Origin of the sequence: uncultured Hymenobacter sp. (assembly GCF_964242765.1) — a bacterium.
Lineage (GTDB): Bacteria > Bacteroidota > Bacteroidia > Cytophagales > Hymenobacteraceae > Hymenobacter.
Map to the genome: position 1 here is coordinate 1 of NZ_CAXTBM010000051.1, position 43,087 is coordinate 43,087.

Here is a 43,087-nt window from a genome sequence, read left to right on the forward strand (position 1 = left end):
GTGCTGGTTCTACCGAAGCAGTTTCGTACTACTTCCCAAATGCCACTTTGGGGCTGGGTGGTTTTGGTGGTGTTGATTGATGTGGCGCACGTGTACAGCACGCTGTTCCGTACGTACTTCGACCCGGTGCGTCGGCGCCAGTTTCGGCAGTTGCTGTGGCTGGTGCCGCTGGCTTGCTACGCGGCGGGCGTGGCGTTGCACTACGCCGGCAGCTTGCTGTTTTGGCGGGTATTGGCGTATCTGGCGGTTTTTCATTTTATCCGGCAGCAATACGGTTTCCTGCGCTTGTACTCTCGCCACGAGGCACCCACTTCCGTCCGCGTACTTGACAACCTGCTGATTTACTACGCTACGCTCTACCCGTTGCTGTACTGGCATCTTTCCCCACCGCGCAATTTCAACTGGTTTATTGCTGGCGACTTTGTACAGCACGACTTCCCCGCTGGCCGGCTGATAGCTACGGTGATATACGTTGGGTTGATTGGTGCCTACCTATTCAAGGAAGTTCAGATCTGGCGGCGCAACCATACCTTCAACCTACCTCGTAATCTGTTGATGGCTGGTACGTTGGTGTCGTGGTATTTCGGTATCGTGCAGTTCAACGGCGACTTGGCATTCACCCTGCTTAATGTAGTGGCGCACGGCATTCCTTACCTGGCTTTGGTATGGACCACCAGTAAACCTACTTCCACAGCGCATTCTGTCGCCCATGCAGGCTACTGGTGGACGGGCCGCTACGGCTGGTTGTTGTTCTTAGGAGTGTTGTTCGGGCTGGCGTACGCCGAAGAAGGCTTCTGGGACGGCCTCGTGTGGCGCGAGCATGGCACCGTATTCCAAGGATTTCAAAGCCTGCCATCCGTAGCCGGCACTCCGTTGCTGCTGACCCTGCTGGTACCCCTGCTAGCCCTCCCCCAAATGACGCACTACGTACTGGACGGCTTTATCTGGCGACGGGCAAAAGCTAAATGAACCCTACTTGCTAACGTAGGTTGGGGAAGTGTCACGTAGCGGCTTCAGGTTTGTAGCAACCACGCCTCAACTTGGGTTTGCTGAGCGCTGAACAATAGCAGTTTAACCCGCTACTTCTACCAGCACCGCTGTAGAACCGCCCTGGTCGTCGTCGGTGACCAGTAGCAACTCGTAACGCCCGGAGCTTAGTTGGCGGCGCACGGCTACGCTTTCTACTTTGCCTTGATAGGGCTTACCGTCCGGCAATTTCAGATGTGCCAACACCATAGGCCGATTAGCAGGTTGGTCGAGGTCCAGCAGCCCAACGAAGCTACCAAGCACCTCCCCATCTAAGACAGCGTCGGCGGTATCTTCCACGGATGCCGTTACAAACAGCTTGTCTTCAAACGTGCACGCTCCGGAAAAACCAGCGGGCTTGCCTTTGATGGTAGGCAACTGAAAACCTTGCGCTTTCACAGTCGGGGCCTGCGTGGTACGGTGCTGTAAATAGTCGTAGGTGGCAGCCAAGGGCATCCGAAACACCAAGTTGCCCGCTGTCGAGCCCACGGTACGCTGAAACAACAGCAGCTCGGTAGTAGTAGCAGCCGCAGCTTCCAGGTTGAGCGTAACACCAGCCGGCAGCAGTTTGCGCAATTGGGCGTAGAGCCCGCTCAACGTAAGTGGATACACCGTAGCCGCTTCGCCTTGGGAAGCTGAAAAGGGCACCCAGAATCCGTTTTCTCGCGCTGCCGTGGCCCCCGAGCCGCACACCAGCAGCCCCGTTTCGCCGCTAGAGGTGGTGAGCGTGGTGAGGCACTCTAGGTCGGGCTTGATAGCCTTGGCAATGCGACCCGAGCTGAAATGTGCCGTTTCGAAAAGCGTTAAATGCTGACCGGGCCGTAAGTCAGATGCCGTAAAGCGGTACAAATACGGCGAATCATCCCCGATGATGTACACCGTGTCGCCCACAATTTCCACCCCGGACGCCGACGGCAGATTAGGTAGATCAAGCTGACGCAGAATAGTGGCAACCATGGAACGGGCAACTTATTGATGTACTTAGTGAAAGGCTGTTCTCATTTACGGGCCAGCCCGTTGAACGGCCATCAGTCAAGCGTCAAGCCATTCAACGGTTTTCTACTTCACAATCGTGAACTCGACGCGGCGGTTGAGCTTGCGGGTTTCTTCTTTTTCGTTGCTGGCACGCGGGTGGGTGCCGCCATACCCTACTACGCTGATACGGTTTTCGGGTACGCCCCGCATAATTAGGTAGCGCCGCACCTCTCCTACCCTATCCTCGGACAGCTTTTGGTTGAGGTGCGCAGGCCCTTGATTGTCGGTGTGGCCTTCCAGGCGAATGTTGACCGTGGGGTTGTCGGCGAGCGTGCGGGCCAAACGGTTCAGCTCGGCATAGGATGCGGGCAGCAGCGTGAACTTGCCTTGCGCGAAAATCAGGGTGGGCAGCTCCAAACTAGAGCCAACGGCGGCCGGTACCAGCAGCAAATCAAGGGTACGGGACCCCGTCATGCTCACGGTATCGGTGGCGTTCAGGAACGTGGCACTACTACCAAGCACTTGGTAGCGGCCAGGCGGCAGTGTGAACTGATACGACCCCGTTCCTGGCAAACTTCGGGCAGTGGCATTGAAAATCAGATTATTATCTAACCGAACAATCTTGACTTCAGCAGCCAAGGGCTGTCTGGTTTTCGCATTCAGAACCCGGCCAGTAAGCAAGGTCCGGGGGACTACCGCCGGAACGGCAGGCACCACGGGCGCCACAACTACTGGGGCCGTGGAGTCAGGGGGAGATACGGTACGCTGCACGTTGGTAGCCGTACGGAAAATGTCGGCAGGCCCGTTGGCAGTGCGGGCCGACGCATAGTAGGCCTGCTTGCCGTCGGGCGTAAGCGTGAAATAGGCATCGAAGCCGGGCCCGTTGAGTTGATTGCCGAGGTTGCGCGGCTCACTCCACTGAGTCCAGGTTTCATCGAGGCGGGTACTCACGAAAATATCAGCACTGCCGTAGCCAGCGTGGCCGTAGGAGCTGAAATACAAGGTTTTGTTGTCGGGTGCCAGCCAAGGAGCAAACTCGAATCCCGGCGAATTGACCACGCTACCCAAGCTGCGCGGCTCGCTCCATGCACCGTCGGGCGTGGGGGTACTCAAGTATAAGTCGTTGCCCCCTTGCGTGTCACTGCGCTCCAAAGAGAGCAGCAGCACCTTCTTATCGGGGGTCATGAAGAACGTGGTGGACGGGCCTGCTGTGTAATAGTTCTGAATATTGAGTGGTACTGGCCGTACTCCTTTACCCCCAGAGCGAAGAACTTCAGATACGCCTTCGTCGCGGAAGCTACCATCACGCTCATAGGTGCCACGCACCAGCAGCGAGTTGCCTTCCGGCCCTACTATCGCCATTACTCCGTTGTTTTGGGGAGTATTGAGAGCATCAACCCGCGTAGGGGTGCTCCAGGAGCGCCCTTTGTCGTTGGAAACACTCATCCAAGCATCACCCGATTCGGTGTTGCCTTCGGTGTTGGCCGGATAGCGCGTCCGCGACAAATACAGCGCGCTGCCGTCGGGAGACAACACGGGGTGCAGTTCATTGCCGCTCGTGTTGAGCGTGGGCAGTAACTCCGGCGTTCCAAAACCGGGAAGGTTGGGGTCTTCGTTCAAGCGCAACTGAAACAGCCGCCACTGCTGCGTGGCTCGGTTCTGGGGCCGTTGCAACACCGCGGCGGTGCCGTTGAACTTGTCGGCGTTAATAATGGCGGCGCAATTGTTATTGCCTTTCACTACCAATTGCACGCTGCCGAAAGGGCCGCCAGGCTCCATTTTCCACTGCTGATAAAAGCTACCCGTCCACGGCCGCTGCACCAAGGGCGCGTTTTCGTCGGGCTTATCAACGGTCAGGCATTTGCCGCTTTGGCGGTTTTCGATTCGATAGTATTCACCGCCCGGCACCACGCGTACAAAGCGCCACTGCTGAGAAGCAGGATGCGTAAATTCCCATTGCACCACGGCGGCACCGGCTTCCTGCGACCCACCATGTACTTCCAACGAGCGGCCACTGCTGCGCGCCACAATTCCGTACCAGCCGTTTTCATCCAGCACCGGAACGGTAGGCTGCGCCCTCAACGGGCTGTTAGCCAGCAAAGAAATCAGGGAAGTGAACAGGAACAGCAGATCACGAAAACGTAAAGACAGCATGGGCAACTAAACACAAGGTTTAGGTTGCAAGTTAGCCCAAAAGCTAATGTCCAGACACGGAAAGCGCCGCGCTCCTACAAGAGCAGCGCGGCGCCTACCTGTCGTAACAACAGCTTATCCTTGTTTTAGCTATGTATTACTGCGCGTTATGAATGTACTTGAAGCGTACAAAACGGTCGTTTTCGTAGATGGCGGTGAAGTGGCCGCTGCTCTGCATTTTCGTTTCTTGTTTGCGGTCGGGCTTGGTAGTAGCCATAGGTACAGCAGGGTAAGAACCAGGAGTCGTGCCTGGCACGTGTACGATGAAGGAGAGGATCTTAGAGGGCATAACTAGTTTGTTTTCGTTTGGTGTGACTCAGGTTGAAGAAGGCAAAATCTTAGAGCCTAAGAAGCAACTCCAAGACGGAATTTAACTGCAACCGCACTAAATGCACGGTTCATGTTCCAAATGTAACGATATTTCTATTTGATAGAACGATGCTAATGTATATTTTTTCATGAAAAAAATATAATAGTTTATACTAGATATTCAAGCACCAGCTTTCGCCTTTAGTGTCTGGCTCTCATCTTCCTATCAGGTAGCCGCTGCTTGAGCTGTTACTGCTGGTTGCTTACCGCTCAGTGCCTGCTACTTGCGTGATATACGTTGCCAGCCAGCAACTGCGCCATGTATCTTTCCAAGAACCTAAGCAACAACAAAGCAGTAAAGCTGGTTTATAAGCAACACCTTGTTTGCCATCCATTCACTGCTCCTTATTTTCCCTACTATGCGCAAAGGCACTACCGTCAGCTGGAAGTACGGCACGGGTACCGCTACTGGCAAAATCGAAGAAACGCACAAGGAAACCGTCACCCGCAAGCTTAAGGGTTCCGACATCACCCGCCACGGCACTCCCGAAAATCCGGCTTTTGTTATCGTTCAAGAAAACGGCGACCGGGTGATCAAGCTCCAAAGTGAAGTGCAGGACACTTCAAAAAAATAAAAGACTTAAAAAACGCAAAAGACCCTGCTGGCTAACCAGCAGGGTCTTTTTACAAGTTGTCAACGAAGCTTAATCCTTTATGAAAGCTTGCTCTTCCATTTCCCTAGGCACCACCACGATGCCCTGCTGAAGCTTGGAGTTTTTGCGGCCGTAGAGGAAGTACACCACGAAACCGAGCAGCATCCAGAACAGCGCCAGCTTCAAGGTGTCGGCATCCAGGGCCACAATCATGAGCAGGCAAATGGCTGCGCCCAGGAACGGCACCAGCGGGAAAGCGGCCGTGGAAAGCGGCGAGCGGAACGGACGAACCGTGTCGGGGTCGGAGCGGCGCATCAGCCATACCCCAATCGACACCAGCACGAAGGCCAACAGCGTACCGAACGAGGTCAAGTCGCCGGCCAAAGAACCGGGCACAAATCCGGCGAAAGCGCCTACGAACACCAGCAGCGCCAGGTTGGATTTGTAGGGGGTGTTGAATTTGGGGTGCAAGTCCGAGAAAGCCTTCGGCATCAGGCCGTCGTTGGCCATCGAGAAGAACACGCGGCTTTGGCCCATAAGCATCACCAGAATTACCGACGAGAAACCGGCCAGAATAGCCACCGTTACGGCCGTTGAGAGCCACTCGTAGCCGGGCATGTGCTCCTTAATGGCGTAGGTTACGGAAGCTTCGCCGCCTTTGGCGGGGTCGGCAAATTCGCGCCAGTTGGCTACTCCCGTCAGCACGTGCCCGAACAGGATGTAGAGGACCGTGCAGACTGCTAGTGAGCCAAGGATACCAATCGGCATGTCGCGCTTCGGATTTTTAGCTTCCTGAGCGGCCGTACTTACGGCATCAAACCCGATGAAAGCGAAAAACACAATGGCCGCGCCCCCCAGGACGCCGCCCAGCCCGTGCTTGTTCCAGGCCGAATATTCGCGCACTACCGTACCCGCCGCATTGCGAACCGGCTCGGCGTTATCAGGAATCAGGTAAGGCGTGTGGTTGGCGGGGTTGATGAACTGCCAACCGACGGCAATAAAGATCAGCACAATAGCCACCTTCACTACCACAATAACCGCATTGAAGGTTGCCGACTCCTGCGTGCCCTTGATGAGCAGCAAGCTGAGCATGACAATGATAAACAAGGCGGGCAAGTTGATAAGGCCATGCTCTGTTACCCCGTTCACAACGGCACTTTCGAAAGGCGAGTGGCACAGATTATAGGGTATCTGCATCCCAAAGACCTGTAAGAGCTTGTTCAGGTATTCGCTCCAGGCAATGGACACGGTGGCCGCGCCTAGGGCATATTCCATGATGAGGGCCCACCCAATTATCCAGGCGACGAACTCGCCCATGGTGGTGTACGCGTAGGTGTAGGCCGAGCCGGCAATCGGAATCATGGCGGCAAACTCGGCGTAGCAAAGGCCCGCAAAGGCACAGCCGATAGCGGCCACAATGAAAGCCAGCGTTACTCCCGGCCCCGAGGCCTGCGCGGCCGCAGCGGCGGTGCGCACAAACAGGCCGGCCCCAATGATAGCCCCGACGCCGAGCGCTACCAAGTTGCCCGCACCCAGCGTCCGCTGGAGCGTACCGTGGCCGGAAGAGTTGGCTTCACCCAGGAGCTGAGCCAGCGGTTTTTTGGCGAAAATACTTGCCATATAAGTTTAGGAGAAAGGGAAAGGAAGTGAGTTGGTAGTCGAAGCAAAGAAAAGCCGTTTACAAGCAGTTGTCCGGCCCCGAATATAGGCCTTTATTGGATTCGTCCGCTTCCGCTAAGCCATTGTCCTAATCTTGGCACCCGAATTAAACCCAGCCGTGGCCGCGCCCTCTAAGCAGCGTCATCAACTTTAAAGACAACACGACCATGAAAAAGACGCTTGTAATACTTGCTGCCTTCCTGCTTACCGTTGGCGCGGCCTCGGCTCAGTCTTCTGATTTAGCTACGGCCGACCGCGCAGCCCGCACGGGCCAAGGCCGCGGCAACCTAACGCCCGAGCAGCGCGCCGACATGCAAACCCAGCGCCTGACCAAGGAATTGAGCCTCACCGCCGACCAGTCGACGCAGGTTCGCACGATTGCGCTAGCTGAGAATCAGGAAATGCAGGCCCTGCGCACCAAATTCGCTTCCGCCGACTCTCGCCAGGGAGCGGGTCAGGAAATGAAGGTTATCCGCGACAAATATGACGCGCAACTCAAAGCGGTGCTCACCGCCGACCAGCTAACAAAATTCAACCAGATGCGCGACGAGCAACTAGACAAGCGCAAAGAGAAGATGCAGGGCGGTGGCATGAAAAAGAAAGCGAAAGCCTAAGCAACCGCTCAATTCAGTATCGACAAGAGCCCCAGCCACTTTGGTTGGGGCTTTTTTGTGACCGAGCGGTTGCCAGAAGTTGCTTCCGTAGAGCCGTAAGATGTTGCGGCTCTATAAACACACTTGCTTTCTACAACCTGTCCGTAGTATATGCTAGGCTCTTTTTTGTAAGGACTAGCACTGCGCGAGAACTACTATTTCAACCTGCTGCGTTAAAAGCTCTTGCATCTTTTCGAGAATACTTTTCCTTCTACTTTCGGTTTACCTAGAATTCCACTTGCTTATATTTGAGAATATGCGTCCGGCTACGGTTTACCACGCGGTTTCGCATCCACTACATCCCTCACCTCATGAGTCCTCTGCCCAGTAGTACCGCGTCGGTACAAATTCAGCAGTTTTACGATAAAGGCTTAGCGCATGCCAGCTACGCCATCCGCAGCGGCCGCCAAGTAGCTCTCATCGACCCGGCCCGCGACCCCCAACCTTACTACGATTTCGCCGACGAGCACGACGCCCGCATTATTGCCGTCATTGAAACTCATCCGCACGCCGACTTTGTAAGCAGCCACCTCGAAATAGCCGAGGAAACCGGAGCCACCATCTACTGTAGCAAGCTAGTGAAGGCCAGCTACCCCCACCAATCGTTCGACGATGGCGACCGAATAACGCTGGGTAACATGGAGTTGCACGCCATCAATACCCCAGGCCACTCCCCCGACAGCATCTGCATCTTGCTGATAGACGAGTTTGCGCATACCCGCGCCGTGTTCACCGGCGACACCTTGTTTGTGGGCGACGTAGGCCGCCCCGACCTGCGGGAAGCCGACAAAATGGGGGGCCATAATCGCGAAGATCTTGCCGGGCAGCTCTACCATAGCACTCGCCAAAAGTTGATGACGCTGCCTCCCAACACGAAAGTATATCCCGCCCACGGCCCTGGTAGCTTATGTGGCAAAACCACTAGCCCCGAACTCGACAGCACCATTGGCAAGGAAGTGCAAACCAACTACGCTCTGCAACCTATGTCGCAGGCCGAGTTTGTGAAGGTGTTGCTGGAAGATCAGCCCTTTCGGCCCAAGTATTTCGGGCACGATGTGGTGCTGAACAAGCAAGGCGCCCTTCCTTTCGAAGACAGCATCCGGCGGGTGCCGCGCCTGCAACCCGATGCCGACCTCGACCCCAAAGCCCTCATTATCGACACGCGGCCGGCCGAGCAATTTCGGGCGGGCCACCTGCCCGGCGCCATCAACCTCATGGACGGCCCGAAGTTCGAAACTTGGCTTGGCTCGGTGGTAGGCCCCGAGGAAACGTTTTACCTGCTGGCCGATTCGCAAATCGCGCTGGACACGGTGATCCGCAAAACCGCTAAAATCGGCTACGAGCTCAATATCAAAGGCGCCTTGGTAACGCCGCAGCAACTCCCCGTCACGAGCCCCGGCACGGATGTTACGCACGTACGGGAGCGGCCGGGAGATTTCACTATCGTTGACATTCGCAACAGCACTGAAAACCAGCAGCCTATCTTCGAAAACTCGCTGCAAATTCCGTTGCCCGAACTGCGCGAGCGGGCCCACGAAGTACCCACCGACAAACCAGTGCTGGTGCACTGCGCCGGTGGCTACCGCTCAGCGGCGGGTTCCAGTATATTGGATGCAGCGCTGCCAGACAGCGTGCAAGTGCACGATTTAGGCGAAGCCGTTACCACGTTCCAGTCGCAGGAGGTGCACTAGGAGAGTTTCCGCCACGAAAAACACAGAAGCTCGTTGAGGTTATTCTCGACGAGCTTCTGTGTTTTTCGTGGTGCTGCGCTGCGGGAACCGATAACTGACGCATTATCTTTGAAAACTATGCGTGTACTTCATACTGCCGACTGGCACCTCGGCCAGCGCTTTATCAGCGGCCACGAACGCACCGATGAGCACCGCCACTTCCTCGATTGGCTGGTGGAAACGGTGCAAGCGCAGCGCGTGGAAGTGCTGGTAGTAGCCGGCGACATTTTCGATACTGGTTCGCCTTCCAACCAGGCGCTGGAGCTGTATTACTCGTTCCTGCTGAATATGCGCGGCACCAACTGCCGCGACATTGTGGTGGTGGGCGGCAACCACGACTCCCCCGCCACGCTCAACGCCCCGGCCCGGCTGCTGCGCCACCTGCGCGTGCACGTGGTCGGGTGCGTGCCTGACTGCTTCGAGGACCAGGTGCTGGTGCTGGACGATACCACCGGCAAACCCGGCCTCGTGGTGTGCGCCGTGCCGTTCCTGCGCGACCGGGACGTGCGCCTCTCGGTGCCCGGCGAAACGGCCGAGGAGCGCGAAACCCGCATCAAGCAAGGAATTGCCGACCACTACGGCCGTATGGCCGAGGTGGAGCAGGTGTGGCAGCTCAAAGACTTTGGCCTGCCCGTGCTGGCCACTGGCCACCTGTACGCCGCCGGCGCGGCCCCCTCCGATTCCGAGCGGACCATTCACGTCGGCAACCTGGGCCAGATTACGGCCGACCACTTTCCCGAAATCTTTGATTATGTGGCACTCGGGCATTTGCACCGGCCGCAGCGCGTGGGTGGGCGTGAGCATATTCGCTATTCTGGCTCGCCTATTCCACTGTCGTTTTCCGAGGTTGACCATCCTAAGGAAGTGCTGCTGCTAGAGTTTGGGGGCGGGAAATTGCAAACCTTGGAGGCTCTGCCGGTGCCTAGCGCCCGGCGGCTGGTGCGCTTCCACGGCGCGCTCGACGAAGTGATTCTGCTCCTGACCAGCTACGACAACGCCGGCTATGCCCTCCCCGCTTGGGCGGATGTGCAGATTCATTCCGAGCTAACTCAACTGGAAGTAGCGGAAGCATTGCTACGCGTAATTCAGGAGTTGGACCGCAAGCAGCTAGAGGTGCTGGCCCGTCGGCACTTCCGCCTAGTAAAGCTCCGCGCCCTCGGCGACGAACAAGATGCGGAAGCTCCCCTCACCCGCAGCCTCCACGACTTCACGGAACGCGAAGTGTTCGAGCAGCGCCTGGAAGCAGAGCCTGAAGCCAGCCGCACTGAGTTGCTGCGCACCTTCGACGAGTTATTGGAGAGGCTGTAGGCTTATTTGCTGTTCTCTGCGTGGGGAACAAGCTGCACTTCATATCGAAGTAGTTGTAGAATTCTACGACGTTTTTAAGAACGTCTTGCCGCGCTGATTGAAGCATCTCACTCGGTTCGCTGTAGTGTTGAATAAGTCTACTACACTTACACTAGCAAGATGCTTCAATCAGCGCAGCAGGACCGTAAAACCTGCTTTTACGCAGTTTCATCACCCATTTATGGCCACAGATACTATTCGTTTGATACTTGGCAGGCTGGCTGCATTGAGTTGCCTGCTGGCTTGCCAGATTCTGCCGGCCGTGGCCCAGCAACTGCCAGCGCCGCGCGATACATCGTTCACGGTGCATAGCGCCTTCAGCAAAGCCAAGAAGAATTATCCCGATATCAGCGTGGCCAGACCGGCCGTGCCCGCTACTATTCAGGCGAAGACCAACCTGACCTACTGCACCATCGGCAGCCGCAACTTACAACTCGATATTTTTCGACCGAAAGCCAGTCGTAAGAAAGGATATCCGGCCGTATTGCTTATTCACGGCGGCGGCTGGCGTTCCGGCGACCGTTCGCAGCACGTCCCGATGGCCCAGCAACTGGCCGCGAAAGGCTACGTGACGGTAACGGCGGAATACCGGCTTTCCACAGAGGCCATTTACCCGGCCGCCGTTACCGATTTGAAAGCTGCCGTGCGGTGGTTGCGCGCCAATGCGAAGACTTATACCATAGACACCACCAAAATTGCGGTTTGGGGCTTTTCGGCTGGCGGGCAACTAGCCACGCTGCTAGGCACCACCAAAGGCGACAAAACCTTGGAAGGCGACGCCTGCCACCAAAGCCATTCCAGCAGCGTGCAGGCCATTGTGGATGTAGATGGCACATTAGCTTTCATTCACCCCGAATCAGGCGAAGGCGACGACAGCAAAGGCATTTCCGCCGCCACCTACTGGTTTGGCGCCTCCAAAACCGAGAAGCCCGAGTTGTGGCACCAAGCTGGCGCTCTGAACCATGTGACCAGCGAAACGCCGCCCATAGCTTTCATCAACAGCTCGGTGGATAGAATGCACGCGGGCCGGACGGACATGATTAAGAAGCTCGATGCCTTGCGTATCTACCACGAAGAGCATGGGTTTCCGGAGGCGCCGCACACGTTCCCGCTGTTCAATCCGTGGTTTGAGCCCACGCTGAAGTACACCGCGGCGTTTCTCGACAAGGTTTTCAAGGTGAAATAGCTGAGTGAAGACCGCCAATCTGAGTTGCTAGAGTGACTACGGCCTAAACTGAAAACAGAAAACCCACCACAACTAGTTGTGGTGGGTTTTCTGTTTTCAGTTTAGGCCGTAGTCACTCTACATTCTTTCTGCTCTGGCTATCTCTTGAATTCGATGAGTTCGAAGGCTGTCACTACATCAGCACGACCTTACGGCACCAACCCAGGTATGGGGCAACCAGCTTGAAAAAATAACTACTCGGTCTGTAACGTCCGAAGGTTGGCGCGGTATCCACACCTGAATACTGCTTGGCTACCGATTGTGGGTTAGTTAAACCGAAGCGGCCACTGGTACTCGCTACGCTTGGCGGACGCTGCCTCTGGTGGCGAGTTGCAACCCCTTTCCTTGCCACCTATTCTTTCTGATCCTTTGAACTGCAAAATCTCTACTCGCTTTTTATCGTTTGCGGCCGGAATTTTGGTGGCAGGGCTAACTGGACTCGTTGCGCCTGCCAAAGCGCAAACCGCTGGCAATATAACGGGGATCGTGCGCTCTGTAGCAGGCACCGCCATTGACTACGCCACCGTGACGCTGCATCGCGCGGCGGATTCCACGGTGGTAAAAACCGAATTCAGTGACTTTAGCGGCGCTTTTCGTTTCGAGCGGCCAACCGAAGGGCGTTACCGGGTATCGGCAGCGCAGATGGGCTTTGTACGGTACTGGAGTGAGCCGTTTGCCTTGCCTGCGGGCGGTAGCTTGACGCTGCCGGGCATTACGCTGCAACACAGCGCGGCCACGGCGTTGAAAGAAGTGCAGGTAGTCGGCCAGAAACCCTTATTCGAGCGCCTGCCCGACCGCACGGTGGTAAACGTGGAGGGCTCGACGCTGGCGGCCGGTAACACCACCCTCGATGTGCTTTCGCGCGCCCCGGGCGTGACGGTGGATGGCAACGACAACCTAGCGCTGCGGGGCCGGCAGGGTTTGCTGGTGCTCATCGACGGCAAGCGCCAGCCCATGACGGGCGCCGAGCTGGCCGACTACCTACGCGCCCTGCCCGCCGACCAACTCAAGAGCATCGAGCTGATTACCAATCCGCCGGCCAAATATGACGCGCAGGGCAGCGCCGGCATCATTGCCATCAACCTCAAAAAGGACCAACGCCTGGGCACCAACGGCGCCCTGAACGCTAGCTACGGCCGCACGCAATACAACAAGTTTACCACTGGTTTTTCCGGCAACCACCGGCGCAAGAGCCTCAACATCTTCACTTCCGCCAACTACACCCGGCGCAGAGGCTTCGGCATTCGGAATACGTACCGCTACTTCTACGACTCGCTGAACGCCGAGGCTCCCTCGGTGCTGCAAAGCACCAGCGACCAGCGCAACCGCATCCAGTCCAGCGACCATTTCCTGATTTATAAAATTGGCGCTGATCTCAATCTGGCGAAGAAAACGGTGCTTGGCGGGGCCATCAACGGGTTTGCGGTTCCGAATCCGCGTCCGAACGGGACGGGCGTAAATACGAGCACCTTCTACGATGCAGCGGGCCAGATGACGGACTATTACACAGCCTTGAGTAGAACCGAGGGTTTCAACCCCAACGTGGCGGGCAACCTCAGCTTCAAACATACCTTCAGCCATGGCGCAACCGGCAGCCCGGAACTGACGGCCGACGTGGACTACGCCAACTACTACACGCACCGGCTTCAGCGCCAAACCACTTTCTTCGAGCTGTCGGGGCGGCCAACGACTACCCTGACGGGCGACCAGACCGGCGAGCTAATCATCCGGGCCGTGAAGGCCGACTACACGCAGGCTCTCAGTCCCAAAACCAACCTCGAAGCCGGCGCCAAAGCCAGCCAGGTGTCGTCTGATAACGATGTGCTGTTTGAAAATACCGTCAACGAAATAACTACCGTCGACCTCGGCCGCACCAACCGCTTCACGTACGACGAAGTCATCACGGCCGGGTACGTAAACCTGACGCACACCTTCACTAAGCTGAACGTGCAAGCGGGCCTGCGGGGCGAGCAAACGATAATGGAAGGCCGCCAGCAGATAGCCGACAACAACTTCCGGCGCGACTATTACCAGTTGTTTCCGAGCGCCGGCCTAAAGTACACGCTCAACGACCAGCACGAACTATCCACTTCGCTGAGTCGGCGCATCAATCGGCCTTCGTACCGGCAACTTAACCCGTTCCGTTTCGTCATCGACCCCACTACTTCCGGCAAAGGCAACCCCGACCTGCGGCCAGAAACCAGCTACAACGTGGAACTGACGCACACCTTCAAGCAAAAGTTTACCACCGGCCTGAGCTTCAGTGTCACCCAAAACCCCATCACGGACGTGGCGCAGCCCGAAAGTGACACTTCCACTGTGTCGCAGTACGTCAACCTGACCCGGCAGCAGTACGGCGCCCTAACCCTCACGGCTCCCCTGACGCCAGCCAAGTGGTGGAACATCTACAACAACGTGGTGCTGTACTACATCCACTATCAGGGCAGCTTGGTGGGTACGGCCCTCAACCGCGGCCGGGCGGCCTGCTCGTTGAGTAGCAACAGCACCTTCACGTTCGGCAAAGGCTGGAGCGCCGAGCTGAACGGCACGTATGAGTCGCGGCAACGGGTGGGGTTCTTTGTGTTCGAACCGTTTGGCCAGGTCGGCCTGGGCGTGCAGAAGGCCGTGTGGGAAAAGCGAGGCAATGTGAAGCTGGCTGCCACCGACATCTTTTACACTAGCCCGCTGCGGGCCGTATCGCGCTACAACAACTACCAGGAAAACCTTTTCCTGCGCCGGGATTCCCGCGCCGTAACATTGTCGTTGAGTTGGAAGCTGGGCAATGACAACACTACTGCCACCAACCGGCGCAGCGGAGCCGAAGACGAGAAACGCCGGGCTCAGTAAGAAGAGCCTGGTGTTCTTGGTACTGATTGGTGGCGGAGTGTAGGGGATGTTTAATAAAGTCTTACTGTTGAGATACTGAAAATAGCCGCTACTTCGACCGGGCACTTCTTGTTCGGCTACTCATGTCCTCCACCAACAACGTTCTCCTCTACTAGTCACCCGACGGCAACTCCCAGCTCTAGGTGCAACTGCAAAACGAAACCGTCTGGCTGACGCAGGCCCTGATGGCCGACCTGTTTGACGTTTCTCGGCCTAACGTCACTATGCATTTGCGCAACGTCTTCAAGGAAGGTGAATTAGAAGAAATTGCAGTTGGTAAGGAATCCTTACCAACTGCCGCTGACGGTAAAAACTACCGCGTCAAACACTACAACCTCGACGTTATTATTTCGGTCGGCTACCGCGTGAAGTCGTTGCGTGGCACGCATTTCCGGCAGTGGGCGACGCAGGTATTGCGGCAGTATCTGGTGCAGGGCTATGCGCTGAATGAACTGCGCCTGCAAGAAAGTGTCCGTCAACTTGCCGACCTCAAGCGGCTGGTGCAACTACAAAGCGAAGTGGCGACCAGCCAGGAGCTAACCTCCGACCAATCGAATACGCTGCTGCGGGTGCTCAGCGACTACGCCCGCGCCCTCGACGTGCTCGACCAATACGACCACCAGCGCCTACGCGTGCGCGCTACTGCTTCCGACGAGCCTTTTGCGCTGACGTACGAGGCGGGTCTGGAGGCCGTGGAAGGCTTGCGGAAGCAGTTCGGCGGCAGTGCTCTGTTTGGCCGCGAGAAAGACGCCTCGGTTTAAGCTCGGTGCGCGCTATCTACCAAAACTTCGGGGGCGAAGACCTGTACCCAAGCGTGGAAGAAAAAGCGGCCAACCTGCTCTACTTCGTAGTGAAAAATCACTCCTTCTCCGACGGCAACAAGCGCATTGCCGCGTTCCTGTTCGTCTGGTTCCTCGACCGAAACCACTGCCTCTACAAGCCCGACGGCTCCCGCCGCCTCGCCGACAATGCGCTGGTGGCCCTCACCCTGCTCATTGCTGAGAGCAAGCCCGAGGATAAGGACACTATGGTGACGCTGGTGGTAAACCTGATCAACCAGGAGAACTATTTGGCCTCCCGAACAAGCCAGTTGCTACTTCTGCTTCACGAAGAACGGAATATTAGCCGTGGCTACATTGTCGTGGCCGTCGTAGGCATAGACGAATAGGCGGTACGCGCCTTCTTGGGTGGGGGCTTTCAGGGCCGTTTGGGCCTTGGCTCCGGCCGGAACCATACCTGGAATAGCGGTGGGGCGGCTTTCCCGGTCGCCGCCAGACTTCAGATCGGTGCTTTCCGGGAGCAGCTCCCACCGGTACGTAAGCTCGTCTTTGTTGGGGTCGGTGACGGTGGCCGTAACCGGGTAGCTCTGGCCGGGTTGCAGATATACGTTATCCGTGGCCCGTTTGCCATCGAGGCGAAAATCGGTTAGGTGCGGGGCGCGGTTTTGGGGCCACTGCCCGCTCCACAGGTACTGCATCACATCCACCACTTCCGACTCCTTGCCGTCTTCGGTGAAGATGCCGTACCAGGTGGGCGTGCGCTCCTGCTTCTGGCCCCACAGAAACACGTAGGTGCCCAGGCACTGGGTTTTGTCTTTGGCCACCGAAGCTTCGTAGCGACTCTGATATACGGCGGCTTTCTGGCTGCTGGTTTCTTCCACTGAGGCCTTCCAGGGCGTAACGGGGCTTTCCCAGTGGCCAGTAGGGCCCCATTCGGCTACCACGTAGGGGCCGGTCCAGCCGGTGGTGCGCACCTGCTGCGGAATGGCGGCCAGCCCGGCATAAGTGTTGATGCTGAGAATATCCACGGCCGGGCACTTCGCCTTGATGTAGTCGACTTCTTTCTGGTTGAGGCCGGCCAGCACGGTGCTCGTGGGGTGGTTGGGGTCTACTTCGTGGATCATCTGGGCAATCTGCTGCACGGCATCCCAGACTTTGGGGTTGGTATATTCCAGGTTCAGCTCGTTGCCGATGCCCCAAAACAGTACGGCCGGGTCGTCCTTGTACTTCAGGACTTCGGCGCGTACCTTCTGTAGCTGCTCGGCTACGGCCTGCGGGTTGTTGTAATCGAAACCGTGCCGCTCCCGGGCCACATCGAGCCCCAGCATCACGGTAAGGCCGTTTTTGTTGGCCTCCGCCAGCACCTTAGCCGCGCCACCAGTGCCCCAGGTGCGCACCGAGTTGCCGCCGTAAGCTTTGATGCGCTCCGGAAACTGCCCGCCGCCTGCGCCATTAATAAAATACGGTTTACCGCCGCGCAACAGCTCATAGCGGCCATTGGCTTGCTTTACTTCAACCTTGACGGGAGTAGTTTGAGCGTAGGTGACGGTGGTAAGGGCGAACAGGAAGACGAGCAGGCAGGATTTCATGGGGCGGGTAGGTTGGAAAGGAGAGTCAGAACTAATTCTAGCGCGAGTTTAAGTAAACTTATTTCCCTTCTCATACCAGTACCACGCGGCGCCATCAACCTCCGTAAACTCACCCGTGCGCGCCAGCCCAAGTTTTTCCAAAATTCGGCGCGACGCCAGGTTCTCGTGCATCACGGTGGCATTGATAACGGGCAGTTGCAGCACCTCGAACCCGTAACGCAAGCTGGCTTCGGCTGCTTCCGAGGCGTAGCCGCTGCCCCAGTACTGAGCTAGTAGGCGGTAACCGATGTCGTAGTAGTTGGTGTGCCCGTTGGTTACGGCATCATCGACCAGCTTCAGCCCGCACCAGCCAACAAACGCGCCATCGGTCTTACGCTTCACCGCCCAGCGCCCGATACCGTTGCGCTGATACTGCGCCCGGATGTGTTCAACAATGCCCGTAGCCTCGGCCAAGGTGCTGATGGGCGCGTTCGGCACGTAGCGCAATACGTCGGGGTCGGAGTCCAACGCCAGAATGCCGGGCGCGTCGGTTAGTTCGATTTTGCGCAGTAACAGGCGGGGCGTTTCAATGGTTGGCAACATAGCAAACAAGTAGCTTTGTCCACTGGGATTATCTGACTCTGCACGAGTGCAATGATCCTCTTTACTCATCCTTATTCTCAAATTCATAAGGAGCATTAAAGAATCTATCACGTTAATAGCAACACAGACGAAGCAATACATTCATCTGTGTCGCTATTAATATTCTTCTAAGTTGCAGAATATCACTGCCGAAAGAATAAGTAGTAAGCCCGGCAATAGCGGTACTCTTTTCCAGAGCCATTTCTCTGGTTATTCACTTTCGAAGTGCGAAATTTCAACGAGACAATTCACCTCGGCACAACCAATTGGGCCTTGTCAAGGTCGAGCTTTTTATAAGTACGACGCAGGTGCTCATCAGTGGTAATTTTATCGTCTGAGAAATAGGGCTGACCCGCTTTATCGAGGTGCCAGGTACCCAGATAGTGCAACTCGCCAGGTACTATTGTGAACACATATCGTGTGGCTGCTGTGTTAACTGCCCTGACAGCTGTTGAATCGGTTTTGCGAATATTTTCTACTTGCATCTCACCGCCGTACCACTTGCTTTCCGTGTATTCGTAAAGGTGCAATGCATAACGGCCAGGCGGCAGCGCAACACAGAACAAGTTCTGCTTGGCCGACTTGAAAGCGGGTTTTACCTCTAAACGCATCGCCTTTCCTGAAGTAAGATTATACAACCGGACGTATTGGCCGAAGCCGCCGCTACTAAAACCCAATCGCTGCACGCAACTACCATAGATAATACCCTTGTCTTTAGGCATTATTCCACGGTCGGGACCCCAATAGTTTATGGCAGGCAGCAAGCTTTTCAACGGAAGTTGATCCAATGAATCGGCCACTGCCACATCTAACGGAATGGTTGCTGGCGACTGACTAAAGGCTAGTCGAGTGCTTAACAGACAAACGCCTATAAGTGGTAAAATCACTACTTTCATATGATATTAATAGACCCAGAATATTGCTATACCTTGAAGTTTCAGTTCTCCACCTTCAGAAGCAGTTCGCTCATTTTGCTTTTGCAAGCAGCGAAAATAGGAGTTACTTGTTGTTGAAGGACTTTACTTTTAAAAGTACAGTCACAAAGGCTAGCTTTTGTTGCTTACTAGCAAACCAAAACACCACTACTATTTTCATATGCAGGCTGACCTACAATTCTAGTATGCGGCATTTAGCGAAGTAGACCTTGCTAGCAGTTCCAATTTGTGGTACGGCGTATAGGCACGGTGTGAAGTTGAGAGTGCATTAAATAACAATCTAACGGCAAAGAACTATGGAAACAGCGCAGTTAATCAATCCCGCCAAAACCGCCTACGACGTTGCTCAAATCATGGGCGGGCTCTACGGCGACGGTATTATCGGCTTTAAGGGCGCTTTCAGCCGCGAATGGGTGCAGCAGCTCGGCGAGGACATTGCCGGGTTGTACGAAGCGGCGCTTAAGCGGCCGGGCGGCGCGTTAGGCCGCGGCCCCAAACGCCATTACGTCGAAGTTCATCCCGAAGACATCCGTGGCTTCGTGGAGCTGGCCACGCACCCGTGGGTGACAACCGTGTGCGAGGCAGTGCTCGGACCGGACTATAAAATCGTGGAAATCGGCTTCGACGTGCCCAACCCCGGCGCCGTGAATCAGCCCTGGCACCGCGACTTCCCCGCCCCCGACGATACGCTTATTGGCCGCCGACTCAACTCGCTGGCCTTCAATCTCACCACCGTGGACGTAACCGAGGACATGGGTCCGTTCGAAGTAGCTCCCGGCACGCAGTGGGACCTGCCAATTGATTTCGAACATGACATGTTTCCACCCAAAGCCAACAGCCCCCGCTACGAGCAGCGGGCTCAGCGCAAAATGCCCCAGATGGGCGATATTTCGGCCCGCTCGGCCCTGACCATTCACCGCGGCACGGCCAACTATTCCAATAAAGCCCGGCCGGCGCTGGTACTCGGCGTGGATGCGCCCACGGCCAACAACGCCGAGCGCCACGATCTGCAAATCACCCGGGCCTTCTACCAAACGCTACCCGAAGGTCTCAAGCAGCACCTTACCTGCCGGTTAGTTGACGAGTTAGAAATTATCGAGCAGGGCCATACCATCGAGGGGCTGATGATGGGTGAGGCGTAGAAGCCAAACGGCCAGTTCTCCTCAGCCGGGGAGGAGAACTGGCCGTTTGGCCTTACTACCTAGCGCCAATAATTTACTTACTGCGAGCATGCCTCTACCTGACGACCATATTTATCAGGAGGCGCATTTAGCGCCGATGACCGTAGCGGAAATAAACGAGCTAACGAAGAATGCGCGGGCGCTGCCCCCAAGCGGCGACCAAACGCACGTGCTGGTAGATGACGGAGAAGACCCGTGGGTTATTTCGCACCAAAACAAGCTATACTACTGCACCGTTGACCGGTTCAAGCAGAAAATTCTAGTAAGCAAGTTTTCCAACTTAACGGAAATGGCTACTGCCGAATTCGTTGAGGTATGGCCGGGCAACCAAGGGACCACGCCTGATTTTGTGGAGATATGGGCCCCCGAGTTGCAGCTAATTGACGGGAAATGGTACCTCTATTTCGCTCTTTACAACGCTAAAAACGGGGAGGAGCGGCTTTATGCCCTTGCCGGCACCTCCAACGCCCCGCAAGGCGACTACGAGTTCAAAGGCAAGCTCGACGTTCCCACCGACCGCTGGGCCATTGACGGTACGGTACTCGCTACGCCGCACGATGGGCAGCAGTACTTTGTTTGGTCGGGGTGGGAAGGATTTACCAACGTCAGCCAGAATATCTACATCGCCCGCATGAGCGACCCGTGGACTATTGCGTCTGACCGAGTCTGTATTTCCCGGCCCGAATATCACTGGGAAAAACAAGGATACCCTCACGTGAATGAAGGCCCGCAGGTGCTAACCCGCAACGGCCGCATCTTCCTTATTTACTCGGCCAGTGGTAGTTGGACCGATGACTATTGCTTGGGCCAGCTCACTTACCTGGGCGGTGATGTACTAGATCCAGCTTCGTGGCGCAAGGAACCCAAACCGGTATTTTCGAAGACGGATTCCATTTTCGGACCGGGCCATGCTTGCTTCGTTGAAATCAACCAGCAGGACTACATCATCTACCACGCTGCCCGCCGCAGCCAAGCGGGTTGGGCGCGGCAAATTCGAGCGAAACCTTTCACTTGGCACGAGGACAGCTCCCCCAATTTTGGCGTCCCCCAGTAGAGCGAAAGTCTTGTGGCAGTTCAACGAGTCCCTCTAACGCGAAACTAAACCTAACAATACTCCTAGCATTTTACAGTATTTTCGTGGTTTAAAACCATGAGCGACGCTAGGTCAAGCTTTCGTTTGGGTTGGTGAAGCCCGACGTTTGATGGCGTGGGTAGTTCTTGCTTTCTTGCTGCCGATGCTTCGCCCTTGAACGCCGATTTATCTGGTCGTTACGCGAACAGATGCACTATGCTGCGCTTTACATTAATATCCCGATTTCTCCTCTAGTCGGTTATTTTCATGAAAATTCTCCGCGTTAGCTTCTTCAATATCAACTCCTTGCGCGGAGAGCACAGCGTTGATTTCAGCGTGACGCCGCTTTCGGAAGCCGGGTTGTTTGCTATTACGGGAGCTACGGGGGCCGGCAAGACCACCATTCTCGATGCCATTACGCTGGCCCTCTACGGGCAGGTGCCGCGCCACGAAACCAGCGGCCCCGAGCAAGTAATGAGCCACGGCACCGGCGAGAGCTGGGCCGAGGTGGAGTTTGAAGTGAACGGCCAGCAGTACCGCTCGAAGTGGGGCCAATACCGCGCCCGCAAGCGCCCCGAAGGCAAGCTCCAAGACCCGCGCATGGAGCTAAGCGAGCGAAAAGTAGCCGACGACGGCCAGGAAACCTGGCCGTTTCTGGAAACCTACAAGTCGAAGGTGCCGCCGCGGGTGGCAGAACTGAGCGGGCTGGAGTACCGGCAGTTTCTGCGCTCGGTGCTGTTGGCCCAGGGCGACTTCACCAAGTTTCTGAAAGCCACGGCCGGCGAGCGGGCGCAGCTCCTGGAAAAGATTACCGACACCAAGAAGTACTCTGATATTTCGCGAGCCGCCTTCGAGAAAGCCAAGCAGGAAGCGCAGCAAGTGGAAACCCTGCGTACCGGGCTAGCGGGCGTGGTGCTGCTCTCACCCGAGGAAGTGGCCCTTTTAGAAATAGAAATCCGGCAGTTGCAACAGCAGCTCGACGAAACCACCGTTTCCCGGCAAAAGCTTCAGGAAACTCAAACCTGGCTGCGGCGCTTGCAGGAGCTGCGCACGCGCCACCAGGAAAGCCACGCCCGCCAGCTCCAGCTAACGGCCCAAGCCGACACCCTTACCCCCCTGAAGCAGCGCCTCGCGTTACACACCCAAGCGGCCCCCTTTGCCACCGACTGGGCCTTGCTTCGGCAGTCTGATGCGCACATCAGCCGGCTGCGCCAAGAGGCCGAGCAGTTTCGGCAGCGCCTCCCGCAGCTACAGCAGCTCCGCGACACGGCTGCTACCGCTCGCACCACCGCGCAACAAGCCTACGAATCTGCCACCACCACCCGCCAGCAGCAAGAGCCCAAGCTGCGGGAAGCCGAGCTGCTAGATAATTCGATGCGCGCAGCCAACAAGCAGCTACAACTGGCAAAAGAAGAATACGAGCAAAAAAACGAGCTTTGTAAGTCGTTGAAAGCCACGGCCGAACAAGCCGCTACCCGCACTCGCGCCCTGCACGAGCAGGTGCGCGAGCTAACTAAGTGGCTGGAACTGAACGCCAACGTAAGCGAGCTAAACGAGACGCTACCCGACCTTTCGGCCAGCTTGCAGCAGTGGGAGCATCTGAAAGCGGAAGTCGGCCAGTTACGCCAGCGCCTCTACGAAGCTCGCCAGCGCCAACAGCAAGCCACCGAGGCGGCTACCCGGCATCAGCAGGTTGCCGCTGAGGCCCGCCACCACCTACAAACCCTCACTACCCGCCAGCAAACCACCCTCGACACCCGCAATGCCTGGCTGCACCGCCTGCGCTACCACGTGGCTAGCTTGGTGCGCGAGCAGGAAAAAGAACAGCAGCATTGGGACGATCTGCGCCGCAGCCTTCAAATGCAGCAGTTGATTTTGTCGCACACCGATACGCGGCAACTCCTGGAGCTTGGCCAGCCGTGCCCGGTATGCGGGGCCACCGAACACCCGTACCTAGCGGGTGTGCTCGGCGTGAGCGAAGATTCCTTTCAACACGACCGGCAACGCGAGGAAGAGATGAGCCAGCGGGTGCGGGCCTTAGGCACGCGCTTCAATCGCCTCAACACCTACGTTACCATGCTGGAGCAAGCCGGCTCCGAGCCAGCGGAAGTGCCAGCAGCTACCATTCAGCTCTTGCCCGAATCGGGGGAGAAGATGGCGGCCGAAGAAGTGAAAGCCGTGGTGCAGGAGTTGAAGGACCTGCGCGACCAACACAATGCCACCAACCAGCACCTCTTGCAGGCTACCACCGAGCAGGAAGCAGCCACGCGCCAGCAGCAAGAGTACGCGCAGGTGGTATTAAAGCTGGAAACAGAACTAACTGATGCCGAGGAACGTGGCCCAGCGGCCCGAATGATGATTCAAAGTCAGCTCGAAAACTTCGGCATGGTCTTCACCGAGGAAAACGGCCGCGCCCTGATGGAGCAAGCCCGCCTACGCATTCTGGAGTTTACCGATAAGCAACAGCAGCGCGACAAAGCCACCAACGAGTTGAGCGGCGTAAGTGTAACCGCGAGTGAAACCGAGCGGCAGAAAACCGAGTTAGACGCTTGGCTGCGCGCCCGTAAGCAAACTGTGCTCGACCAGTACAATGCCATTCAGGCGCAAGAGCGCCAGCGGCAGGAGCTTTTTGCCGGCCCCAACGTAGCCCAGGCGCGCGAGCAGCTAGAAGAAGCGGTGCGCCAAACGGAAACCCGGCGGCAACAGGCCGAGCAGGCGCTTCAGCAGCACGAAACTGCGTTAGCGCTGGCAACCACCCAGCAGCAGCAGCGAGAGCAAGACGCTCAGTTGCAGCAGCAGCTTCGGGAGCAACAGCACACCACGCTTACGGCCGCCCTCACCGTTGCTGGCCTCACTCCGGATCCTACCGCCCTCACGGCCCTGCTCCTCCCCGACCCGGAAGTACGCCGCCTCGCCGACCAACTCCAACGGCACGAGCAGGCGCTGGCCGTCATCCAGCAGACCCTCACCGACTTGGCGCAGCAGCTCCACCAAGAGCAAGCCCGCGCCCTCACCGAGGAGCCCTTGGAGTTTATAGAACAGCAGCTAACCGCCAGCAACCAGCAGTTAGCCGCCCTCAATCAGCAACTAGGCCAGCGGCAACAGCGCCTGCACGACCACCGCAGCGGCCAGGAACGCCACGCTGCCCTGGCAGAGCAGCTTTCAACTCAGGAGCAAGAAGCTCGGCGCTGGCGCCAACTCGCCGAAGTCATCGGCTCCGCCGACGGCAAGAAGTTCAGCGAATTCGCCCAAGGATTGACCCTTGCCCGCCTCACTGACCTCGCTAACCGCCACTTGCACCGCCTCACCGACCGATACCGCATTCTGCGCAACCCGCAAGAACACCTGGATTTGCTTATCGTTGATGAGTACCAGGGGAGCAGCAGCCGCAGCATGAATTCGTTGTCAGGAGGGGAGAGTTTCTTGGTGAGCTTGGCCCTGGCCCTGGGACTATCTGAGTTGGCCAGCCACCGCACCCAAATTGATACGCTCTTCATTGATGAAGGCTTCGGCACTCTCGACCCAGATGCCCTGGACGTCGCCCTTTCCGCGCTCGAAACCTTGCAGGGCACCGGCAAAACCATTGGCATCATTTCTCACGTCGAGGCGCTAAAGGAGCGCGTCAGCACCCAAATCAATGTGTGCAAAGGCGTCGGCGGCATCAGCTCGTTGCAGATTGTGGGCTTCGGCGGGGAAGTGTAGCGCGCAGTTTTCGCTATTGTCCAGCCGCTTTTATTTCTGCCCAGGTCCAGTACCGTTTTGCTTGAATAGCAGCGTATTTCTTTTGAAAAAAAGCGACTACCAGTTGCTCTAGCTCTCCCGGCGCAATAGAAGAAGCGTGAATAGGCCGCTGATCAGGATCGGCGTAGCGCTGCGCTTTACCAAGGCTTTTACCGGCCAGGCGTAGCAACGGGCCGGTATCCGTTACGCCGTCGAAGGTCCAGCGGTGCGGGGCTCGTTCCCGCGCGTCAAGCTGGGCGGCCAAGGCATCGAGCGGCACGCGGGGCAGCGTCGGACGGCTTTCAAGGTCCACCCAAGTGGTGTACTTATACTCGAATTCGTAGCGCTGCCCATCATAGATTCCCAACACCATGTCAAAGCCAGCCGTGGGTCCGAACAGTGCATAATACGGCAGTGGCGCCGGCGCCCGCACCACCACCAGCCCAATTGCCGGATAGCGGGTAATCGTGGCATCTGGGCCTTGTAGCACAGCGGTGGCCAGTTGAACCCGCTCGTACTCTGGCTCCCACACTGCGCGCGCTGCTTCGGGGTTCTCCACTACCTCCTGAAAGCGGGGCAAAAACCATTCGAATTTCTCTGCCGAAGCCTCGTCTTCGCGGCGGCGCAGCGCAGGCGCCCCGAACGGCACATAAAACAACTCTTTTTCCTTGGCATTGAGCCAGCATACCAGTTGCAGAGCATGGCGAGCGTAAGGGCTCTGCCAATCCAGCTCCCGAAAGTCGCCGAGGGTGGCGGTGAGGCGGAGCAGTTGTTCGTGGCGCAAGGCGAGTTCCGGGTTCAGCAAGCTCCACACGCCCACGAAACCGTCTACATCGAAATGATTGGCCGTAACCGCCGTAGCTGCCATTCCGGGCGTGTGGGGCGCGTGCAGAGCCCGTAGCACGGAACCAGCACTGGTATCGTCGCGCAACAACTCCGGTGTGGCAGCCCCGCGCCAATGCGCCAACGTGAGGACGGCACCTAAGCCCACGCTGTCTACTACAATGGTGGGCTGTTGGCGGAGCTGTTGAAAAGAAACGAAGCGTTTTTGCAAAGCGAAGTGCTTGAGAACAGACAGGTGATTGGCCAGCAAAACTAAGCCCGCAGATCAGAATTGAAACTCTTCCCTACTCTTGAAATCACTTGCTCCCCCGCCGATTGGAAATTCGCTCTACGCGGCTGCGGCGAATCCAGTGCAGATACTTCTGCAATTTCTCGGCGCTGCGTAGCGCTTCAATAGTGTGGTACTGGCGAGCTAGTTCTTTGTTGTCGAGCAGTAGGTGCACGCTGCTGTGGCAGGGTTGGCAAAGATCGGCGGTAGGACCGTGCCGGCCGCCCTCCTCACGCGGCACCAAGTGGTGCCGCGACAATTGCTGCACCTCCCGCTCGCACAAAGCGCAACAGTTGCCAGTAAGCGGAGCCGCAGATGCAGCAAGTTCGGGCCGGAAACCAGAAATTAAACGACGCGGCATAAAACGATGATAATTAGCTCCTTGAAAACATCTGCACTCCCCGCAGTAGTTTCCCGGCGGCAGATAAAAAACAGCCGCAATAGCATCAGTGAAGTCGAAATACTTCTATATTTGGTTGGACTCAAATGGTTTAGCAGAATAACGTCTTATTTTTTTCACTTTTCTGTTCTTTTTTTGCCTTCTCACTTTACCGTTTTACTTATGGGCGTTTCTACTCTTGTTTTTCCTCATCGTTTCATCTCTTTGCTACGGATTGTTGGGTTGGGGCTAGCGCTGATGCTACTGGCCCCAACGGCTTCGCAAGCGCAAACCTGGATGGTATCCACGGATGCTTTCATGAAGCTGGGCGTTATGGATAAGTTTGGCTCGCTAGGTACTTACTCCGCTAAGTTTGTCGTCACCAATACCACCAACGGCAAAGCATACATCCTGGTGAAAGAGGTGGCCAATGGCCAAAACGGCATTGACGTAATTTTTCCCTCCGAGCCGTCTGAGCCCGATTACTTTAAAGCGGACACAGGGGAAGCAGCCCGCGCCCTGCCGGGCGCTTATACCTGGGAGTGTCAGGTGGGAGGCAAAAAAGTGGTCGGGGGGAAATTCTCGTTTCCCGAAACAGCCAACGACATCACTACCATAGTGGTTGATAAAAAGAAATAATTCAACACGTATACTCTAAACTGGCCCGATGCGCACGCATCGGGCCTTTTTGCGGTAAGGCTTATCGGTTTCGGAACGTGAGGGCGCGGGTTTCGTATGAAGCGCACAGCCCGGCTGCTATTTCGTCAACAAAAAATTTCAGATGAAGTCGTGAAATTCTTTTGTGACGACAGCCTGCGGCCGAACCCATCCAACTGCCACTCCTTATGCCGAAAAAATCTTTCTCCGAACTTATCAATAGCCCTGGAATGCCGGTACTGGTTGATTTCTACGCTGATTGGTGTGGCCCCTGCAAAACGATGGCACCCATTCTCGAGCAGGTGGCGGCGCAGCACCAGGGCAAACTCAAAATCGTTAAGATAGACGTGGACCGGAACCCCGCGGCGGCGCAGCAGTTCCGCGTGCAGGGCATTCCAACGCTGATTTTGTTTCATAAAGGCCAGCCTGTATGGCGGAAGTCGGGCGTGGTAGCAGCCCCGCAGCTCAGCCAAGCAGTACAACCCTTTCTCGGATAAGTGCCTCTTGTGAGAAAAGGAACGGTCGCGCTACAAACTATCCAGTGGAGCAGGGCGTTAGGTACTACGTCGCCTACCTTTGTGGGCGCCAGCACTTACTTTTCTCGAATGCGTTTATCTGTTCTATTACTTGTTCTCGGCTTTTTCAACCTTCTACTTATTCTCCCGGCAACGGCTCAGTCGACGGGTGGTTATAAATTAAGCGGCTACGTGCGAACTGCCAGCAACCGGGAAATTTTGCCCGGCGCCTCGGTTACCGTACCCGCGCTGGGCTCGGGCGTTACTACGGATGCGGCGGGTTTCTACTCGCTGGTGTTGCCCGCCGGCCGGTACCAGGTAGTGGTTTCCTTTATTGGCTATCAAAACCAGACGCGAGAACTGAACCTCACGCGCGACCAGAAGGTGTCGTTCAACTTGCCGGAATCGACTAACACGCTGAATGAGGTGGTAGTGGAAGGCTCGGGCACGCTAGAGCAGAAGCTGCAAACCACCCAAATGAGCGTGGAGCGCCTCACGGCCAAAGAAGCTAAGCTGCTGCCGGCTCTGTTCGGCGAGGTCGATATCCTAAAAACCCTGCAACTCAAGCCAGGCGTGCAAAACGGGGGCGAAGGCACCAGCGGTTTGTTTGTGCGCGGCGGTTCCAGCGACCAAAACTTGGTGCTCGTCGATGATGCGCTGGTGTATAATCCGAGCCATCTATTCGGTCTGTTTTCGGTGTTCAACCCGGATGCCATTGCCAGCGTCGACTTGTATAAGGGCGGCTTTCCGGCCCAGTATGGCGGGCGCCTGTCGTCGGTAATTGATGTGAAGCTGCGCGAAGGCAGCAAGGAGAAGCTTGGCGTGAGTGGTGGCTTGGGCTTGATTTCTTCGCGCCTGACGGTGGAAGGCCCGCTAGTGAAAGACAACCAACCGTCGGCACCGGCCAAAGGCTCGTTTATTGTATCGGGCCGCCGCACATATTTTGATGTCTTCACGCGCCAGATCAACCAACTCAACGACGACGACCCCGAATACGACCCCATTCCCGACTATTACTTCTACGACTTCAACGCCAAAGCCAATTACACACTGGGCCCCAAAGACCAGGTGTTTTTGAGTGGCTACTATGGGCGCGATGCCTTTGGCTTTGCCTCGCAGGGTGGCTTCGACTTCAACTTCACTTGGGGTAATTCGGTGGGCGCAGCCCGCTGGAACCACGTTTTCAACAAGCGACTTTACCTCAACACGACGGTCTCCGTCACCGACTATCAGTACGACGTGACCAACAAGCTAGACCAGTTCAGCTTTAATCTGGCCTCTGATATCCGGGACTATTCCGTCCGCACCGACCTCGACTACGCCCCCAACGACAAGCACGCCCTCAAGTTTGGAGTGCAAGCCACCACCCACCGCTTTGGGGTGGGCCGCCTGCAAGCCGGCTCCGGCGACGGCCGCCTCAACATCGGCTCCGACGTGAATTATCGCGGGCAGGAAGGTGCCGTATATGCTTCCGACAATTTCAAGCCTTCCGACAAGTGGCAACTCGAATACGGTTTGCGACTGACCGGCTTTCAAAGCGGCTCCAACGCCTATGGTGGTTTGGAACCCCGCGCGGGCGCACGTTACTCTATCACGCCCAAAACCTCGCTGAAAGCCAGCTACGCCCTGATGTACCAGTACGTGCACCTGGTCACGAACTCCGGCGCTACGCTACCCACTGATATTTGGTATCCATCCCGGCTATCGGTGAAGCCACAACGCTCGCAGCAAGTGGCCACGGGCGTCAGCTTCCTGCTTGGCGATGGCAAGTACTTGCTAACCAATGAGGTGTATTACAAATGGGCGCAGAATCAGGTGGACTTCAAGGACGGCGCGCAGCTGTTCGTGAATCCGGACCTGGATACGGAGTTCCTGTTTGGCAAAGGGTGGGCTTACGGCAACGAGTTGTATCTGGAAAAGAAAACGGGCCGCACAACGGGCTGGCTCGGCTACACCCTATCGTGGAGCAAGCGCCAATTTCCGCCGCAACGCGGAACCAGCGGCATCAATGGCGGCCGCGTGTTCTACCCCAACTACGACCGTCGGCACAATATTACGGCGGTACTCTTGCATCAACTCAACGAGCGGCTGAACCTGACCGCCTCCTTCGTGTACACCACAGGTAATGCTACTACGCTACCCGCGGGCCGCTTTGCCGTGCAGGATGTGTTCGGGGGGGAGGCAGCAGCAGTGCCAGTTTACCCCGACCGTAACTCGTATCGTCTGGCCTCCTACAACCGGCTGGATTTAGGAGTGGTGTGGCGCATGAAACCCAACCGCTGGTTTTCAGAGTCCGACCTGACATTCAGCGTCTATAATGCCTACAACCGCCGCAACCCCTATTTCGTGTACTTCGACCAGATAAGGGAAAACGACGACGCGCCCGTAACTGGTTATCGGGCCCGGCAGGTGTCGCTGTTTCCCGTCATTCCGGCCGTAACCTACAACTTCAAGTTTTAACCACGGACGCAGCCGACTTTAATTTCCAGGATTTATGCTTTTGCTTGTATGCCTGTTTCAGTGAAAACCTATTTGCTTTCTTGGCGCCTGACTTGGCTGTTAGCGCTGGCGCCTTTTACTAGCTGCGACTTGCAGAAGGAAATTGACGTGGACTTGCCTGTTCTACCTGCGCAGTTGGTGGTGGAGTGCTACCTTGAAAACGGCCAAATCCCGCGCCTCACCGTGACGGAAACCGTGCCCTACCTTTCCAATCCCGACCCAGTAGTGCCCGATGATGTTACGGTCCGGCTCACGCTGGCCAACGGGCAGGTGCAAGAACTGCGGTATTTCCCCGGCTATGATCGTATTACGGGCAAAGCCTTCACTCATATTGGCTTGCGACGACTGGTGGCCCGCCCCGGCGACACGTTTAAGCTGGAAGTATCAGACACGAAAGGCCGGCGCGTAACCGGTTCGGCTACCATGCCGACTCGCATTCCCATCGACTCGCTGGAATTCGAGTACAACGATCTTCCGCCTGAATCGCGCGAAGCCTACGTGCTAACCAACTTCCAGGACCCTGCCGGCGTGGGCGACTACTACCGCTTGCAAATTCACCGCGACAGCATTTCTGCCGATCCAGTACTGGACTACGACGTGGATGACCGTCTCAACGACGGCACCAACTTCACCCTTGGCACCAGCTATATCTTCGACCCCGGCGACAGGCTCTTCGTGACGCTCTATCATCTCGACCAGCCTTACTACCTGTTTCGGCAATCGGTGAACGATGCGCGCAACGCGAATGGTAATCCGTTTTCGCAGCCATCGGCCATTAAAAGCACGGTGGAAGGCGGCATTGGTGTGTTCACAGTGCTTAGCTACGAACGAAAGCGACTCAATATTTAACCGATAGTTATTTCGTGTTGCTTGCAACGTCCCTGCTACACTCAGGCTCCCTAAAGCATCCTTGTCACTTTCTATTTTCCAGCTTATGCCTCTTCTACGCTTACCGCTTTTTCTATTCTTGTTTACCTTTATGACCTTAGGCTTAGGAAGTTGCAGCGAAGAAGACCCCGAGCCGGCAATCAGTTACAGCCAGCAGCTCACTACGGGTTCTTGGCGGCTCGATGCTATCCAGATAAGCGGCCAAGCCACCAGCAGCGGCACGGCCATCAAAGACCGATACAGCCTCACCTTCCGCCCCGACGGTACGTACATTGAAAATCAGTTTGTGAACGGCAGCACGTACAATGGCACCTGGATGCTGATGGGCAGCAACACCATCCTGCATTTCACTGATCATAAGGGCGCCAACCACGAATTCATTTTAACGAAGCTCACCGCTTCCGAAATGCGCTACCACTGGACCAACAAGGAAAACAAACAGGAGGAATACGTTTTCACGGCCCAGCCGTAACACAATTCAACTACTCACAAAAAGGCCCGTTCCTGGTTAGGAACGGGCCTTTTTATTCTTTAACACTACTTCTGCTACGAAGTGGCGACTCTGGCCGTAGCACCTACTGCATCCCAACCACAGCTTGCAGCAAGGCCGTGAGGCGGGGCTCAGCGGCGGCGGCTACGCGCAGAATATCGGCTATTGCCACGCGCTTGAGCTTGCCGGGGGAGCATAAGTCGGTGACGACGCTGATGGCCAGCACGGGCAGGCCCATATGCACGGCGGCAATAACTTCAGGCACTGTGCTCATGCCCACGGCGTCGGCCCCGATGGTGCGCAGGTAGCGGTACTCAGCGGGCGTTTCGAGCATGGGGCCGGGCAGGCTGGCGTATACGCCCCGCCGCACTTTATCAGCAAAGCCGAGGGTGCGGGCGGCCTCCTCGGCTTGTTGCAGCAGCGTAGCATCGTAGGGTTCCAGCATGTCGGGGAAGCGGGGGCCTAGCTCGTCGAGATTTTTGCCAACCAGCGGATTGGTAGGTTGCAGGTTGATGTGGTCTTCGAGCAGCATCAAATCCGAGTACTCCATGTCGGGGTGCAAGCCGCCAGCCGCGTTGCTCACGAACAGCTTCTGAATACCCAACAGCTTCATCACGCGCACCGGCAACACCACTTGCTCCATTGTGTAGCCTTCATAGTAATGAAAGCGGCCTTGCATCACCAGCACCTTGCGGCCGGCCAACTCGGCGGCCAGCAGGTTGCCGGAGTGGCTTTCCACCGTCGAAACCGGGAAATTGGGAATCTCGGCGTAGGGAAACGTGTGATGAACGGTCAGGTCCTTGACCAGAGCCCCGAGGCCGGTACCGAGGATAATGCCAAACTCAGGCGTGAAGTCGTGAAGGCGTTGGCGGAGGTAGTCGGCGGCTTGGTGAAGGTGCTGCATGTAGTCGGTTTTCTTGTTGAACTTTAACTAATAAAAGTTGTCATCCTGAGCTTGCGAAAAACCTTACACCCGTAGCGCGAAAATCGTTGTGACAACTATTCGTGCTGGCGGGAAGAGGTCCTTCGCAAGCTCAGGATGACAACCGGTTTTCTACAGATGTGTTACTGAATGTTCACCTCGAACGGCATGCGCATTTGGGTGCCTTTCATTTCCGAGAGCTTTTTGTACTGCTGGTACACGGGGTACATCGGGCCCATTTCTTCTTTTACCAACCGCAATTTCGCTTCTTCACTGAAGCCGCTGAAGATGGATTCGGCGAAGGTTTTCTGGCGCGGCAGTTTCTGGATGCGGTAGTCACCTTCCTTCAGCTTGGCGCGGCGGGCCGCAATGCGCAAGGCATCATCATACGAGCCTAATACGTCAACCAAGCCCCGGGCTTTGGCTTCGGAGCCCGACCACACCCGGCCGGAAGCAAACCCACGCAAACGCTCCACGGGCATGTGGCGACCTTGGGCAGCCTTGGTGGTGAAGTCGGCGTAGATGCGGTTGATTTCGTTTTGGAACTGCGTTTTCTCGAAAGGCGTGAGGGCCCGCGTCACCGTCGGGAAGTCCGAGAACTTGCCGGTCGTTACCCGGTCCGTCGTGATGCCCAGTTTGTCGCGCAGCAGCGGCTCGACGTTGGGCAGCACGCCAAACACGCCGATGCTCCCCGTAATAGTGTTCGGGTGCGCCACGATGGTGTCGCAGCCCATGGCAATGAAGTAGCCGCCACTGGCCGCTACATCCGACATCGAGCAGACAATAGGCTTCACCTTTTTGGTGAGCATCACCTCGCGGTAAATGATGTCGGATGCGAGAGATGAGCCACCGGGCGAGTTTACGCGCAGTACCACAGCCTTCACTTTATCGTCGAGGCGGGCTTTGCGAATGGCTTCCGCGAAACGGGTGCTGCCGATGTTGTCGTTGCCGCCTTTGCCGGTCACGATGTCGCCATCGGCATACACCACGGCAATGCGGTTGCTGCTGCTATTTTCCTCATCGTCGTCGGTTTGGCTGTAGTCGCCGAGGTTCACGAGGCTAAGCTTGTCGTCTTTCTCTACGCCGAGCTTACCTTTCATGTAGTCGAGAGCTTGGTCGTAGTAGCCGAGGTGCGTAACGAGGCCGAGGCGCTTGGCATCATCAGCGTTATGCACCAGCATGGAGTCGGAGATAACTTTGAGACGCGCAGGCGCAATCTTACGCGCCGTGGCCACATTGCCGAGCGTAAAATCGTTGATGGAATTCAGGAACGACGAGGTTTGCAGCCGCGCTGAATCCGACATGTTCTCGCGAAAAAATGGTTCTACGGCGCTTTTGAAAGAGCCTACCCGGAAGATCTGCGGCTGAATACCAGCTTTGTCGAACAGGTTTTTGTAGTACATCGTCTCCGAGCTCAGACCGTTGAACTCCAGCGTACCCTGCGGATTGAGGTAGATGCGGTTGGCTACGGAAGTGAGGTAGTAGCTTTTCTCGGATGCGGCATCGGCATACGCGACAATGAACTTGCCCGACTTCTTGAAGTCGATCAGCGCATTGCGAACTTCCTCCAGCGACGCCATGCCAGCTTGCACCAGTTCCACGTTCAGGAAGATGCCTTTGATGTCGCCATCAGCTTTGGCCCGGCGGATAGTGGCTTTCAGCTGATCCAAACCAATGTTGTCGGCTTGGTTGCTGAACGCGGAGCCGAAGGAATCCCGGCTTTCGCGCTCGGCAATGGGCCGGTCGAGCTTCAGCTCTAGCACCGAGTCGCTTGCTACGGTCACCTCCTTGTCGGAGGAGGCCAGCGCGGCCACAAAGCCCACCAGCAACACCAAGCCAAGCAGGCCTAATATAAAAATGCCGGTGATGGTGGCCAGCACGTACTTAAAGAATTGTCGCATGAAAAGAAGAACAGATTAAACTGATTGAAAGCGAATGACGCAAAAGCAGACGTAACAAGTTGCATTTGCTTTTAATTGGAACAACAACGGCGAGCAAGTTATTCATTCAGGCCACCCGAACTACTGCTTAGCCGAGCGAAATGTCAATACATACTGCCTGATCTGACGCTTGCTAATTGCAGTATGTATCGCAATGCTAGCTTCATCCATTACAACAAAGCAGCAGAAATGTCTGCGGGTTTTTGTCAGGACGCTCCAGAGTCAACTTCTTACCCCATTAATACCCATACTTCTCGCCCCACAGTTGGCGCAGGCGGTCCTGAATTTTGGTTTCGGCGGGGTTATGACCGGGGTGATAGAAGGTGGTGCCGCTGAGCTGCTCGGGCATGAACTCCTGGTAGGCGAAGTTGCCGGGGTAGTCGTGCGAGTACTGGTACTGACCGCCGTAGCCGAGGTCCTTCATGAGCTTGGTGGGCGCATTACGCAGCGGAATCGGAACTGACTGCACGCCTTGCTGCCGCACCAGTGCCCGCGCCTCCCGGATGGCCTTGTAGCTGGCGTTGCTCTTGGGCGAAGTAGCCAGATACACCACCGTTTGCCCTAGGATAATATCGCCTTCCGGCATGCCAATTACCGTGACGGCCTGGAAACAGCTGTTGGCCAGCATCAGGGCGTTTGGGTTGGCCATGCCCACGTCTTCGGAAGCTAGTATGAGCAAGCGCCTTGCTATAAACTTCGGGTCCTCGCCTCCTTCCAGCATCACGGCCAAGTAGTAAAGCGCCGCGTTGGGGTCGGAGCCACGGATGCTCTTGATAAAGGCCGAAATAACATCGTAGTGCATTTCGCCGCCTTTGTCGTAGCGCGCTAGGTGCTGCTGCGCGAGTTGCTGCACTACCTCGTCGGTAATGATGATTTCGTGGGTTTTCGGGTCGGGTCGGCTGGACTCTACTACAATTTCGAGCAGGTTGAGCAGCTTACGGGCGTCGCCGCCGGAGATGGTGAGCAGGGCGCCATACTCGGCTATGCGCACGTTTTTCTGGTTGAGTTGCTCGTCTTCGGTGAGGGCTTTATCAACGAGGTCCGTAAGCACTTCTTTGCTGAGCGGCTCTAGCACGTACACCTGCGCCCGGCTCAGCACGGCCGGAATCACCTCGAACGAAGGGTTTTCGGTGGTAGCGCCAATCAGCGTAACGATACCCTGCTCCACGGCCCCAAGTAGCGCATCTTGCTGGCTTTTGCTGAAGCGGTGTATCTCATCGATAAACAAGATGGTGCCGCGCTGCTTTTTGGCCCGGTCGATTACCTCGCGCACATCTTTCACGCCCGCATTGATAGCGCTCAACGCCACGAATGGTTTGTGTAGCTCCTCGGCTAGCAAGTGCGCCAACGTGGTTTTGCCGACGCCGGGTGGACCCCACAGAATCAAACTCGGCAGACGGCCGGCATTTAGGTAGCGGCGCAATACGCCCTCCGGGCCAATAAGGTGTTGCTGCCCGGCGTATTCATCGAGCGTGCGGGGCCGTCGACGTTCGGCTAGCGGGGCCGTATCGGCTGCTTTGGGGCGCAGGTTGGAAGCAGGTGTGGGTTCGGAATCGAAAAGGGAGCCGGTGGACATAGGATATAAATTCAGGTTGTGAAAGTACGGCAGATGGCGCGCGGAGGCTATGGAAATCTATTTCTGGACCATTTGGCCGTGCCAACTCGCCTGTTAAAAACCGCCCTGCGAGGCTACGTACGGGCGCCACCGAGTGCGGAGCAGATTTGTTGTACCTCGCACCTCATCTGCCGTAACTTTGCGGACAATGAAAAATTCCGTTAAGGTCCACGCGGCCCTGCTTCTGGTGGCCCTGATTTATGCGGCCAATTATAGTATATCTAAGGATGTCATGCCCCGTTATATGGGGCCGTTTGGGCTGGTGCTGTTGCGTATTGTGGGAGCCACACTATTTTTCAGCATCGTCAGTCGCCTAGTAGCGCCCCACGACCGTATCGTTGGCCGCGCCGACAACCTGCGGGCCGTAGCGTGTGGCGTGTTGGGCATTGGGCTCAACCAGTTGCTGTTCTTTTCCGGGCTCAACCTCACTTCTCCCATCAATGCTTCCCTCATTCAAACGGTAGCACCCATCGTGACGGTGTTGGCCTCAGTGGTATTGCTCGGCGAAAAACTGACGCTGCCCCGGTTGCTAGGCATTGTGCTGGCGGGAGCAGGTGCGGCACTCATTATTCTGGGTCGTAGTGGCCCGGTAGCCGTGGCCGGCCAGGACGGTACATTGGGCAATATGTTCATCTTGCTCAACGCTACTGCTTTTGGGGTGTACTTGGTTATTGTGATGCCGCTGATGCGCAAGTACCACCCATTCACGGTGCTGGCCCGCATCTTTCTGGTAGGCGCTGTGTTAGCGGTTCCAGCCGGCTGGCAGCAAGTGCAGGAGCCTAACTATGCTAGTTTTCCACTTAGTATCTGGGCCGCTATTGTCTACATGGTGGTGTGCCTCACTATCCTGGCGTATCTGCTAAACAATTGGGCCTTGAAATACGCCTCCCCTGCTCTGCTCGGTGCCTACATCTACTTGCAGCCTGCCTTAGCCGTGCTTATTGCCGTGAGTTTGGGCAAAGACACGCTCACCCCTGCCAAAGCCTTGCAGGCCTTACTGATTTTCGGGGGTGTATTCCTGGTGAGTCGCAAATCCAAACAGTCGAAGCCTGCCGTCGTGCCACTAAAGACGATGCAAGACTAAAACTGCGGCACGGTTTAACGCAGTTTTCAAGTGCTGCATTTGCAGTGAGTACATTTTGCAAACAAAAAGAAAGCCTGGCCGCCGTAAAGGCAGCCAGGCTTTCTTACGATAGGTGCAGAGCACCTAGGCGTTTACTTGTTAGGGTCAGTCTTTACTTTAGACTTCTTCTTCTTGTCTTTCGACTTCACGTCGGCGTCGGTTGGCATGGTAGTCGTAGCGGGGGTAGCGCTGGTGCTAGACTGGGTTTCAACGGTTGTGGTCGTGGCAGGAGCAGTGCTCATGGTAGGAGCCGTGGTGGGGGTAGTCGTAGTTGCTGGCTGAGTAGCAGGCTGCGGCTGGGTAGTAGTGCTCTGTTGCGGGACCGTAGTAGTCGTGGTGGTCGAAGTTTGCGCGTTGGCGGCAGAAATACCGGTTACGAACACTGCGGCGAGAACAAGTAGCTTTTTCATGAAAAGGGGTTAGGGTGAACTATGCAAAGCCTAGTTGATGAGCTAGACTTTGTTGAGTGCCCTTGAACGAGCGAAGCAGCAAAGAGTTGCGCTACATCACCCATTTGCCCGAATTATACACGTTATTTGAGCAGCTCATGCAGCACCGCCTGCATCGAGAAAACTCGGTTCCCGGCCTCCTGAATCACCAAAGAATTAGGCGAATCCAGAATGGCATCCGATACTTCTACGTTACGACGCACAGGCAGGCAGTGCAGAAATTTAGCGTCGTTGGTGCCCGCCATGTGCTCGGGCGTCAGCATCCAGGAAGGGTCGTTCTCGAGCACTTGGCCATACTGCTCGTAGCTGCTCCAGTTTTTAGCTTGTACAAAGTCGGCGCCTTCCAGGGCTTTCTTCTGGTCGTACTCGATTCGGGCGCCTTTCGTGAACTTCGGGTCTAGCTCGTAGCCTTCGGGATGCGTGATAACCAAGTCCACCCAGTCGATTTCCGAAAACCAGTCGGCAAAGGAATTGGGTACGCACTGCGGTAGGGCGCGCACGTGTGGGGCCCAAGTAAGCACCACCTTCACGCGCTCCTTTTGCTTGAACTCGGCCACTGTTATCAAGTCGGCAAACGACTGCAACGGATGCAGCGTGGCGCTTTCCAGGCTGATAACGGGCACTGTGGCATACTTCCGGATCTTGTTGAACACCACTTCCTGGTAGTCTTCATCCCGATCCTTGAGCGTAGGAAAAGTGCGCACACCTAGCACGTCGCAGTACTGGCTCATCACCGCAATAGCCTCCTTGATATGCTCTTGCGTGCCGCCGTTCATTACGGCACCGTCCGCCATTTCCAGCGTCCAAGAGTCCGCCCCGGCATTTAGCACCCACGCCTGCGCCCCCAGGTTGTAGGCTGCCTTAATAGAGCTAAGGCGCGTACGCAAGCTAGGATTGAAGAAAATTAACCCAACAGTCTTGTTCTTGCCAATGTGCTGGTAGCCGTACGGATTTGCCTTTATTTCAAGAGCTTGCTTGAGCAAAGCGTTATAGTCGCCCGCATCGGCGAAGGAGGTAAAGTTCTTCATAGTAAAGTGTTCTGATTGGCCTGAAGGCAAAAGACCGTCATACTTCGATAAACTTGGTATGACGGTCTTTTCTAGAATTACATTGCCTTGTACTCGTTCCAGCTCTTGATTTTCAAATCTTCAAGCTTCAGTGTGCAGAAAGCTTGGATGAAGGACTTGGCCAGGCGGGCGTTGGTTAGCAGCGGGATGCCGAAGTCAATGGCCGTGCGGCGGATTTTGTAGTCGTTGTCCAGCTCGCCTTTCGACAGGTTCTTGGGAATGTTGATGACCAAGTCGATTTTCTTTTCTTTCAGATACGTCAGCACGTTGGGCTCTACGTGGTCGTCGGGCCAGAAAAGCAGGCTGCTCGGCACGTTATTTTCGGCAAAGAAACGGTGCGTGCCCTGCGTAGCGTAGATGATGTAGCCGCGCTTCACCAGCAGTTCTACCGCCGACAGCAACGCTACTTTCGACTTGATTGGGCCACCGGAAATTAATACCGTTTTCTCTGGAATCTTGTAGCCCACGCTCAGCATCGACTTCAGCAAGGCCTCCTCGGCCGTATCGCCCAAGCAGCCCACCTCGCCGGTCGATACCATGTCCACGCGCAGTACAGGGTCGGCGCCGGGAAGACGTGTGAACGAGAACTGCGGGGCTTTCACGCCCACGAAAGGCAGATCGTACACCCGCTCGCTCTCGTCGCGCTCTACTTTCAAGCCGAGCAACACTTTCGTCGCCTTCTTAATCAGGTTATTGCCCGATACTTTCGACACGAACGGGAAGCTGCGGGAAGCCCGGATGTTGCACTCAATCACGCGGATTTCGCCGTCTTTCTCCAAGAACTGAATGTTGAACGGGCCGCTGATTTCGTAGCGCTTGGCCACCTTCTCGGCAATGATTTTCAGCCTGCGGATGGTACGCACGTACACTTTCTGCGGCGGATAGTACATGGTAGCGTCGCCGGAATGCACACCGGCAAACTCTACGTGCTCGGAAATGGCGTAGCTCACGATTTCACCTTTGGCAGCCACCGCATCCAACTCAATTTCCTTGGCTTCCTGCATGAACTCCGATACCACCACCGGGTATTCGGCACTCACTTCCGTGGCCGCTTTAAGGTAGGACTCCATCTCGAAAGCGTTGGAAACCACGTTCATAGCCGCTCCTGATAGCACATACGAAGGCCGAATCAGCACCGGATAGCCCACTTCCTTCACGAACTCGAACATGGCGTCCATGGAAGTCAGCTCTTTCCAGCGCGGCTGCGCAATGCCGAGCTCGTCCATGATGCTGGAGAACTTGTGGCGGTTTTCGGCTTCGTCGATGCGGGAGGGTGAAGTGCCCAGAATAGGCGCTTGTGCTTCCTGCAAACGAGTGGCTAAGTTGTTGGGAATCTGGCCGCCGGTAGAGAGAATGAGGCCCTCCGGCTGCTCGAACTCCAGTATGTCCATCACCCGCTCGAAGCTCAACTCCTCGAAATACAGCCGGTCACTGACGTCGTAATCCGTCGAAACGGTTTCCGGGTTGTAGTTGAGAATGATGGTTTTGTAGCCTTCTTCGGCTGCCGTTTGCACCGCATTCACACCGCACCAGTCGAACTCCACGGAACTGCCAATGCGGTACACACCCGATCCTAGCACCATCACCGACTTGTCGGTTTCGGGCGCCAGGTCGTTTTCGGTGCCGTGGTAGGTGCTGTAGAGGTAGTTAGTTTTAGCTGGAAACTCGGCCGCCAACGTATCAATTTGCTTGATAACCGGCAGCACACCCAACGCCTTGCGGCGGGCGCGCACCAATAGCTCGTCGGCTTTCACGTCGCCCTCACCGAGCAGTTTCACGGCAATCTGCTGATCCGAGAAGCCGGCTTTCTTGGCGTCCCGCAACAACGTCGTCTCCAAAGCACCAAGGCCGGTGCCGCGCAAGGACGCGAGTTGGTTGCCAAGCTGGAAAATGGTGTACAGGCGCTGCAAAAACCAGTGGTCGATGCGGGTTAGCGCGTGCACTTGGTCGAGCGTGTAGCCCGCCTCGAAAGCATGGTTGATAGCGAAGATGCGCTCCTCGTTCGGCTCACTCAGCAGCTTATCAATAGTGGACTTGTTGACGGTCTCGGGCCGGTTGGCTACAAAGCCACGCTTGCCGGTATCCAGCATGCGCAAGCCTTTCTGAATAGCTTCCTCGAAGGATTTGCCAATGGCCATCACTTCGCCCACGCTCTTCATGGCGCTACCAATCTGCCGGTTTACGCCCTCGAACTTGCTTAAGTCCCAACGCGGCAGTTTCACCACCACATAGTCCAGGGCCGGCTCAAAAAACGCCGTTGTGGTCTGCGTCACGCTGTTTTTCAGCTCCGACAGCGAATAGCCCAAGCTCAGTTTGGCCGCCACAAACGCCAGCGGATACCCTGTTGCCTTGGAAGCCAGCGCCGAAGAACGGGAAAGACGCGCATTCACTTCAATCACGCGGTAGTCCTCAGAAACCGGGTCCAGTGCGTACTGAATGTTGCACTCGCCCACAATGCCGAGGTGCCGGATGGTCTTGATGCCGATACTGCGCAGCTTGTGGTACTCGCGGTTGCTCAGCGTCTGCGAAGGTGCCACCACAATGCTTTCCCCCGTGTGAATCCCGATGGGGTCGAAGTTCTCCATGTTGCAGACCGTGATGCAGTTATCGTACTGGTCGCGCACCACTTCGTACTCCACTTCCTTCCAGCCCTTCAACGATTCTTCCACCAGAATCTGGTCGGAAGTGGTGAAGGATTTTTGAGCCAGCGCCTGCAACTCGTCCATGTTGTTGGCAAAGCCGCTGCCCAACCCGCCCAGCGCAAACGCCGCTCGCACGATGATGGGGAAACCAATTTTTTCGGCCGCCGCCAGCGCGTCGTCCATCGTCGTCACGGCCACGCTGCGAGCCGAGAGCACGCCAATCTGCTCTAGCTTCTCCTTGAAAATATCCCGGTCCTCGGTGTCGATAATCGACTGCACGTGCGTACCTAACACTTTCACTCCGTACTTCTCGAACACGCCCCCACGGAATAAAGCCACGGCGCAGTTCAGTGCGGTTTGTCCGCCAAATGCCACCAGAATGCCATCGGGCTGTTCCTTCTTGATGACTTCCTCCACAAAGAAGGGTGTCACGGGCAGGAAATACACGTCGTCGGCCATGCCATCCGACGTTTGTACTGTGGCAATATTGGGGTTGATAAGGATGGTACGGATACCTTCTTCCTTGAGCGCCTTGAGCGCCTGAGAGCCGGAATAATCAAACTCCCCGGCCTCGCCTATCTTAAGTGCGCCGGAACCGAGAACAAGAACTTTGTTGGGTTTTTCCATTCTAAAGGTTGGGGTAACAGACCGTCATAACGGTCATGCCGAAAGGCAGTCCTGCTGAACTTGCCGAAGCGAGCTGCTTATGAGGGCAGGCTGGCGGCAGTGCTTTTAATCGGTGAAAACGGTGTCGCTCTTTAGCATTTTCCACTCGCGAGATGCCTGTCTGATCACCTGGGTTTTGATGGTTGCGGTAGACTTCTCGCCTTTCAAGATGACTCGAAAGGCGAGCGTATCCTGTTTGGAACCAAGTTTATCAACCTGAAATTTTTTAGAGACAATCTTCCCTGTTCGGCTAAGTATGTGGGGGGAAGTTTTGGCCGTATTCATGGCCGAAAGAACTACGTCTGATTTCTTGCCCAACATTGCTTCGAAGATAGCCTCCTCTTTAAGGTTCTTGATGAAGTAAAACGCCGCGAATGCCGCCGCTCCTAACAACACATACCCCCAGTTCTGCAAACCTCTATTGTTCACCGGCATAAGAGTAGCGCTTTAAGAAGTGATGGGGTTAAGCTTGGCGAAAAACCCTTGTTCTTCCCTTGAGGGAAACTAAAAAGATGCTTGCCTACGACAAACTTCTGTTCGAATAACTAGCTGTTGTGGGTTTGCTTGTGTTGCTACTTAGCGGCTTTATGGTCTGCAACGGCCTTCAAGAAGTCATCGAATAGATACTCCGTATCCTCGGGGCCGCCGGCGGCTTCGGGGTGGAACTGGGTGGAAAAGAACGGCTTGGTTTTGTGGCGGATTCCTTCGCAGGTACCGTCGTTCAGGTTCTCGAATAGCATTTCCCACTCGGCAGGCAGCGTAGCGGTATCCAGCGCAAAGCCATGATTTTGGGAGGTGATGTAGCTGCGCTTGGTGCCGGAAAGCAGCACCGGCTGGTTGTGGCTGCGGTGGCCGTACTTCAGCTTGAACGTGTCGCCGCCAGCCGCTAGGCCCATTAGTTGATTACCAAGGCAAATGCCGAAAATGGGTTTATCAGCCTGTAGAGCCGTACGCAGGTGGCCGATGGTGGCCTCACACATCTTCGGGTCGCCGGGGCCATTGCTTAGGAATAGGCCGTCGTAGTCGATTTCATTGAAATTGTAGTCCCAGGGCACCCGAATCAATTCCACGTCGCGCTCCAGAAAGCAGCGGATAATATTGGTTTTCGTGCCGCAGTCCACCAACACGATTTTGTGCCGGCCCTTGCCGTAGTGCTGCACTTCAGTTTGGCTTACGGCGGCCACTAGGTTGTCCTGGTTGGGGTCGTGAAGTTGAACGTCTTCCTCGGCCACGATTTTGCCGAGCATAGCCCCTTTCTCGCGCAGCTTTTTGGTGAGCATGCGCGTATCCACCCCAAAAATGCCCGGGATGTTGTACTCAGCCAGCCAGTCGCCGAGGCTCTTGGTGGCGTTCCAGTGGCTGTGCTCTTCCGAGTAGTAGTTGACCACCAGCCCGGCAATATGGATCTTGTCAGACTCGAAAATCTTGGAAATCGACTCGTACAGTTCTTCGCCGGGTACGCCGTAGTTGCCCACCATCGGATAGGTGAGTACCAGGATCTGGCCGGCAAAAGATGGGTCGGTGAGGTTTTCGGGGTAGCCCGTCATGGCCGTGCTAAACACCACTTCGCC

At 56.2% G+C, this 43,087-nt stretch carries 34 protein-coding genes; 18 read left to right on the forward strand and 16 right to left on the reverse strand.

The genetic code is table 11. The annotated features are described in order from the left end of the window. The coding region (locus ACFE7X_RS18615) for a hypothetical protein (protein ID WP_375437192.1) at positions 1-969 on the forward strand (969 nt) is incomplete at its 5' end. 102 nt (positions 970-1,071) lie between these two features. Here ACFE7X_RS18615 and ACFE7X_RS18620 read toward each other — a convergent pair. Both ACFE7X_RS18620 and ACFE7X_RS18625 read right to left on the reverse strand, forming a co-directional pair. Next, complete coding sequence (locus ACFE7X_RS18620; protein WP_375437193.1) at positions 1,072-1,983, reverse strand: DUF6929 family protein; 912 nt, start codon at positions 1,981-1,983, stop codon at positions 1,072-1,074. Positions 1,984-2,085: 102 nt separating this feature from the next. After that, positions 2,086-4,155, reverse strand: a complete 2,070-nt coding sequence (locus ACFE7X_RS18625) for an RICIN domain-containing protein (protein ID WP_375437194.1) — start codon at positions 4,153-4,155, stop codon at positions 2,086-2,088. A gap of 767 nt (positions 4,156-4,922) precedes the next feature. Between ACFE7X_RS18625 and ACFE7X_RS18630 the strand changes: the two genes are divergently transcribed. Further along, complete coding sequence (locus ACFE7X_RS18630; protein WP_375437195.1) at positions 4,923-5,138, forward strand: DUF2945 domain-containing protein; 216 nt, start codon at positions 4,923-4,925, stop codon at positions 5,136-5,138. 69 nt (positions 5,139-5,207) lie between these two features. Here the strand turns inward: ACFE7X_RS18630 and ACFE7X_RS18635 are convergent, their stop codons facing one another. Continuing rightward, positions 5,208-6,776, reverse strand: a complete 1,569-nt coding sequence (locus ACFE7X_RS18635; RefSeq protein WP_375437196.1) for an amino acid permease — start codon at positions 6,774-6,776, stop codon at positions 5,208-5,210. A 206-nt stretch (positions 6,777-6,982) separates the two neighbouring features. Between ACFE7X_RS18635 and ACFE7X_RS18640 the strand changes: the two genes are divergently transcribed. From ACFE7X_RS18640 to ACFE7X_RS18670, 7 genes are all read left to right on the forward strand, one after another. Further along, positions 6,983-7,429 carry a hypothetical protein gene (locus tag ACFE7X_RS18640; RefSeq protein WP_375437197.1) on the forward strand — a complete coding sequence of 149 codons (447 nt, stop codon included), beginning with the start codon at positions 6,983-6,985 and terminating at the stop codon, positions 7,427-7,429. A 350-nt stretch (positions 7,430-7,779) separates the two neighbouring features. Continuing rightward, positions 7,780-9,159 carry an MBL fold metallo-hydrolase gene (locus tag ACFE7X_RS18645; RefSeq protein WP_375437198.1) on the forward strand — a complete coding sequence of 460 codons (1,380 nt, stop codon included), beginning with the start codon at positions 7,780-7,782 and terminating at the stop codon, positions 9,157-9,159. A 117-nt stretch (positions 9,160-9,276) separates the two neighbouring features. Next, positions 9,277-10,506 carry an exonuclease subunit SbcD gene (gene sbcD, locus ACFE7X_RS18650; RefSeq protein ID WP_375437199.1) on the forward strand — a complete coding sequence of 410 codons (1,230 nt, stop codon included), beginning with the start codon at positions 9,277-9,279 and terminating at the stop codon, positions 10,504-10,506. Positions 10,507-10,726: 220 nt separating this feature from the next. Further along, positions 10,727-11,731: an alpha/beta hydrolase fold domain-containing protein gene (locus tag ACFE7X_RS18655; RefSeq protein ID WP_375437200.1), complete on the forward strand. Its 1,005-nt coding sequence runs from the start codon at positions 10,727-10,729 to the stop codon at positions 11,729-11,731. 525 nt (positions 11,732-12,256) lie between these two features. Then, positions 12,257-14,617, forward strand: a complete 2,361-nt coding sequence (locus ACFE7X_RS18660) for a TonB-dependent receptor domain-containing protein (protein WP_375437201.1) — start codon at positions 12,257-12,259, stop codon at positions 14,615-14,617. Between the two features lie 182 nt (positions 14,618-14,799). Next, complete coding sequence (locus tag ACFE7X_RS18665; protein WP_375437202.1) at positions 14,800-15,417, forward strand: virulence RhuM family protein; 618 nt, start codon at positions 14,800-14,802, stop codon at positions 15,415-15,417. 5 nt (positions 15,418-15,422) lie between these two features. Beyond that, positions 15,423-15,824 carry a type II toxin-antitoxin system death-on-curing family toxin gene (locus ACFE7X_RS18670; protein WP_375437203.1) on the forward strand — a complete coding sequence of 134 codons (402 nt, stop codon included), beginning with the start codon at positions 15,423-15,425 and terminating at the stop codon, positions 15,822-15,824. Here ACFE7X_RS18670 and ACFE7X_RS18675 read toward each other — a convergent pair. The 3 genes from ACFE7X_RS18675 to ACFE7X_RS18685 form a co-directional block, all read right to left on the reverse strand. Further along, the gene (locus ACFE7X_RS18675; protein ID WP_375437204.1) at positions 15,750-17,024 is read right to left on the reverse strand and encodes a glycoside hydrolase family 2 TIM barrel-domain containing protein; all 1,275 of its coding nucleotides are present in this window, start codon (positions 17,022-17,024) and stop codon (positions 15,750-15,752) included. The genes ACFE7X_RS18670 and ACFE7X_RS18675 overlap by 75 nt on opposite strands. A gap of 48 nt (positions 17,025-17,072) precedes the next feature. Continuing rightward, positions 17,073-17,606, reverse strand: coding sequence for a GNAT family N-acetyltransferase (locus tag ACFE7X_RS18680; RefSeq protein WP_375437205.1), 534 nt, complete (start codon positions 17,604-17,606; stop codon positions 17,073-17,075). Between the two features lie 287 nt (positions 17,607-17,893). Continuing rightward, on the reverse strand, positions 17,894-18,541 hold the full coding sequence (locus tag ACFE7X_RS18685) for a hypothetical protein (RefSeq protein WP_375437206.1): 648 nt from the start codon (positions 18,539-18,541) through the stop codon (positions 17,894-17,896). 335 nt (positions 18,542-18,876) lie between these two features. Between ACFE7X_RS18685 and ACFE7X_RS18690 the strand changes: the two genes are divergently transcribed. From ACFE7X_RS18690 to ACFE7X_RS18700, 3 genes are all read left to right on the forward strand, one after another. Next, on the forward strand, positions 18,877-19,722 hold the full coding sequence (locus tag ACFE7X_RS18690) for a phytanoyl-CoA dioxygenase family protein (protein WP_375437207.1): 846 nt from the start codon (positions 18,877-18,879) through the stop codon (positions 19,720-19,722). A gap of 88 nt (positions 19,723-19,810) precedes the next feature. Further along, a complete protein-coding gene (locus ACFE7X_RS18695) occupies positions 19,811-20,815 on the forward strand; it encodes a glycoside hydrolase family 43 protein (RefSeq protein WP_375437208.1) in 1,005 nt (334 codons plus the stop codon). A gap of 285 nt (positions 20,816-21,100) precedes the next feature. Next, positions 21,101-24,535, forward strand: coding sequence for an AAA family ATPase (locus ACFE7X_RS18700; protein WP_375437209.1), 3,435 nt, complete (start codon positions 21,101-21,103; stop codon positions 24,533-24,535). 13 nt (positions 24,536-24,548) lie between these two features. On the opposite strand, the gene ACFE7X_RS18705 is transcribed toward ACFE7X_RS18700, so the two are convergent. Together ACFE7X_RS18705 and ACFE7X_RS18710 are read right to left on the reverse strand one after the other, a co-directional pair. Then, on the reverse strand, positions 24,549-25,607 hold the full coding sequence (locus tag ACFE7X_RS18705) for a DUF6687 family protein (protein WP_375437210.1): 1,059 nt from the start codon (positions 25,605-25,607) through the stop codon (positions 24,549-24,551). A gap of 85 nt (positions 25,608-25,692) precedes the next feature. Further along, positions 25,693-26,025 (reverse strand): HNH endonuclease, encoded by a 333-nt coding sequence (locus ACFE7X_RS18710; protein WP_375437211.1) that lies wholly within the window; start codon positions 26,023-26,025, stop codon positions 25,693-25,695. A gap of 243 nt (positions 26,026-26,268) precedes the next feature. On the opposite strand from ACFE7X_RS18710, the gene ACFE7X_RS18715 reads away from it, so the two are divergent. From ACFE7X_RS18715 to ACFE7X_RS18735, 5 genes are all read left to right on the forward strand, one after another. Then, a complete protein-coding gene (locus tag ACFE7X_RS18715; RefSeq protein WP_375437212.1) occupies positions 26,269-26,682 on the forward strand; it encodes a hypothetical protein in 414 nt (137 codons plus the stop codon). Between the two features lie 206 nt (positions 26,683-26,888). Further along, positions 26,889-27,197 carry a thioredoxin gene (gene trxA, locus ACFE7X_RS18720; RefSeq protein WP_375437213.1) on the forward strand — a complete coding sequence of 103 codons (309 nt, stop codon included), beginning with the start codon at positions 26,889-26,891 and terminating at the stop codon, positions 27,195-27,197. Between the two features lie 108 nt (positions 27,198-27,305). Beyond that, on the forward strand, positions 27,306-29,675 hold the full coding sequence (locus tag ACFE7X_RS18725; RefSeq protein ID WP_375437214.1) for a TonB-dependent receptor domain-containing protein: 2,370 nt from the start codon (positions 27,306-27,308) through the stop codon (positions 29,673-29,675). A 48-nt stretch (positions 29,676-29,723) separates the two neighbouring features. Beyond that, positions 29,724-30,563 carry a DUF4249 domain-containing protein gene (locus tag ACFE7X_RS18730; protein ID WP_375437215.1) on the forward strand — a complete coding sequence of 280 codons (840 nt, stop codon included), beginning with the start codon at positions 29,724-29,726 and terminating at the stop codon, positions 30,561-30,563. Between the two features lie 85 nt (positions 30,564-30,648). Beyond that, positions 30,649-31,074 (forward strand): lipocalin family protein, encoded by a 426-nt coding sequence (locus ACFE7X_RS18735; RefSeq protein WP_375437216.1) that lies wholly within the window; start codon positions 30,649-30,651, stop codon positions 31,072-31,074. A gap of 103 nt (positions 31,075-31,177) precedes the next feature. Here ACFE7X_RS18735 and ACFE7X_RS18740 read toward each other — a convergent pair whose 3' ends face one another. From ACFE7X_RS18740 to ACFE7X_RS18750, 3 genes are all read right to left on the reverse strand, one after another. Further along, the gene (locus ACFE7X_RS18740; protein ID WP_375437217.1) at positions 31,178-31,996 is read right to left on the reverse strand and encodes a purine-nucleoside phosphorylase; all 819 of its coding nucleotides are present in this window, start codon (positions 31,994-31,996) and stop codon (positions 31,178-31,180) included. A gap of 161 nt (positions 31,997-32,157) precedes the next feature. Then, entirely contained in the window at positions 32,158-33,915 is a 1,758-nt protein-coding gene (gene sppA, locus ACFE7X_RS18745) for a signal peptide peptidase SppA (protein WP_375437218.1), read from the reverse strand. A 277-nt stretch (positions 33,916-34,192) separates the two neighbouring features. Beyond that, positions 34,193-35,530 (reverse strand): replication-associated recombination protein A, encoded by a 1,338-nt coding sequence (locus tag ACFE7X_RS18750; RefSeq protein ID WP_375437219.1) that lies wholly within the window; start codon positions 35,528-35,530, stop codon positions 34,193-34,195. A gap of 187 nt (positions 35,531-35,717) precedes the next feature. Between ACFE7X_RS18750 and ACFE7X_RS18755 the strand changes: the two genes are divergently transcribed. Continuing rightward, positions 35,718-36,653: a DMT family transporter gene (locus tag ACFE7X_RS18755; protein WP_375437220.1), complete on the forward strand. Its 936-nt coding sequence runs from the start codon at positions 35,718-35,720 to the stop codon at positions 36,651-36,653. A 131-nt stretch (positions 36,654-36,784) separates the two neighbouring features. On the opposite strand, the gene ACFE7X_RS18760 is transcribed toward ACFE7X_RS18755, so the two are convergent. The 5 genes from ACFE7X_RS18760 to carA all read right to left on the reverse strand — a co-directional run. Further along, positions 36,785-37,102, reverse strand: coding sequence for a hypothetical protein (locus ACFE7X_RS18760; RefSeq protein ID WP_375437221.1), 318 nt, complete (start codon positions 37,100-37,102; stop codon positions 36,785-36,787). A gap of 122 nt (positions 37,103-37,224) precedes the next feature. Beyond that, positions 37,225-38,169, reverse strand: coding sequence for an N-acetylornithine carbamoyltransferase (locus ACFE7X_RS18765; protein WP_375437222.1), 945 nt, complete (start codon positions 38,167-38,169; stop codon positions 37,225-37,227). 77 nt (positions 38,170-38,246) lie between these two features. Further along, the gene (gene carB, locus ACFE7X_RS18770; protein WP_375437223.1) at positions 38,247-41,477 is read right to left on the reverse strand and encodes a carbamoyl-phosphate synthase (glutamine-hydrolyzing) large subunit; all 3,231 of its coding nucleotides are present in this window, start codon (positions 41,475-41,477) and stop codon (positions 38,247-38,249) included. Positions 41,478-41,582: 105 nt separating this feature from the next. Then, entirely contained in the window at positions 41,583-41,951 is a 369-nt protein-coding gene (locus ACFE7X_RS18775; RefSeq protein ID WP_375437224.1) for a hypothetical protein, read from the reverse strand. 137 nt (positions 41,952-42,088) lie between these two features. Continuing rightward, on the reverse strand, positions 42,089-43,087 hold a 999-nt coding region (carA, locus tag ACFE7X_RS18780; RefSeq protein WP_375437225.1), incomplete at its 5' end, for a glutamine-hydrolyzing carbamoyl-phosphate synthase small subunit.

Coding starts and splice junctions, on each gene's coding strand:
- ACFE7X_RS18620 (WP_375437193.1), bottom strand. CDS start 1,983: ATGGTTGCCACTATTCTGCGTCAGCTTGATCTACCTAATCTGCCGTCG.
- ACFE7X_RS18625 (WP_375437194.1), bottom strand. CDS start 4,155: ATGCTGTCTTTACGTTTTCGTGATCTGCTGTTCCTGTTCACTTCCCTG.
- ACFE7X_RS18630 (WP_375437195.1), top strand. CDS start 4,923: ATGCGCAAAGGCACTACCGTCAGCTGGAAGTACGGCACGGGTACCGCT.
- ACFE7X_RS18635 (WP_375437196.1), bottom strand. CDS start 6,776: ATGGCAAGTATTTTCGCCAAAAAACCGCTGGCTCAGCTCCTGGGTGAA.
- ACFE7X_RS18640 (WP_375437197.1), top strand. CDS start 6,983: ATGAAAAAGACGCTTGTAATACTTGCTGCCTTCCTGCTTACCGTTGGC.
- ACFE7X_RS18645 (WP_375437198.1), top strand. CDS start 7,780: ATGAGTCCTCTGCCCAGTAGTACCGCGTCGGTACAAATTCAGCAGTTT.
- sbcD (WP_375437199.1), top strand. CDS start 9,277: ATGCGTGTACTTCATACTGCCGACTGGCACCTCGGCCAGCGCTTTATC.
- ACFE7X_RS18655 (WP_375437200.1), top strand. CDS start 10,727: ATGGCCACAGATACTATTCGTTTGATACTTGGCAGGCTGGCTGCATTG.
- ACFE7X_RS18675 (WP_375437204.1), bottom strand. CDS start 17,024: ATGAAATCCTGCCTGCTCGTCTTCCTGTTCGCCCTTACCACCGTCACC.
- ACFE7X_RS18680 (WP_375437205.1), bottom strand. CDS start 17,606: ATGTTGCCAACCATTGAAACGCCCCGCCTGTTACTGCGCAAAATCGAA.
- ACFE7X_RS18685 (WP_375437206.1), bottom strand. CDS start 18,541: ATGAAAGTAGTGATTTTACCACTTATAGGCGTTTGTCTGTTAAGCACT.
- ACFE7X_RS18690 (WP_375437207.1), top strand. CDS start 18,877: ATGGAAACAGCGCAGTTAATCAATCCCGCCAAAACCGCCTACGACGTT.
- ACFE7X_RS18695 (WP_375437208.1), top strand. CDS start 19,811: ATGCCTCTACCTGACGACCATATTTATCAGGAGGCGCATTTAGCGCCG.
- ACFE7X_RS18700 (WP_375437209.1), top strand. CDS start 21,101: ATGAAAATTCTCCGCGTTAGCTTCTTCAATATCAACTCCTTGCGCGGA.
- ACFE7X_RS18710 (WP_375437211.1), bottom strand. CDS start 26,025: ATGCCGCGTCGTTTAATTTCTGGTTTCCGGCCCGAACTTGCTGCATCT.
- trxA (WP_375437213.1), top strand. CDS start 26,889: ATGCCGAAAAAATCTTTCTCCGAACTTATCAATAGCCCTGGAATGCCG.
- ACFE7X_RS18725 (WP_375437214.1), top strand. CDS start 27,306: ATGCGTTTATCTGTTCTATTACTTGTTCTCGGCTTTTTCAACCTTCTA.
- ACFE7X_RS18730 (WP_375437215.1), top strand. CDS start 29,724: ATGCCTGTTTCAGTGAAAACCTATTTGCTTTCTTGGCGCCTGACTTGG.
- ACFE7X_RS18735 (WP_375437216.1), top strand. CDS start 30,649: ATGCCTCTTCTACGCTTACCGCTTTTTCTATTCTTGTTTACCTTTATG.
- ACFE7X_RS18740 (WP_375437217.1), bottom strand. CDS start 31,996: ATGCAGCACCTTCACCAAGCCGCCGACTACCTCCGCCAACGCCTTCAC.
- sppA (WP_375437218.1), bottom strand. CDS start 33,915: ATGCGACAATTCTTTAAGTACGTGCTGGCCACCATCACCGGCATTTTT.
- ACFE7X_RS18750 (WP_375437219.1), bottom strand. CDS start 35,530: ATGTCCACCGGCTCCCTTTTCGATTCCGAACCCACACCTGCTTCCAAC.
- ACFE7X_RS18755 (WP_375437220.1), top strand. CDS start 35,718: ATGAAAAATTCCGTTAAGGTCCACGCGGCCCTGCTTCTGGTGGCCCTG.
- ACFE7X_RS18760 (WP_375437221.1), bottom strand. CDS start 37,102: ATGAAAAAGCTACTTGTTCTCGCCGCAGTGTTCGTAACCGGTATTTCT.
- ACFE7X_RS18765 (WP_375437222.1), bottom strand. CDS start 38,169: ATGAAGAACTTTACCTCCTTCGCCGATGCGGGCGACTATAACGCTTTG.
- carB (WP_375437223.1), bottom strand. CDS start 41,477: ATGGAAAAACCCAACAAAGTTCTTGTTCTCGGTTCCGGCGCACTTAAG.
- ACFE7X_RS18775 (WP_375437224.1), bottom strand. CDS start 41,951: ATGCCGGTGAACAATAGAGGTTTGCAGAACTGGGGGTATGTGTTGTTA.